Source organism: Streptomyces sp. NPDC006458, assembly GCF_040612135.1.
Lineage (GTDB): Bacteria > Actinomycetota > Actinomycetes > Streptomycetales > Streptomycetaceae > Streptomyces.
Window position 1 is genome coordinate 1 of sequence record NZ_JBEXPR010000040.1, and the last position, 57,671, is coordinate 57,671.

A 57,671-nucleotide genomic window follows, 5' to 3' on the forward strand; every position below is an offset into this window, starting at 1 on the left:
CTGCGCTCCTACGACCAGGTCATCAAGCTCGAACAGGAACGCCTCGTCTACCAGACCCGGCTGCGCTCCCGCTACGGCCGCGCCTGGCGCCGCAAAGCCCCCGTCGAATCCCTGATGCCCCTGCGCCTGGCCCGCTACGGCGTCCCCCTCGCCGAGACCGCCCCCGCAGGCCTCGCCGCCGCCGGCCTCGACGACCGCACCGTCCAGCACACGGCCGAGCAGATACTGCCGCCCGGCCGCCACGAAGCCCTCCCCGAGGGTGCCACGCCACGGCTCGCACCCACGACGGCCGGCCCCGCGCCCGTGACGGCCGGCCCGGAGCCACAACTCGCGGTCGCCGCGGCCCCGGACGCCTCGCGTCCGCGTACCGCCCTCGCGACGACGGACGACAGCATCGAGCGCTTCGCCGACGCGTACACCGCCTTCCTGGACCAGTTCAAGATCGAACCCACCGCCGCACAGTGGGCGTTCTGGCTCCGCGACACCTACGGCATCTCCACCGCGGCCGGCGCGCCGCTCGCCGACGAGCAGGTGCAGCCGCTGCTCAGGGCCCTCAAGGAACGCTACGCGCCCGCCGACGAGACGCCGCTCGCGACCGCCGAACCCGAGCCCACCGACGAGTGGTTCGACTACTTCCAGGAAGCGTGGCGCGCCTACGCCCGGGAGACGGGAATGTCCCCCGACCCGTACGAGCTCGCCGCGTACGTGTACCGCCGCGACGGCATCACGGGCGTCGGCGGCCACCCCATCACCGGCGACGACATCGCCGACTACTTCGCCGACATCGTGCAACGCGAGCAGGCCGACGGCGCCCGTGCCGACGAAGCCGAGGCGCGCGAGCCCGCCGGCCCGACCGAATCCGCGGCCACCGCCGGAGCCCCCGCCGCCGGGGACGGACCGGACGCCGCGACCCCGGCGGCCGGCGGAGTGGAACTGACCGCCTCCGACCGCTACTACCTGGCCTGGGCCGAGTACCGGGACGAGACCGGAGCCGAGCCCAGCGGCGAGGAACTCTCCGCGCTGCTCGCCACCAAGGGCCTTCTGGGACGGGGCGGCAGGCCCATCGGCACGTCCAACCTGCGCCGCCACTACCTGCGTTGGCGGGTCTACGGCGTATGGGCCGCCGAGCGCACGCGCACCGCCGAGCCCTCGCCCCAGAGCGTGGCCCGGTCCTGCGCGCTGCTCGGCATCACGGCCCAGTACAACCGGCCCGTCACGGACGAGTACATCGCCGAGGAGACCCCCGACTTCGAACGGCGCTGGCAGGCCCTCGCCCAACGCGGCGCGCAGGCACAGTAGTTCGTGGTGCGGGAACTGCCACGACGGCCGGGGTGACCACGCTTGGCGCGGCCGACCCGCCTCGGGCAGGCGAAGGTGCGTCACGTCCCACTCGCGCAGCCGCCGGCGGATGTGGTCGCACACATTCGTCTCGGAGGGATTCCCTTCGCCGGGCGGACCGGTCCGTCCCGGCCGGCCCGTGGCAGCCCACGTCCAGGGCCTGGGCGTCGATACCCGCCCGGACCGTCAGCCCCTGACCCGCGTCGGAGACAGGACGGGCCCGACCGTGCCTCCAGCCCCGCCGCCTCGGTGTCGGGAAACGGTCCACCGGCGCGCGGGACGCCGCCTCACCCCTCACCCGGCGCCGCCGGCGGTCGGCCTCGTCCGTGCTCGCCCGGCGAGTACCCATACGGCGCGCTGCACGCGTGCCGTTCCGCGCCCGGTCCGCGATCCGGCCGTTGGGAAGCCGGGCTTCGGGGGTACCCGGCCCCACGCGGGTGCGGTGAGAGTGCCGTGCCGACGCGCGGAGACCCGCTGCGCCCGCCGCGTGGCTGCGATCACTGTCGGCCGACGGGCGCCGACACCCCCGGGGGCGAGATCGCCCGGTCCCCGCGGAGCCAGGAAGGATCCGGTCCCTGCGGAGCCAAGGAAGACCTGGTCCCCGCGGAGCCAGGAAGGACCTGGTCCCCGCGGAACCAGGGAAGACCTGGTCCCCGCGGAGCCAGGAAAGAGAGGAGAGCCGACCGATCATGCGTATCGCCTTTCTGATGGCGCCCGAGGGCGTCGAACAGATGGAACTGACCGAGCCCTGGCAAGCGGCCGTGGACGCCGGGCACGAACCGGTACTGGTGTCGACCAGGTCGGGCGAGGTCCAGGCCTTCCACCACCTCGACAGGGCGGACACCTTCCCGGTCGACGAGGTCGTCGGCCAGACCTCCGCCGACTCCTTCGGCGGACTGGTGCTGCCGGGCGGCGTCGCCAACCCGGACTTCCTGCGGATGGACGACAAGGCCGTCGCGTTCGTCAGCTCCTTCTTCGAGCAGGGCCGTCCGGTCGCCGCGATCTGCCACGCACCGTGGACGCTGGTCGAGGCCGATGTGGTGCGGGGCCGGGTGCTGACCTCGTGGCCCAGCCTGCGGACCGACGTGCGCAACGCGGGCGGCACCTGGGTCGACGAACAGGTGAAGATCTGTGACCACGGCCCGAACAAGCTCGTCACCAGCCGCAAGCCGGACGACCTGAAGGCATTCTGCGCGGCCTACCTGGACGTGTTCACCGAGGAGGAGGCGCGTCGATGAGCAACATCAGCGCCGAGCGGCCGAACGAGTGAGTGGCGGAACACCGCCCTGTGATCCGGTCGCGCGGATGCCTGCCGGGGACGATGCCTCGTGTGCGCTTGGGCCGATCGGCTCAGGCGCGGCGCGCCTCGGCCGGGTGGGGGGCGGCCCGTGGAGGATCGGTGGGGCGGCGGCCGGGAAATGGGCCGCCCGGCATCACTCCACCGCGTGAAGAGGTCCGGTCATGAAACCGTTCGACGCCCCGCCCTGCCCGGACTTCGGGTCCGGTGAAACCCTCGACGCCACGTCGGCGGCGTCATGACGACCGCACCGCACGGGGACGCGCCGGACGGCGGCCGCTACGGCGAGGCCGTCTTCCGTCCCGAACAGGCGGGCGAGGACGAGCGCGTCGACTTCGGAGCCCTCGCCTACGACGACATCACCATGGCGCGGCTGCGGGAGCTCGGGGTCGGCCCGGGATGGCGCTGCCTCGATGTGGGAGCGGGCACGGGCACGGTCTCCCGGCGGCTGCTGGAGGAGGCCGGGGTGGAGAGCGTGCTCGCCGTGGACCGCGACGTACGATTCCTCACCGAGCGGCCCACACCCGGGCTCGATGTGCTGGAGGGGGACATCACCGCCCCCGGCCTCGTCGTCTCCGGGCACTTCCGGCTCGTCCACGCCCGTTTCGTACTGATGCACCTGCCCGAGCGCGAACGCCTCATCAGCGCGCTGGCGGACCTGGTCGAGCCCGGCGGTGTGCTGGTGCTCAGCGACGCGGTCGACCTGACGAGCGACCGTACGCCGACCACGCCGTACACCGAGGTGATGCGGGCGATGTGGCGGGGCCTGGCGGACTCCATCGGCACCGACGTCTCCTGGGTGCCCGCCTACCCGGACCTGCTGCGCGAGGCCGGGCTGCGGCCCGTCGCCGCGGAGATCCATGTGCCGCCGCTGGTGCCGGGCAGTCCCATCAGCCGCTTCTGGGCGGACACCTGGGAGCGCGGCAGGGGGGCGATGCTCGCCACCGGCCTGGTCGACGACGCGGCGATCGACGCGGGGATCCTCTACCTGGGCTCCGTGGAATGCGCCGCGCTGTCGGCCGGGATGCTCACGGTCTGGGGCCGGAAACCGGCGGGGGACCAGGGCTGAGCCCCACGGCGGACGGGTAGGTGGCCGGCCCCTTCGGAACCGGATCCGTGCGTCAGACCTCCCACGCGTCCGGGCCGCCGCCGCGCCATTCGATGAGCTCGGACCGTACGACGTCCATCTCGTCCCAGTCCTGCAGCCCGGCCTCCTGGAGAAAGGCGGCGACGTCCAGGACGCCGTATGCGATGCCGACGAATCGACCGCCTATTCGGACGCGTCGGCCCCCGTCCGCGGAGGGCGGGTACACGGTGACGGGATGTTCGGTAGCCATGGGGCCAGCCTGCGACGGGGGCCGGTGGGGCGCACGGTGTGGGCGCCAGGTCCCGGGGGCCGGGAGCGCGTGGCCGGACGGCCGCCCCGCCTGTCCGGCCCTCACCGACCGGTCCTCACCCGCGCGGGCCTGACGGGTGATGTTTCGCGCGGGTCGGCCGTCCGCGGGCCGCCGGGCAGCCGCGCCCGGCCAATACTCCGGCCATGAGACCAGCCCGTTCCACGTCACGGCCGCGCCTCGCCGCGGTCACCGCACTCACCGCGTTCATCGCCGTCGGCACCCCGGCCGCGGCCGTCGGCACCCCGGCCGCGGCCGTCGGCACCCCGGCCGCGGCCGTCGGCAGCACGGCGGGCCCGGGCGGCGCCCACCACCGGCCCTGCGTCAGCTCCCGGTACGTACCCGAGGGCGGCCCGGCCGCCGACATCCTGCGTCTCGCCGAGCAGGCCAAGGCGGAGATGGACCTCAAGTCCGTGATCCTGAGGGTCACCGTCGACGGCCGTGACGTCCTCACCACCGCGCTCGGCGAGTCGATGACGGGAGTGCCGGCCGATCCCGCGATGCACTTCCGGAACGGCAACATCGCGATCAGCTACCTGGGCACGGCACTCCTGCGACTGGTCGACCAGGGCAAGGCCGGCCTCGACGACCCCGTCTCGAGCTGGCTGCCCGACCTCCCGGACGCGGAACGCATCACCCTGCGCATGCTGGCCTCCTCCACCACCGGCCTGCACGACTACGTCAAATCGCCCGGCTTCCAGCGGGCCGTCGTCGAGAACCCGTTCCGGCAGTGGACGCCCCAGGAGCTCGTCGCCATCTCGACCAGCCGGCAGCCGTGGTACGACCCCGGCACCAACTGGAACTACTCGCACGCCAACTTCGTCCTCCTCGGCGCCGCCCTGGAGAAGATCACCGGCACCCGCCTGGACATCCTGCTCAGGCGCCAGATCATGGGCCCGCTCGGCCTGCGGGAGACCCGCAACAGCTTCACCCCCGACATTCCGACGCCCGTCCTGCACGCTTTCACCGCCGACCGCGGGACGTACGAGGAGTCCACCTTCTGGAACCCCTCGTGGACCACCGCGCCCGGTGCCGTGCAGACCACCGACATCTGCGACCTGGCCCGCTCGGCCTCGGCCATCGGCTCGGGCGAACTCCTCTCCCGGTCCTCCTACCGTGAGCTGCTGAACCCGGGCACGGTGGGCCTCGGCCACCCCACCGACAAGTGCCCGGCGACGGCCTGCGTCGCGCAGACCGAAGCCACCCACTACGGCATGGGCGTGGTCGTCCTGGACGACTGGATCGCCCAGCACCCGCTCTTCTTCGGCTACTCCGCCTCGATGGACTACCTCCCGTCCGAGCGCCTCGCCATCGCGGTCTCGACGACGCAGGGCCCGAACGCCGCGGACGGCCATTCCGCGCACACCATCGCCCAGCGCATCGCCGCGGCCCTCGCCCCGGACCACCCGATCCCCGACTTCGGCTGACACCAGGACACCAGGGCATCACCGCCGGCCAGGTCCCCGCGCCCCTGGGGCGGCACCCCCGCCGCTTCTCGGGGGCGCGGGAAACCGCGCGACCAGCTCCCGCCGGCCCGCAGCCGGGAACATCACCCCTGCAGCCCCTACGACACCGGCTGCTCCGCCTCCCCGAAGCGCGCCAGCGCCAACGCCCCAGTCAGGGACAGGGCGAAACCGGCCACCGCGACGGGCGCGAGGCCATGGCGGGTGGTGTCGCCCAGCCAGATGACACCGAAGATCGCGGGACCGACGGTCTCACCGATGACCATCGCCGCGGTGGCGGCGGTCACCGCGCCCACCTGGAGCGCTTCGATCAGCAGCAGATAGCCGGTGATGCCGGAGCAGACCACGGCGTACGCGGCCGGATCGGTGAAGACGCCCGGCACGGCCATGCCCGGCAGCAGCCGCGCGGCGATGGCGACCAGTCCGAAACTGAGTCCCGCCAAACCGCCCAGTACGGCGGCACGATGGCGTTCGCCGCCGAAGCGGGCGCTGATCAGCCGGCCCAGGACCGCCAGCGCGACCGAGCCCGCCAGCACGGCGAGGCGCAGGGTGCCGTCGCCGTCCCCGCCCCTCTCCCGGCCTGCCGCCACCGCCATCAGCGCGAGCCCGCAGCACACCGCGGCCACCGCCACCCACTCCGCCCGCCGCAGCCTCACGTGCAGCATGGCGGCCGCGACCACCGCCGTCACGGCCAGGGACCCGGCGACCGCCGCCTCGACCAGAAAGAGCGGAACCGAGTGCAGCGAGAGCAACTCGGCCGCGAAGCCCAGGGTGTCGAGAACGATCCCGACGAGGAACGGCCACTGCCATGTGGCCCGCACCGCCGCTCCCGGGCCGCGGGCGGCCACGGCTCGGGCGCCGAGGGCCTGGAAGACGGTCGCCGTTCCCATCAGGACGCAGGCGCAGAGTGCGAGGAGCAGGCCGAGTGCCATGACCGCACGCTAAACCGCCCGAGGGCCGGACGGCGGGAAGGCGGACCTCGCCGCGCCTTCCCGCCCAGGTCCCGTCCGACCCGTTCCCGCCCGCCCCGGGCGGCGACGGGCAGGGCCGGACAGGGGCCCTACCCCTCCCACGGCCAGCCCGCGTCCCGCCCCCGCGACAGCAGGTCGACCAGGGTGAACAACTGGTCGGAGAAGCCTCCGACCTCGTAGCGGTTCGGCTTGCCCGTGTCGATCGAGGCCGGGCCGTAGCCGGTCGTGTCGAGGCCGAACAGCGGGACGCCGGCGGGGACCGCCTCCGACACCGACAGACCCCGCACCCCGTAGCCCGGGTAGGCGAAGGCCTGCATGTCGGAGACGATCACCACGCGGTCGTGTCGGTCGTACGTACCCTTCAGCGCGGCCACCGTCTCCGTGCCGTGGCCGACCTCGCCGATCCGCGCGCAGAACTCGTCCGTCTGCCGCAGGACCGAGCCGCCGCGGGCGAGCGCGTGGCGGAAGGTGCCGTCCGCGAAGCCCACCAGGTCGACCTCGCAGCCACGCGCGGCCAGGGCCACCGCGAACAGGGCCCCGACATCGACGTGCCGGATCTGGCTGCGTGCCGACACCGGGCCGCGCATGGACGCCGAGGTGTCGACCAGGACGAGGGTGCGGCCGGGCAGCGCCGGGATGTTCGCCGTGGACGCGGCCAGCGCCCGCTCCAGGGCGTGGCCCCAGCGCAGCGACGGCGCCGCCCGGTAGGCGGACAGCAACCGGTACGGGAACTGCCGCGACCGGCGTACCTCCACCGGGTCGGCCAGCCGCGCAGCGACCTGGGCGGCCACGGCGTCCGAGACACCCGCCTCGTCGAAGTTCCGCAGGTTCCGGGTGAGGGCCATCAGGCCCATCGACGGGATGACGGCCTCCCACGAGGCGGCGTCCATCGGGCCCTGGAGCCATCCGGCCAGCGCCTCCCACGTCATACCGGCCGCCTTCAGCCGCTCCGCGCCGTCGGGCCCGGTGACGACCGCGCGCCGCTCGGCGGCGGGCAGCGCCATCAGCTCCCGATGCGCGGTCAGCGTCCGGTCGGAGGCGGGCGCGACCGCGGTGTCGGGGTGGTGGCGGCGGTCGAGGGCGTACCGGAACAGCTCGCCCTGCCACGGCTTCTCGGGGTCGGGCGCGGCGTGCACGAGGTTGAGGACATCGCCGAAGCGGTATCCCTTGGAGGCGGTGTCGTACTTCAGCAGCGCCTTGCCGTTGTACATGCGCCGCACGGCGTCGGCGAGGCCGCGCTTGACCGGCTTGGGCAGTCGGCGCCCGTACGACTGCGCCCAGTACCCGAGCAACTCGCCCGGCTCGTCGGGCCGCTGGAGCACCGAGGCCACGACCTGGCGCGAGTGACCGTCAAGTCCCGCGTCGATACGGGCCTTCACGAACTCGGCCGCACCGGCCACCGCCGCACTGCGCATGTTGGCCGAGCCGCGCAGCCAGCCCAGCAGACCCGCCGTCCACTCCGGGTCCTCCACGGCAAGCTGCCGTACGAGCTGACGGAAACGGTCGTCCCGGGCGCCTGCCTTCTCGTAGAAGGTGTCCTGGCCGACCATGTTGACGACGGCGAGCAGGAAAAGGTCGCTCCGCGCGTCGCGCGCGAAGGCGGCCCCGCCCTCGTAGGTGGCGGTGCGCTCGCCGGTAGTGGTGACCGGACCCTGGGCGGCCGGGCGGGACGCGCGGCGGTTGAAACGGGACATGAAAAGGAAGACCCCCCACAAAGGAGGGAGACGACGACGCGAGGGCGCCCGAGTTCCGAACGGCGGCGGTCACACAAGTGTCCTGGGCCGCTGGACGACACCATCACCAGGATGGCGGCGGGATTCGAACCCGCGTCACTCTCTTGGCAGGAGAAGTATCCGCTGCCTGCGCACCGGGCGCCCCGGCGTCGTGCCTCCCGAGATCAGAATGGGCAGCGGTGTGCTTTCGAAGAGGAAGTAGCCGCGGCCCGCGCACCGGGAGGTGCTGTGAAGTTGTGAGCTCAGAGATCAAATCGGCGACGGCACACAGCGCTCTGCCAACTGAGCTACACCGGCCGAAACCGGTGGCAGGACTCGAACCTGCGACCACTCGATCCGAATTCGAAGTACCCGTTGCCTGCGCACCTGAGCTGTTTCAAACCGTAGGACACAAGCGGGCGGACGCCCCACTGAATTAATGCCGTCACCGCGCTCGGTCGGGCCGATACCTCCGGTCGCGTGCGGAATTGGCGATCTGAACCTCAGGCCGGGCAGCCGTTGTCCGCCACGACGTAGTAGCCGGGCGCGGTCTGCTTCAGGGTGTGCGTGGTGAACGTGTTCCACAGTCCCATCGCCTGGCCGGAGCCCTGGGCGTAGGTGTAGCCGCCGCTCTGGTAGGCCCGTCCGGCGACCGTGTGGTCGTAGGCAACACCGGCCTCGCCTTCCACCGGGACGGCGAGGCTGCCGGGCGACGCCATCGCGGAATGGAACGACCGTCTCACCCAGCTCACCCGCGCCGCCCGCGTCACGGTCGCCCGGCGCTACCACCGCCCGCCGTCGCGCACTCTGGTGACGGGCATGTCCAACGGCGGATACCTGGTGCGCTGGCAGTTGGAGAACCACCCCGAGCTCTACGACGGGGGAGTCGACTGGGAGGGCACCCTCTGGCGCGCCGACGGGCCCACCCTCCTGAACTTCCTGCCTCCCGCACTGCGCGCCTACCCCAGCTACGCCGCCGGCGGCGAGGACGCCGGCCAGGCGCGGGACGCCCTGCACGCCGCGGGCTTCCCGGCCGGGTCGGAGTTCCTGTGGCCGTTCCACCACAAGGTCTACTGGGACCTGACCCAGCGCATCTACCGTGAGGAGATCGACCCCGGCTTTGACGGGACGACCGAGGCGGGCACCCCGTACTGCACGAGCGGGACCCCGGCCTGTGACGCCGACTACGACTACGCGGCCCGTCCTGCCGAGGTCCGGCAGGCCGTCCGGAAGATCGCCCTGACCGGACGGATCGGCAAGCCGCTGATCACCGTGCACGGCACCCTGGACGTCCTGCTCCCGATCAGCCAGGACTCCGACGTCTACGCCCGTATGGTGCGCGAGTCGGGCCGCGGTCCGCTGCACCGCTACTACCGGATCGAGGGCGGCACTCACACGGACGCCCTGGTCGACATGTTCCCGGACCGGCTCCGCCCCCTCACACCGTGCCACCGTACGGCGTTCACCGCACTGGAGGACTGGCTCACCGAGGGCCGTCGGCCGCCCAAGTCCGCGACGATCGACCTGCCCGCGGGAGCGGACGCGGCGGCGCTGCGGACGACCCACGCTACAACTCCCGCTCGCAATCCACTTCTTGACGAAGAGTCAAGCAGGCCCGCGCCCGCCCGCCCGCGCCCGCCCGTGAGCGGCGGGCGCGGGGGGGCGTGAGATCGCCTCACGATCTCTCCGATCGTTCGGTATCAAAACCGTCGCTTTGTGCCACGGTCCTCCGGCTCTTTGGCCACAATGTGCCCATGGAGGGGGACTTGGACATTCGGATCGGCTTCGACGGCGACAGCGACGGCGACGACGACTCGGCGCTCGCGGCCCTGTACCGCTGGCTCGCCCGTGACGACGACCTGACGGGCGAGGTGGAGATCTCCCTCGTCGCCGCGGACACGGAACCCGAGTGGCAGGGAAGCGTGTTCGAGGTCGTCAACGCCGTAGTCACCAACGCGCTGTCCCTGACGAGTCTGATCGTGGCGATCAGGAACAGCCCGCCCGCCCGGCGGGCGGAGGACGAAGGCGGCACGCTGAGGATCGAGGCGCGCGGAGTGGTGGTGACCGTCCCGCCCGGCTCGGAACTCTCCGCCGAGGAGATCGTCGCACTCCTGCGCGGCGGCGACGGCACGGCGGGACAGCCGGAAGAGCCGTGACCGACGAAGGACCGCTCCTGTCGGACCCCGGCCGCTCCAGAGTGCTCCTCGTGGGCACCTCCCGGCACACCACATCGCTCGGCAACCTGCCCGCGGTCGAGAAACAACCTGGAGGGACTGAAGAAGGCGTTCACCCACGGTCCGTGGCGACTGCCGCAGGCACACTGCACCGTCCTGCTCAACCCGCCCAGCGACGATGTCGTCCTCGACGAGCTGAAGCGCGCGGCCACGGCCCCGGACACGGTCGTCTTCTACTACGCCGGGCACGGCCTGATCGACGGCAAGGCGGACGACCAACTGCTCCTCGCCCTGCCGAGGTCGGCCAAGAAGGACCCGGATCCGCACCACTGCCTTCCGTACGCGTCGGTGAAACGCACCCTGACGGGCGTGAAGGCCCGACGCAAGGTGGTGATCCTCGACTGCTGCTTCGCCGGGCGCGCGGAAGGGCTGGGCGGCTCCGAGTCGTTGGGCGGTCTGGCCGCCTTCGCAGGCAGCTATGTGCTCGGTGCGGCGGGCCCGACCACCATGGCGCTCGCCCCCCGAGGGCACACGTACACCGGCTTCACCGGCCTTCTGCTGAGACTGCACGAGAGCGGCATCTCCGGCGAGGGCCCCGTGCTCAGCATGAACACGGTCTTCGAGTGGCTGGCGGCCGAGACCGAGGGAACGCCGCTGCCGTCGCCCTGGCAGTCGAACAACAAGCTGGGCGGGAGGATCTCGTTCGTCGTCAACCGGGCGCACGGCCTTGCCGACGCACTCCCGTCCTCCCTCGTGGCCCCCAAGCCGCCGCTCAGCCCCACCAGGCGGCGCCTGCTGGTCGGCACGGGTCTGGTCGCGGCGGGCAGCACCGCAGGGTTCCTGCTGAAGGGCCTGGGCGTACCGGGAGGCGGCGGCTCCGCCGACCCGGAGCCGGGCGACAGACGATGGCGCCGCCCTTCTCGGCGGCCGCCGTTCCGGCCATGGGGGACGGGGTCGTCTTCGTCGCCCTCCAGGACGGACGGGTCCTGGGGCTGCGCCCCGACGACGGTTCGGTGCGGTGGACGACGGATCTGCGCGGCAGCCTCACCCGGGCAACTGTCGTGAAAGGACACGCGCTTGTCTCCCTGAGCCGTGGCCAGGACGAGGGTGTGCTCGTCGCCGTCGACGGCCGTGGAGTCACCCGCTGGACGCTGGAGACGAACGGCTGGCCCTGGTTCCAGACGGCGGGTCCCCACGACATGATCTACGCCGTGACGAGCAGCGGCTGGCTCTACCGGACCGAACTCGCCACCGGGCGGCGGAACTTCGCCCAGAAGATCGCCGGCCTGCTGCACGAGGTCGTCGCGGCGAACAACCTGCTCTACCTCTCCACCCAGCAGGACGGCCTGATCGCCCTGGACCCCGCCAAGGGGACACCGCAGTGGACCCACCGGACCAAGGGCTTCGTCTCCGGTGCCGCCGCCGACTCCGACCAGGTGTACTTCACCGTCGGACACGGCACCGACGAGTCCTCGTACGGCGGTCAGCTCGTCGCCCTCACGGCGTGGACGGGCGAGAAACGCTGGACCGTCACCTTCGACAGCCTGGTGCAGGTCGGGCCGACCCTGGCCGGGGGACAACTGCTCGTCACGGACAACCGGGGCACCCTGCACGCGTTCGGCGCGGCCGACGGCGAGCGGATCTGGCAGCAGGACGTGTCCGCGGACGTCTCCAGCCGGGTCGCGCACGACGGGGAGACCGTGTACGCGGGCACCAGCCGCGGCGTCACCGCCCTGAACCTGCGCACCGGCGACATCGCCTGGTCGGAGCAGGTGCTCGTCACCCCGCCGTCCAGCAGCTACGGCAGCACTCAGCCGGTCATCGACTCCGACACGGTCTACCTCGCCTACGGGGACCGTACGGTCGACAGCACGGACTGCGTGTTGTTCGCGTTCAGCCGGTGACGGGGCTCGCGGGGGAGGCGAGGACACCGGGGCCGGGATGTCGGTGCCGGCTTCCGGCCACCGCGCCTGCCCCGCTGACGTCGGAGCCGCTCAGTTCTCCAGGAGCCGCCGGGCGTGCTCGGCCTCCTCGTCCCGGACGAGGCCCGGCCGCGCGCCGCGGAACTCCCAGCGCGTGGTCACACCGTCCGGGCCGTCGAGGCGGGCCCGGGACAGCGCCTCCTCGATCCGGCGGCGGACCTCGGCCTCGGCCGCGGGGTCGGCGGCGAAGAGTATCCGTAGCCGGACCTCGTCGCCGTCGCGCTCCGCGGTGGTGTGATGGGGCGCGAGGGGGCACGGCGGCTCGTGCTCCCAGTGCCCGCACAGGGCGACGGTGACAGCGGCTCCCGGGGCGCGTACATCATCGTCCTCCGCCATGAGGACGACCGCGTCGTGGACGAATGCCTGGCGCACCCGGTCAGTATCTCCCGAGCCGGCGACCCCACCACCAGTCCGGTGCCCAGGACCGCGATTTCACCTCCTGATCGTCGCCGCCGGGTGCGGCCGGCGCCTCCAGGAGCAGCACCTCCATGAAGACCCGGGCGCCGCCGTCGCGCCGGTTCGGCACGACGGAGACGTTGCCGACGACGACCTCCCCGGACGCCTCCAGGGCGCGCTGCACGGCGTCGGCGGTGCGCTTCGCCTTGCCCGGTGCTTTGCCTGAGCCTTGCATGACAAAGTGGACAGTGCTTTGTTGCAGGTCCGGGGCTTAAGCCTTGTATTTTCATTCGGATCACTCCACGGGCATGCGATAGGTTGCCCGCCATGACTGATCTTGGACCCGTCGCTTGGCCACCTGCCTCGATCAGGACCGAGAGGCTCGTGATCCGTGAGCCAGAGGTATGCGACCGTGCGGCGTTCATCGAACTGCTGGCGTCACCAGAGGTGCACACCTACCTAGGCGGGCCTCGCCCGCGTGACGAGCTTGAGCGCGAGATGCCCGAGGTGCCCGAGCGGTGGCCCGGGAGTTTCGTCGTTGATCTCGATGGGGCGATGATCGGCCAGATCCTGCTCAGGAGAGCACCGAAGCATGGTCGCCCGGCTGCTGCAGGGAAGGTCGATCTCGGCTACCTGTTCCTGCAGCGAGCGTGGGGATTCGGGTACGCCGCCGAGGCCTGCGCGGCGGCACTCGACTGGTTCGACGGCGTCCTTCCCGGCGAGCCGGTCGTGCTCCACACCCAGACCGCCAACGTCGCTTCGATGCGCCTCGCGGCAAAGCTGGGGTTCACCGAGGTAGAGCGGTTCCATGCCTGGGACGCCGAGCAGTGGCTCGGCCTGCGGTCCCCGGTCACGCCGTCCGGTTGAGCTGACGAGCGTGCTCGTCCAGGCGGAAATTGAATGAATGTGAGCTGGTGAAGGAACCAGAGCAAGAACGGCGAACGTCTCCTCAAACGATCAAGCTTGAGGAGACTGCGCAGTGCGGATCTACATCAGTGTGGACATGGAAGGCATCACCGGGCTGGTAGATGCCGACGATGTCCAGCCTGGCGGCCGGGACTATGAGCGTGGACGGCTGATGATGGCGGAGGACGCCAACGCTGCGATCCGCGGTGCTCTCGCAGCCGGTGCCACCGGCATCACCGTCAACGACGCGCACGGCCCGATGCGCAACCTCCTACCCGAGTCGCTGCATCCAGCGGCGCGCCTCATTCGCGGCAAGCCCAAGCAGATGGGCATGCTCGAAGGACTCGCTCCCAAGTACGACGCTGCGGTCTTCGTCGGCTACCACTCACGGGCCGGTGCGCTCGGCGTGCTGAGCCACAGCTTCATGGGGCACGAGATCGAAGACATGTGGCTGGACGGCCGGCCTGTGGGTGAGATCGGTCTGGCCCATGCCACCGCGGCTGCCATCGGTGTGCCGGTGACGGTCCTCACCGGTGACGACTGCGCCTGCGCGGAGATGACGGAATGGGACGCCTCGGTGACGACCGTGGCCGTGAAGTATGCGCGGGACCGGTTCACGGCAGATCTACGCCCGGCGGAAGAAGCACGTGCGGCCATCGAAAAGGCGGTCGCCGAGAGTCTCTCCGTACCGCCGAAGGCTCCAGCCGTCGCGGCGGCCCAGGCCACCCTCACGGTCCGGTGGCAGTCGGCTTCGGTGGCCTCGACGCTCCTGGGAATTCCAGGCGTCACCTCGGCAGACAGTCGGACCGTTCAGGCGCAGGGCACTCTGCCCAGCCTCTACCGACTGTTCGGCGTGTGGATGCGAGTGGCTGCGTCCCTGACCAACCAGCCCCCTTATTGCTGACCGCCGCGAGGCGACGGCTGGCCGGAGATCCGGCCTGCGCCCTACGGTGGCTGCATGGCCAGCAACGGGATGCCCCGGCTGCGACTGTTCACCGTCACGGACGGCGACAGGGGGCCGCGGTTGTGCCGGGGGTGCGGTGGTCCGCTGATGCCGTCGGCGATGCCGGCGGCGGTGTTCTGTTCTTCGGTGTGCCGGTCGCGGCACTGGCGGCGGATGCGGCGGGCAAAGGCGAGGACCGAGGCGGTGGCGGCGGGCTGGACATCCAGGTGCCCGGAGTGCGGGGCGTCCTGGACCGTTGGCGTCGAACGTGCCTCCTCGGCAACGTACTGTTCTCCCGCCTGTCGCAAACGGGCCTGGCATAGACGGTGCACGCTGCAGAGCAGGACGTGAGACCGCGCCAGGCCGGGGCCACAGGTCGGCTTCTCGCGCCGGGAGCCGCGCGCCCTTCCTGATGGCTGGAGGTCGTCAGATGGTGCGAAGTGATGGGCTTTGAGGGCGAGTTGGCGGCATGGACTGGTGTCGCGCCCGAGCCCGTGGGGGGTGGTGTCCGGATGCCCGAGATGATCGGCAGCGTGAGCCGGGATCGCTACGACGAACTGGTCAAGCTGGGGCGCGACTGGGTGGCCACGATGAGCAGTGCCCAGTGGCGTCTCGGGGATGCAGCCATGGAGATCGAGCCGATGCGACCGCACGGGGACGCCAACCCCGCCGGGAGGGACGACCTGTTCACCGTCAGCGAGGCGCTACGCATGTTCGCCGAGGACGTCGGACTGGCCTATATGACGGTCCGCAGCTACCGGTGGGTGTCCTCACGCTGGCCGACGGAACGCCGGCGGGGCGGACGTCTCCCACACCATCCACAAGATCCTCGCCAGCATCCCGGACGAATCAGAGCGGTTCGAGGCGGTCGACAACCCCCCGCCCCACCCGCGTGGCGGTCCGCCCCGCTGGACGCACGACAGCGCGAAACGGGTGGTGGGCTGGAAGGTCGACACCCCTGAGAGCGTCCAGGAGAAGGTCGAGGCGCTCCATGATCTGGCCACCGACGACGCGGTCGCCGCGGTGGTGACCACCGACTTCCTGCGCCGTCCCGCGATCGCCTCGAAGGCAATGGCTGATGACACTGCTCGGCACGCCGTCAACGAAGCACAGTTCGACCGGTTCCGCCAGCAGGCCCAGTTCGCGCACCAGGAAGCCGCCCCGCAGTTGCGGCGTATGGAACACAGCGCGCAGTTCATGGACCTGGTCGCGGCCTGCGCGCAGTTCGTGGCCACGGCCGGCAGGATCGTGCCGAACTTGAAAGGCGAGCAGTACGACGATGCCGAACGCGACACGATCGACCGGGGTCTGGCGAGGGTGCGGGCCGCGGCCGACTGGATCGCAAAAGCCGTCACCCGCGGCGAGGTCGACCTGGACGAGCAGCTCACCAGGCTGCTGAAGGGCTCGGGTAAGTAGGGGATGGGGCGGGGCGTCCCCGCTCACGTCCACGCCGAAGCGATCCTGAGTGCCCTGCTCGAGGCCCGCCCGGCCAGCCTGACCATCGTCCAGCTGACGGCCGCTACCGAACGAACCCGCGCCCAGGTCCGCGCGAGCTCCTGCTGCGTCTTGAGCCGCTTGGCGAGCGCGCGCAGCTTGCCGAGGTTCACACCGTGGTCGTCGCCGTGTCGCTCGTTCACCGCGCGAGCCTTCGGATCCTCCAGCCCGGCCAGCTCGGCCATCACCTCGGCCAACGTCGGTACGGCCACCTCTGCCTCCTGTCCTTCACACGCGGGTGCAGGCTAACCGGGACCGTCGGGGAAGCCGGGGAGCCGGGTCGAGCGCATCAGCGGACTTCCTCGCCGGGCGCGGTGATGCGGTGACCCGGGCGCGGTGATGCGGTGACCCGGGGGGCGATGATGCGGTGACCCGGGGGGCGATGATGCGGTGACCCGAGTGTGCTGGTGCGGTGAGGGGAGCCGGGCGCGACCTCACGCCCTGCCGTCGGTCGTCGGCCCGGGTCGCCGAGCAGTGTGTGACCGGCGCCACATCGAGGGCTGTCACGGATCGGCACCGTGCTTTGTCCCATGGGTGACCTCGCATCCACGCCGCCCTCTGGAGCCCACGATGAACGCCCCCGCACACCACGAGATCGTCGTCCTCGGCGCCGGCTACACCGGCCTGATGGCCACCGCCCGGCTGGCCCACCGCACCCGCAGGCAGAAGGTGCGGATCACGCTGGTCAACCCGTCGGAGCGGTTCACCGAACGGCTGCGCATACACCAGATCGCCGCAGGCCGGAAGCTGGCCGATCACCGGATTCCCGAGGTTCTCGCCGGTACCGGCGTGGAGTTCCGCCGCGCGGCGGCCGCGTCGATCGACCCCGAGGACCGGCGGGTGACGCTGGACGACGGCGCGGTGCTGCACTACGACACGCTGGTCTACGCACTCGGCAGCACCACCGAAGCGACCCGCGTGCCGGGCGTCGCCGAGCACGCCTGGACGCTGGACGACCCACGGGCCGCGCACCGTTTCGCGCGGCGTCTGACCGAGTCGGCCGCCGCCGGAGGCGCGGTCACCGTGGCCGGCGGCGGGCTCACCGGCATCGAGGCGGCCACCGAGATCGCCGAGAGCCACCCGGGGGTGACGGTCACCTTGATCAGTTCCTCCGAACCCGGCGCCATGATGGGGGCGCGGGCCAGGGCGCACTTGACGCGTGCGCTGGACCGGCTCGGCGTCGTCCGCAAGGCGGGCGTGCGGGTGACGAAGGTGCTGCCCGACGCCGTCCGGCTCAGCAGCGGTGAACACATGCGGTCCGACCTCACCCTGTGGACCGCCGGGGTGCGCGTGTCCCCGCTGGCCGCCGAGTCCGGCATCGCCACCGACACACACGGACTGATCGTCACCGACCCGACGCTGCGCTCGGTCTCCCACCCGGAGATCTACGCGATCGGCGACGCGGCCGCGGTGCGGCAGGCTTGGGGCCGGATCCACGGCACCTGTCAGAGCGGCCTGCCCACCGCCGCCTACGCCGCGGACGCCATCACCCGCCGACTGCTCGGCAGGACGGTGAAGCCGTTCCGGTTCGGCTACTTCCACCAGCCGGTCAGCCTCGGCCGCAAGGACGCGGTCATCCAGTTCACCCACGCCGACGACACCCCGAAGCGCTGGTACCTGAAGGGGCGCGCGGCGGTCATGTACAAGGAGAGCGTGAGCGGCAGCCCGGTGCCGTTCATGAAGCTGAGCCGCAGGATGAACGTGGTGGTGACGCTGTCGAAGGGCGGCCGGGCCACGCGCACCACCGGCTGAGCCCCCGGGGACCCCACACGCCCCTTGCCTCGCCCGCCCGCCCCTGAGAACGATCTGGATCATGGACAACGAACCCCGCGCGAACGAGAGCGCCCCGCGGCCGGGCGACCGTGACACCGCCCGGCCGACCGCCCCCGCGGCCGACCCCTTCATCGAACACCGCCGCCTGCTGTTCGGCACCGCCTACCAGATGCTGGGCACCGTCACCGACGCCGAGGACGTGCTGCAGGACGCCTGGCTGAAGTGGCACGCCGTCGACCGGGACACCGTCCGGCACCCCCGGTCCTACCTGGTACGCACTGTCACCAACCTGTCGCTGAACCGGCTCACCTCCGCCCGGGCGACCCGCGAGACCTACGTCGGCCCCTGGCTCCCCGAACCCCTGCTCACCGCCCCCAACGCCGCCCAGGAGGCCGAGATGGCCGACACCGTCTCGACCGCCATGCTGGTCGTGCTGGAGACCCTGAGCCCGGCCGAACGCGCGGTCTTCGTCCTGCGCGAGGTGTTCGGCTACGCGTACGCCGAGATCGCCGGCTTCATCGACCGCCCCGAGGCGACGGTACGTCAGATCGCGCACCGCGCCCGTAACCACGTCCAGTCCCGCCGCCCCCACGGCGACACCGACGCGGCCGTACGCGAGCGGGTCACGGAGAAGTTCCTCGCCGCGGCGGACGGCGGAGACCTCAACGCCCTGATGGAACTCCTGGCCCCCGACGTCACGTTGTGGAACGACGGCGGCGGCAAGGTCACCGCCGCCCGCCGCCCCCTGCACGGCCCCGACCACGTGGCGCGCTGGCTGCTCGGCGCGATGGCCAAGCCCAGCTCCGCCGGGGCCCGGACGACACCGGCGGCACTCAACGGCGAACTCGGCCTGTTGGTCGCCCTCGGCGGCATCCCGATCGGCGCCCTGACCTACGACATCGTCGACGGCCGTGTGCGGCACATCCGCTTCCAGGTCAACCCGGACAAACTCACGGGCCTGCGGCACGCCGCCGGAGGGGAGACCGAGTGACGGAGTCCGGCCGCCCCCGGGCTCAGTGGGTCCCGTCGCGTCCCTCCACGCGCCGCGGAATGTCAGCCGAGCGCGGCACAGGTTCGGCCCGCGCGCCGACCGGAATCCGCCTTCCCCGCGGCCGGGTCCGTGAGGGATCATGCGGCGATGCGCCCGGACGACTGCCACCTGACCGAAGACCTCGACGACTTCCTCGCCGGAGCCGGAGCCTTCCTGCGCTCACGCCCCGCCCTGCACACCACGCAGCTGACGACGACCGAGAAGATGCGCACGGAGGGGACGCGGGCGTACGGTCCCGGACCCGTCCTGTTCGGCCGGCTGGAGCGGGCGGGAGAGGTCAACGCCGCCTTCTACCGCCTCCCGGGCCGCGGACTGAGCGTCACCGCGCTCACGCCCGAGCAGGCGGACACCCTCGCCGCCCGTCTGCTGGCTCTCGGGCACACCGTTCCCTACGTCAGCGCGGACCACGACACCGCCGTCGCCTTCGCCGAGGCCTGGCAGCGGCACACCGGCGTGACGACCAGCCTCCGCGTCCGGCTGTGTCTGCACCGCCTCGGCACGCTCACCCCGCAGGAGCCGTTCCCCGAGGGACAGGGCCGACGCCTGGGCGATCAGGACCACGAACACCTCATGCGCTGGTGCCGCGAGTTCGCATCGGACGTCGGAGAGACCGTCACCATCGACGCCGATTCCTGGTCCGGCACCCGCTTCGCCGAGAAGCGCTACACCTTCTGGGAGACCCCCGACGGAACACCCGTCTCCATGGCGGGCGTGAACCCGATGGTCGGCGGCCAGATCCGGGTGGACCCCGTCTACACCCCGGCCCACCTGCGCGGTCGCGGCTACGCCGGTGCCGTGACGGTGGAGGTGAGCCGCGCCGCACTGGCCGCGGGCGCCACGGACGTCGTCCTGTTCACCAACGCGGCCAACCCCACCAGCAACGCCCTCTACCGACGCCTCGGCTACGTCCCGATCGCCTACTTCGCGGTGTACGACTTCGCGTAGGCGGCAGGTTCACGAATACGGGCCGTCGTGCTGTGCGACGGCGCTGTCGCGCAGCAGCGCGTCACCCCGAGCAAGCCCCTGCGCATCGACGTCGACGGGAACCCGGGAGCCACCGGCATGGTCGCCTGGCGGATCGACAGGATCTGAGGCGACTCCCTTGCCCTGCACAGCAGTTGGCTCTGGGATTGCCCCGCACAGGAGTTGGCTCTGGGAGTCGGTGCCGGTCAGGCCCCTCGGTCGCGGCGCGGACCGGCACCCGTGCCCGGGTCGTCAGTGACCGTGGCCCTGGCCGCCCTCGCTCTGGCCGCCGGCGGCGGAGGAACCCTTGGCGACGATCGTCCATGGGCGCATCAGGTCGTCGTCCTCGTGTTCGAGGATGTGGCAGTGGTGGACGTACTCCGCCGGGAGTTCGGCGGCGCTTCCCGGGATCGACGCGATCTCTTCCGTCGGCGGGGTGAACTCTCCGATGGCGATTCTGGTCACCGTCTCCGGATAGGACCTGAACGTGTCCTTGAGGGAGTGCGCCTCGTCCGGGTCCGGCGGAATCGGGGGACCGGTGAGGTAGTTCTCCAGCACCGGGTAGTCCTCCGCCCTGCGGCCGCCGTCGATCCACTTCTCGTAGTCCGTCTGGTAGCCGGCCGCGTCCATCGGCTGCCTGTTCAGCACCTGGAAGTTGACGAGGTGGACATGCATCGGATGGGCGTCGTGGTTGGGGTTGACGTACTCCCAGATCTCGGTCGAGCCCTCTTCGACGAAGTCCTGGGACGGCTCCATGAAGGGCACCGCGTTGAGCGTCATGGTGCTGAAGAGCTGGTGCTGGTACAGGACCCATTGCCGCCGGCGGGTGTTCGGGGTCACCTCGACGGGCGGGACCGCCGACAGGTTCAGCTTCGTGGGCGGCGTCGTCCTGTCCGGGCCTCCGGACAGCCGTTTGGTGACCTGGAACTCCATGACCTCCGAGATCTCCGGTCCGCCGCCGCCGGGGAAGTGGACCGGCGCGTTGTAGTTCGTGAGCTGGATCTTCGTGCCCATGGGCATCTGGCTGAAGTCGACGATCAGGTCGTACCGTTCGGCGGGCCCGATCAGGAAGTTCAGCATCGGCAGCGGAGCGCGGAAGCCGCCGTCCGTGCCGATCAGATGGAACGGCAGCTGAGGCTGGAGCAGTACGTCCCTGGGAACGTCGAACCTCAGCCGGAAGAAGCGCTCGTTGGACGCGTTGAGAACGCGCAGCCGGTAACGCCGCGGCTCGACCGCCAGGAAGGGGTACGCCTTCCCGTTGACGACCGGGGTGTCCTCGCCCTCCTGAAGGGTCATGGTGTAGGCGAGCGAGCCGTCCGGGTGGAAGGTCCGGTCCTGGAGGATGAGGGGGACCTCGTACTCGCCGCTCGGGAGCCCGAGTTGACGGTCGGCGGGGTCGCGGACGAGGTACAGACCGGCGAGGCCCGCGTAGACGTTGACGCTGGTCATTCCCATGCCGTGGTCGTGGTACCAGAGCATGCTCGACTGTTCGTGGTTGGTGTAGGCACAGATCGCCTCGTTGGGCGCGACCCGGTCCGGGTCCAGCGTGGTGTACGCCTCCGCGTGGATGCCGTCCGGACTGAAGGAGTGCAGCGGCATGCCGTCGGACTGCGGTGCGGTGAAACCACCGTGCTGGTGCACGACGTTCCACACGTTCACGTCCGGGGGAAAGGGCGGATGACTCTCGTACGGAGGCGGAGCGATCGGAGTGAGCTGCGGGTCCCCGTCGCGAATGGCGTCGATGACGAACTGGAACATGTGTCTGGTCGGCAGTTCGTTGCGGTACTTGACGACCGCCGGGTAGTCCTTGGTCGCGCTGATGGTAGGCCGCGCCGCGCGGTCGGCGCGGATCCCGGTGGAGGAACCACGCCGTGCCCGCGACCACGGTCCCGCAGACCGTGTCAACGACCGGCCCTGGCAGGCTGTGCAGCCAAGGGCGGACGGTCCTTCGGACTGCACCTCAACTCGTCCACGAGGGGGCGGCGGAGCTGGAGCGGTACTTCCGTGAGCGCGGATGAGACGTGGTGGCCGGGGAGTTGGACGAGACGTCCCGGGGCCGGTAATGAGCGGAACGCCGATCGCATCCCGCCCGTGAGTGTGTACGCCCTGGACGGCACTGCCGCCCAGGGCCGGCCGATCAGTACGTGAGCGCGTCCTCGGCGGTGCCGAAGAAGGTGGTGACCTCGGGGTCGTTGACGGTGACGGGGCCGTTGCCGATCGGTACCGTCGTGGGGCTCTCGGAGGCCGTGAGGGCGATCTCCACCTTGTCGGCGCTCTTGCCGCCCGCGGTGTCGGCGTGCGAGAACAGGATTCCGGCGTAGGCGCTCTCCCCGGTCTTGAGGATCCAGTCCTTGCCGTCGGGACCCATGTGCCCGGCGGCGCCGTCGAGCGTCGGGATGGTGAGCACCAGTTCGTTGGCCGGCAGCAGACAGGGGTCGCTGCCCTTGTTGGTCGCGGTGAGCAGGGCGTGGTTGACGGGCTTGGAGGCGACGGTGACGACGTAGGCCAGGTCGGTCGTCTCACACATGCCCACGCCGCCGTCCTGGTCGTCGTCGGATCCGGGCTCCGACGGCGAGGCGGTGCCGCCACCGCCGCCGGACGAGCTCCCGCCGGTCGTGTCACCGCCTTCCGTGCCACCGTCACCCGGGTCGGCCGTCGAGGGCGTCGCTGAGCCCGTGTCTCCCGCGGCGGGCGTGCTCGCCGACGCGCTGGGAGCGGCCGAGCCCTCCTCGGTGTCGCCGTCGCACGCGGTCAGCGCCACGAGGCCGAGCGAGACAGCGGCGAATACGGCGCTGGTACGGCGTGCACGAGTTGCGTATGCCATGAGGAGCCCCCCGGGAATCGGAATGTCCCGGTGATCGTGCCCCATGTGAGCGGCGATTTCATCCGCTCACACCCAGTGGGAGCCGTCTGCGCACAAGCTTGTGACACTGTGACGGGCTGTGGCCCGGGGGCACGCGCTTGCTGTGCCCTCGGGCCGCCCGTCCCGGTCACCCGTCCGTGCCCGCCCGCGCCGGTCTGAGGCTCGTCAGTCGGCCTGCTGCGCGGCCTGTTCGTCCTGCGTGGCCTGCTCGGCCGACACGGCTGCGTCGGCCGTGTCGGAGGCGGTGTAGTAGACGGACGAGCCCTGCTTGCTGCGCTGAGCCTGGTTCCTGGCCACGAGCCCTTCGAGCGTGGAGCGCACGACCGTGGTCTTGATGCTGCGCTCGGGCTGCGACTGCTCCAGCGCGGCGGTGACCTCGGCGGCGGAGCGCGGCTCGCTCTGCGCGGTCAGGTGGTCGCGGACAAGGTCGACGAGCTTGGGAGCGGCCGACGGTGTGTCCGACGTCGGTGCGGCGCTCTTGGTGGTGGTGCTCGCCTTGGTGTTCGGGGCCGCCTTGGTCTTCGGGGTCGTGTTCGAAGCCGTCCGCTTGCGCGGGGTGGCCGGTGCCTGCTTCTTCTTCCGCTCGGTCACGGCCGGAGCGGACGCGGCCCCGCCGCGGGGCGTGGGCACCTTCGCGTTGGGTTCGGGCGACGCCGGTGTGACCTTCTGCCGGTCGTCGGTCAGGACCGTCTGGAGGTTCACCAGAATGGCGTGCGCGCTGCGCAGAGCTGCCAACTGCGTCTGGAGAGCGTCGATCTCACCGCTCAGTCGCTCCTGCTCCTTGACGTTGCGCTCAAGGTCGCCGGCCACCTGAGCGCCGTACTGAGAGGCCACATCAGTGGTTCCAAGTAGCGATTCGGACATGCTGTTCCCGCCCTTCCTGGGCGCCACGGCCAGCGGTCGGTGAGCCCGAGACATATGCGATGTCTAACGCCATCGCTCTTCTTCCTGGTGCTGTATGAGCTGTACTAGTTACTACCGCACAGTCATGTGTCAGCGATAGTACGGATGACGACGCGGTCGTGCTCAGAGTCCTGGCCGATATCCCCCGTGGGTGTGGTCGACCGTCCTCGCAGGCCATGGCCGAGTGTGCCCCCGAGCGGGCGACTACGCTACGGGACACCAGTCGAATTGTTCCGAACACCAAGTGCGGCACGGTGACCCGTACCGCCGACCCCTGGAGTGCGACATGTCGGACCGGACCGCGAAAGCCGTGCTGGCGGGCGGCTGTTTCTGGGGAATGCAGGACCTCGTCCGCAGGCAGCCGGGCGTGGTCGCCACACGAGTCGGCTACACCGGGGGTGACACCCCGCACGCCACCTACCGCGACCACGGTGACCACGCCGAAGCCATCGAGGTGCTCTACGACCCCGCGGCGACCACCTACCGCGACGTGCTGGAGTTCTTCTTCCAGATCCACGACCCCACCACCAGGGACCGGCAGGGCAACGACATCGGCCGCAGCTACCGTTCCGCGATCTACTACGCCGACGACGAGCAGCGACGTGAGGCGCTCGACACCATCGGCGATGTCGAGGCCAGCGGACTGTGGCCCGGAAAGGTGGTCACCGAGGTGGAGCCGCTGGGTGACTTCTGGCAGGCGGAGCCGGAGCACCAGGACTACCTGGAGCGCTACCCCGACGGCTACACCTGCCACTTCCCGCGCCCCGGCTGGAAGCTGCCCCGGCGCGCTTCATGAGTTCTCGGCCGCCTCCTGGGCCGCCATGACCTCGTCGCCGTGCTCGAAGGCCCATGCGCCGACGGCGTCGATGGGTGCCAGCAGGGTGCGGCCCAGGGGAGTGAGCCGGTACTCGACGCGGGTCGGTGTGCCGGGGGGTGTGTGCCGTTCGACGAGTCCGTTGAACCGCAGCCGCCGCAATGTCTCGGTGAGGACCTTGGAACTGATGCCACCGATCCGTTCCCGCAGTTCTACCGGGCGTCTCGGGCCGTCGCGCAGTGCCCAGAGCACCACGGCGTTCCAGGTGTTGGAGAGCAGGTCGAAGGCGAGGCGGGCGCGGCAGTCCGCGAGAAATGAGTCGGTGGTCACGTACCGAATGGTGCCTGAGCGGCTGTCTAGCGTCGTTGCGAACAGTCGAAGCAGGCACGGAGGAACGTGATGAGGATCGGCGTACTGGGAACCGGCAGCATGGCCGACGCGCTCGGCACCCACTGGGCGCGGGCCGGGCACGAGGTGACCATCGGTGGACGGGATCCGCTCAAGGCGGAGCGGCTCGCGGCTCGTATCGGCGACGGCGCGCGAGCCGGCGGCCTGCGCTCGGCCGCCGAGTCCGGCCAAGTGGTGCTGGCCGCACTGCCGTTCGGCGCGGGAGCGGACGTCGTACGACAACTTCGGGCGGTCCTCGACGGCAAGGTGCTGCTCGACTGCTCCAACCCGGTCGGGCCCGGCTTCCGGCTGCTGACGGAAGGCGGGCCCTCGGCCGCACAGCAACTGGCCGTGGCGGCGCCGGGAGTTCGGGTGGTCAAGGCGTTCAACCTCTGCCACGAGGACGTCTGGCGCATGCGGCCTCCCGTCTTCGACGGACGCCCCCTGGCCGTGCCGGTCTGCGGGGACGACGCGTCGGCGCTCGCGCGGGTACGGGAGCTGGTGCGGGACACCGGCTGTGAACCCGTGGCCGGCGGGGGACTCCACCAGGCGGGTCTGCTGGAGGCGACCGCCGCGCTGTTCATCTCGCTCTGGGTCGGCGAGGGCGCGGACGCGCAGGCGATCGCCCCGCCGCTGGCCTACGCGGCCGGACCGGGCCACCGCGGAACGGAAGGCGGCGCGCAGCGGTCTCGGTGAGGCGCGGGCGCGGGTCGGAGGTCTCCCGCGCAGGGGGTGCGTGCCGTCCGCCGGGCGCGGTTCGGACCTTGGGCCGAGCTGACGTGCGTGCAGTCCGCTGGGCGCGGTTCGGACCTTGGGCGGAGCTGATGTGCGTGCAGTCCGCTGGGCGCGGTTCGGACCTTGGGCGGAGCTGATGTGCGTGCCGTCCGCGGGACACCGTTCAGACCTTGGGCCGAGCTGATGTGCGTGCCGTCCGCAGGACGCCGTTCAGACCTTGCGCCAAGCGGCCTGGCCGAAGGAGAACACACCGAACAGCACCAGGCCGGCCGCCACCGCGACCAGCAGCCAGGGTCCGGCCGGGGTGTGCGCGAACGAGCGGATCGCGTCGTCCATCCCCTTCGCCTCGGCCGGATCGAACGTGACGGCGGCCTTCGCGCCGAAGAATCCGACAGCGCAGAGGACGAGCCCGCGGCTGACACCACCGGCGATGCCCGTCACGTCCATGAGGCGCTGCCGCCGTTTCGACAAGCGGGCCCAGGTCAGATGCTCGCGGTACTTGCGCAGCGCGGCACGGCCCCCGATCCACACCCCCGCCCCGATGACACCGGCGGCCAACGCCCCGGTCCACCACGGCCCGCCCGGAAGGCCCAGGAGCCGGCTGGTGATGTCCTGGCTCTGCCGGTCGGTCGAGCCCGCACCGCTGCCCCGGTCGCCCGCCGCGAAGGACAGTACGAGAAAGGACGTGATGCCGTAGAAGGCGAACCGGGCGGCTGCCATGAGGCGCTTGGCCTTGCGGTCGCCCTTCGGCCCGGCTGCACCGAACAGGGCCTCCGACAGCCGCCACAGGGCCATCCCGGCCAGACCCGCGCCGAGAGCCCACAAGAGGACGGCTCCGAGGGGCGCCGAGGCGACCTCCGCCAGCGCCCCGCCCCGGTCGGCCTGCTCGCGTGCGCCCGTCAGGCCGATGCGTACCGCGAGCACCCCGATGAGCAGGTAGAGGGCGCCGCGTCCCACGAAGCCGGCGCGGGCTGCCGCGCGCACGGCGTCTCCTCGGGCCGCGCGTCTCGCCGCAGCGGTCGGCGTACCGGCCACGGTCATGTGCGTCACTCCTCTCGCATCGGCGACTCGGCACCCCGGCGCCTGAGCGTCTCGACGCCTCGACGCCTCGACGCCTCGATCTCTCGACACCTTGATGTCCCGGATCGACTTCGCAGGTCGACGCCTCGTGTCGCGACGTCGCACGTCGACCCCTCGGATCGACAACAGAGCGGATGCCCCGAGTTCGGCGACCGAATCAGATCGCCGCGGTCGCGGTGGGCGCACGGCCAGGGTGAGTGAGTCGCGGCGGAAGGCCCCTTCGAGTACACCCGGCCCGCACGGGACGACTCCGCTGCTGGAGCAGGCGACCAACTCGGTGTCCACGTGGATCGTCTGGACCGCGGCGGCGGGTGCGCTGATCCGGTCCCGGACGCTCGCTGTCCGGTGCGGGCCGCTGACGATGCTGCTCACCTGCGCCGGCTACTACCTGACCTCCGCGCTCGGCGACACCTTCGGCTCCGGGGGCCTCGGCACCGCCGTCGTGTGGGCGGCGGCGGGGCCGGCCGGAGGGCCGTTGCTGGGCTGGGCCGGGTGGACGGTGCGGCGCGGGCGCGGCGATGTGCGGGCCGTGGCGGGAGCGGTCGTCTCCGAACCTGTTCGGGCTCAAGCAGGAGTACGGCGCCTACGTGGGTGGCGTCGGTCTGTTCTGGGTCATCGGGGGCTGACCGGCGAGGCGGTCCCGGCCATCGGGGGGCGTACCGTCGCGGTCCCGCCCCCTCGACCGGAGTGCGACGGCCCGCGCGGACCACGGACAGAGCCGGACCTCAAGGGACCGAAGACCCTTGAAGTCCGGCTCTGGGCAGTCAGGGTGGGGGCCGCCCGGGACCAGCAGGAGTCGGGCGGCCCCCGGCCGGGGGCGGCTCAGGCCGGGGTGACCGGGCCCTCGCCGGCGCCGGTGGTCCGGATCGCGTGGGTGATCTCCTCGAAGTCGGTGACCGACAGCTTCAGCGTCGAGGCGGCGATCGTGCCGTCCACCTGCTCCGGGGTGCGGGCACCGACGATGGCGCCGTTGATGCCGGGCCAGGCCAGCGCCCAGGCGACGGCGACGGCGCCGGGGGAGACGCCGTGCCGCTCGGCCACCGGGACGAGGGCGTTCGCGAGAGCGAGGTTGGCGTCCAGCCCGGTGGTGAAGTCCGGGTGGCTCTTGCGCCAGTCGTCGTCCGGCAGGGCGGCCGCGCGCTCCTTGGTGAACGCCCCGGTCAGCAGGCCCGACTGCATGGGCGAGTACACGATGACGCCGGTGCCCGCCGCCTCCGCCTGCGCGATGAGGTCGGCGGCCCCACGGCTGATCGCCGAGAAGGGCGGCTGGACGACGTCCACGTGGGCGACGCGCTCGGCGGCGGCGACCTGCTCGGCCGAGTGGTTGGACAGGCCGATGGCGCGGACCTTGCCCTCGGTCTTGAGGTCGGCCATGACCTGCCAGTACTCCTCCAGCGGCGTACCGCCGGCGACCTGGCTCTGCGGGTCGTTGTAGTCGAGGGCCTCGCCGCCGGTGTCGGGCCAGTGCACCTGGTACAGGTCGATGCTCTCGACGTTCAGGCGGCGCAGGGAGCCCTCGACCTCGCGGCGGACGCTGGCGGGGCTCATGGAGTTGCGCGGGGCCGCGGACGGGTCGTTCTCGTCCCAGACCAGGCCGCACTTGGTGAACACGTAGGGGCGGTCGGCCTCGGGGAAGGCGGCGACGGCCTTGGCGATGACCTCCTCGGAGTGGCCCAGACCGTAGACGGCGGCGGTGTCGATCCAGTTGACGCCGGCCTCGATCGCGTGGCGGATGGCGGCGATCGAGGCGTCGTCGTCCTGGGACCCCCAGGCGTAATACCAGCCCCCACCACCGATGGCCCAGGCCCCGAAGCCGGTGCGGCTGATGGTCATCGCGCTCGTGCCGAGCTGCTTGGCAGGCAGTGTCATGGAACTTGCAACCCTCTACTCGGGGATGATGATTCGGTACCTACTCTATATAAGAGATCTTATGTTTGCAACCGTGTCGCTTTCCGGTCACGGCGTGGCGTGTTTCGATGCGGGGTGCGGAGATCCCGTTTGACGATGACCATAAGGCATCTTATAGTCGCTCGATATCTGATTGTCTGGGGTTCGCTGCGGGGGCATGAACGATGGACATTGCTGGTCAGGGACTGCGTGACGTTCCGTCACATGCGGTGGCGGTCATCGGGATGGGCTGCCGGTTTCCGGAGGCGAACGGGCCGGGCGCGTTCTGGCGTCTGCTGCGCGGTGGCGGTGACGCGATCACCGGCCGGCGGGCCGGCCGGGGTCCGGAGCGTGGCGGATTCCTCGATCGGGTGGACGCGTTCGATCCCGACTTCTTCGGCATCTCGCAGCGTGAAGCCGTGGCCATGGACCCGCAGCAGCGGCTTGCCCTGGAACTGGCCTGGGAGGCCCTGGAGAACGCCCGGACACTGCCGGGCGGCCTCGCCGACAGCCGGACGGGCGTGTTCCTCGGGGTGATCGCCGACGACTACGCGACGCTGCTGCGCGGCCTGGGCCCCGACGCGGTGACCGGGCACACGCTGACGGGGTCGCAGCGGGGTGTCGTCGCCAACCGGATCTCCTACGCGCTGGGCCTGAACGGGCCGAGCCTGGTGGTGGACACCGGGCAGTCGTCGTCGCTGACCGCTGTGCACCTGGCCTGCGCGAGCCTGCGGGCCGGTGAGTCGGAACTGGCTCTGGCCGGCGGGGTGAACCTGATCCTCGCCCCGGAGAGCACCCTCGCCCTGGAACGGGCCGGGGCGCTGTCACCGGACGGGCGCTGCTACACCTTCGACGCCCGCGCGAACGGCTACGTCCGCGGCGAGGGCGGCGGAGTCGTCGTCCTCAAGCTCCTGGAAGCCGCGGTCCGGGACGGCGACCGCGTGCACGCCGTGATCCGCGGCAGCGCCCTGAACAACGACGGTGCGACCGAGACGCTCCCGACGCCGGGCCGCGCCGCGCAGGAGCGGGTGCTCCGCGCCGCCTGTGCCGACGCGGGCGTCGAGCCGGGCGAGGTCGGCTACGTCGAACTGCACGGGTCGGGCACGCGGGTCGGCGACCCGATCGAGGCCGCCGCGCTCGGTGCGACGCTGGGCTCGGGCCGCACGAAGGACGCCCCGCTGCTGGTCGGTTCGGTGAAGACGAACATCGGTCACCTGGAGGGCGCGGCCGGTATCGCCGGGTTCATCAAGGCCGTCCTGTGCGTCGGCGAAGGCGAACTCGTCCCCAGCCTGAACCACTCCGAGCCCGGTGAGCGCATCCCCCTCGACGAGCTGCGTCTGCGGGTGAACACCGAGACCCGGCCCTGGCCGTCGTCGCGGCGGCCCCTGTTCGCGGGAGTCAGCTCCTTCGGTATCGGCGGCACCAACTGCCATGTGATTCTCTCCAGTTGGCCGGAGACAGAGCCCGCGGCCGGTGTTGAGGGCGAGCCCGCGGCCGGTGTTGAGGGCGATGCCGGGGCGCTGCCCTGGGTCCTGTCCGGGCGGGACGAACCCGCCCTGCGTGAGCAGGCCGAACGGCTGCGCGTTCACCTGCGTGAGAGCCCGGAAGGCGGCGTGGCCTCGGTGGGCCGGTCGCTGGCCGTCACTCGCACCACCTTCGAACACCGCGCCGTGGTCGTCGCCGACGACCGGGACGGCTTCCTCGCCGGGCTGGCGGCCGCGTCCGCCGGCCGGCCCTCCGCGGCCGTGGTGGAGGGCCGCCACGAGGGGCCGCCGGTCCGGCCCGTCTTCGTCTTCCCCGGTCAGGGTTCGCAATGGGCGGGCATGGCGGCGGAGCTGATCGGGACCTCCCCGGTCTTCGCCGACCGGATCGGAGCCTGCGCGGACGCTCTCCGCCCGTACGTGGACTGGTCGTTGACCGATGTCCTGCGCGAAGTCCCCGGTGCCCCGGCGCTGGAGAGCGACGAGGTGATCCAGCCCGCGCTGTGGGCGGTGATGGTGTCGCTGGCCGCGCTGTGGCGCTCGGCCGGGGTGGAGCCCGCCGCCGTGGTGGCCCATTCGCAGGGCGAGATCGCCGCCGCGACCGCCGTGGGCGCCCTGTCGCTCGGGGACGGCGCGCGGATCGTGGCGCTGCGCAGCCGGATGCTGCACCGGATCGCGGGCCGTGGCGGGATGCTGTCGGTGGAACTCCCGTCCGAGCAGGTGGGACGGGACCTCGCGGCGGTCGCGCCTTCGCTGTCCGTCGCCGCGGTCAACGGCCCCGCGCACACCGTCGTCGCGGGCCCGGCCGCCGCGCTCGACGCGCTGACCGCCCACTACGGGCAGGAGGTGCGGACCCGGCGGGTCGCGGTCGACTACGCCTCGCACAGCGCGGACGTCGAGGAACTGCGGGAGGAACTGCTCACCGCCCTCGCCGGGATCACCCCGCGCTCCACGGACGTGCCCTTCCACTCGACCGTCACCGGCACACCCCTCGACACCGCCGAGCTGGACCCCGGGTACTGGTTCCGCAACCTGCGCGAGCCGGTGCGGTTCGGTCCGGCCGTCGAGCAGCTGCTGAACACCGGCCACTCGACGTTCCTGGAGGTCAGCCCGCATCCGGTGCTGGCGATGGGCATCCGGCAGTCGATCGACACGCACGGCGGGGACGGCGCCGTGCTGAGCACGCTGCGGCGCGGCCGCGGGGACCGTCACCGCTTCCTCACGGCGGCGGCCGATGCCTTCGTGCACGGCGTCGCGGTCGACTGGGCCGCGCTGCTGCCCGCTTCGGCGCCGCTGACCGACCTGCCGACCTATCCGTTCCAGCGCCGGTCCTGCTGGCCGGCCGGAATGCCTGGGACACCCGGGAGCGGCGGGGAGACGCCCGACGCGATCGCCCCGGCGGCAAGGATCCCGGCCGTGGCCACGGCATGGGGCCCGGACGCGGCCCCGGCCCCGGCCACGGACGTGTCCCCGGTCACGGCCCCGGTCACGGACGCGGCCCCGGTCACGGACGCGGCCCCGGCCGCGGGTGCGGCCTCGGCGCCGACCGGAGCCCCCGCGTCGCTGGAGCTCGTCCGGAGCCTCACGGCGGTCGTCCTCGGCGCCGGGTCGGCCGACGACGTCCGGCCCCGCCGGACGTTCCGCGAGATGGGCCTCGACTCGGCCATGACACTCGAACTGCGCGACCGGCTGTCGACCGCGACGGGGCTCGACCTGGAGAGCACACTGCTGTACGACCGTCCGAGCCCGGCCGCCCTGGCCGTGGCGCTCGACGAGCTGAAGGCGGCCACGCCCGGCGGCGGTTCTCCGAAGGCATCGCCCGACGGCTCCCCGGCGCCCGTGCTCGCGCGGGCCGAGGCCGAAGAGGACGACCCCGTGGTCATCGTCGGCATGGCCTGCCGGTACCCGGGCGGAGTGCGCTCCCCCGACGACCTGTGGCACCTCGTCGCCACCGGAACCGACGCCATCGGCGACTTCCCCGACGACCGCGGCTGGGACCTCGCGGCGCTCCACCACCCGGATCCGGAACGGATCGGGACCTCCTACGTCCGCCAGGGCGGCTTCGTGCGGGACGCGACGGACTTCGACGCGGAGTTCTTCGGGATCAGCCCGCGCGAAGCCCTCGCCATGGACCCGCAGCAACGCCTCCTGCTGGAAGTCGCCTGGGAGGCGCTGGAACGCGCCGGGATCGATCCCACCACGCTTCAGGGCAGCCGGACGGGCGTGTTCGCCGGCGCGATGCACTCCGGCTACGGACCGAGCATGGAAACGGCCGGGCACGGAGTCGCCGGACACCTGCTGACCGGCACCAGCGCGAGCGTGATCTCCGGGCGGATCGCCTACGTCCTCGGCCTGAACGGCCCCGCGCTGACCGTCGACACCGCCTGCTCGGCGTCGTTGGTCGCGCTGCACCAGGCGGTGCGGGCGGTGCGGAGCGGGGAATGCTCGCTCGCCCTGGCCGGCGGAGTCACGGTCATGGCGACCCCCGGCATGTTCGTGGAGCTCTCCCGGCAGCGGGTGCTGGCCGCCGACGGCCGCTGCAAGGCCTTCTCCGCCCGGGCGGACGGCACCGGGTGGGGCGAGGGCGCGGGCATGCTCGTGGTCGAACGGCTCTCGCGGGCCCGCCACCACGGCCACCCCGTACTGGCGGTCGTCGCGGGCAGCGCCATCAACTCCGACGGCGCCTCCAACGGGCTCTCCGCGCCGAGCGGTCTCGCCCAGCGGCGCGTCATCGCGGACGCCCTCGCCGATGCCGGGCTCACACCGCGTCAGGTCGACGCCGTCGAGGCGCACGGTACCGGCACCGCCCTCGGCGACCCGATCGAGGCCAACGCCCTGCTCGCCGCCTACGGGCACGACCGGGACCGGCCGTTGTGGCTGGGGTCCCTCAAGTCCAACATCGGACACGCGCAGGCCGCGGCCGGTGTCGGCGGCGTCATCAAGATGGTCCAGGCCATCCGCGACGCGACGCTGCCCGCCACCCTGCACGTCGACGAACCGTCCCCGCACGTGGACTGGGCGGCCGGGTCGGTGACCCTGCTCGACCGGGCCCGCCCCTGGCCGGACACCGGCGAGCCCCGGCGCTGCGGCGTCTCCTCGTTCGGGATCAGCGGCACCAACGCGCATGTGATCCTGACGCAGCCGCCCGCCGAGACCGCACCCGCCGAGGAGCCGGTACGTCCGCCCGTGGTGCCGGTCGTCCTGTCGGCCCGGACCGCCGACGCGCTGCGCGAGTGGGCCAGGTCGCTGACCGCCGGGCCGCTCGACCCGATCGACGCGGCACCGGCCCTGGCCGCCAGGGCCTCCCTCGGTGAACGTGCCGTGGTGATCGCCACGGACCGGCGCGACACCGACCGGGCCCTGGACGCCCTGGCCGGCGCCGAGACCCCCACCGGTGGTGTCACCGACCCGGCCGGCGATGTCCCCGGCCTCGTCACCGGCCGCGCGGGCGAACCCGGCCGGACCGTCCTGGTCTTCCCCGGACAGGGCGGCCAGTGGCAGGGCATGGCAGCGGCCCTCGCCGCCGAGAGCCCCGTCTTCGCCGCCCGCCTGGCCGAGTGCGAGCGGGCCCTCGCGCCGTACATCGACTGGTCGTTCGCCGACGTCCTGGACGGCGCGCCCGGCCTGCTCGACCGGATCGACGTCGTACAGCCCGCGCTGTGGGCCGTGATGGTGTCGCTGGCCGAGCTGTGGCGGTCGGCCGGGGTCGTCCCGGACGCCGTGGTCGGCCACTCCCAGGGCGAGATCGCCGCCGCCGTCGTGGCCGGGGCGCTCTCCCTCGACGACGGCGCCCGCGCCATCGCGCTGCGCAGCAGCGTGGCCATCGATCTGATGGGCAAGGGGACGATGGCCGTGATCCCGCTGCCCGCGGAGCGGGTACGGGACCGGCTCGGCACGCCGGGCAGCACCGCGACCGACGGCTCACCGGGCAGCGCCGCGACCGACGGCTCACCGGGCAGCGCCGCTTCCGACGGCAGGCTCAGCATCGCCGCGATCAACGGACCGGCCACCACCGCCGTGGCAGGAGACATTAACGCGATCACCGAACTGGTCGACACCTACCGGGCCGAGGGCGTCAACGCCCGCGCCATCCCGGCGGCATTCGCCTCGCACTGCCCGGCGGTCGAACCGATCCGCGAGAGGATCCTGGCCGAGCTGGCGCCCCTGGAACCGCGCACCGGCGAGATCGCGCTGATGTCCTCGGTCACCGCCGACTGGCAGGAAGGCGCCGAGCTGGACGCGTCGTACTGGTTCCGGAACCTGCGCCACACCGTGCGCTTCCAGGAGGCGGTCGAAGCGCTCATCGCGTCCGGCCACACCACGTTCGTCGAGGTCGGCCCGCACCCGGTGCTGGTCGGCAGCATCGGGCAGATCCTGGAGAAGGCCGGTGCCGACGGGATCGTGACCGGTTCGCTGCGCCGCGAGGACGGCGGCCTGCGCCGGTTCCTCACCTCGGCCGCCGAGGCCTACGTCCGGGGGCTGCCCGTCGCGTGGGAACGGCTCACGGGAACAGCCGCCGGCCACGTCGACCTGCCCGCCTACCCGTTCCGACGCCGTCGCTACTGGCTCACCGGCACCGCCGGACCGTCCGGCACGGCCGACCTCGGCCAGGCCCCGGCCGGCCATCCCCTGCTCGCCGCGGCCGTCGAACTCGGCGACGGCGAGACGGTGTTCACCGGGCGGCTGTCGACCCGCGCCCATCCCTGGCTCGCCGACCACGCCCTCTCGGGGACGATCGTCGTACCGGGCACCGCCTTCCTGGAACTGGCCCTGCACGCGGGCGCGCGGGCCGGGACGCCACGGATCGAGGAACTGACGGTCTCCACGCTCCTGGAACTCGCGGAGGACGGCGCCGTCGACCTGCGCGTCCGGGTCTCGGGCGAGGACGCCGACGGGCTGCGGACCTGCCGGATATCGGGCCGGGCGACCGGCGGGGAGTGGACCGAGCACGCCATCGGCACGCTCGGCCCCGACACGTCACCCGCCACACTCCCGGCCCTCACCGAGTGGCCCCCCGCCGACGCGACGCCCGTACCGCTGACCCGCGTGTACGACGACCTCGCCCTGCACGGGTACGAGTACGGGCCGGTGTTCCAGGGGCTGCGGGCCGCCTGGCGGCGCGACGGCGAGCGGTTCGCCGAGGCCGTGCTGCCCGAGCCGGAGGCCGTGGGCGCCGGGGCCCACCACCTGCACCCCGCCCTGCTCGACGCGTCGTTGCACAGCCTGATCGCCGAAGCCCTGGGCCGGGAGGGACAGCGCACGCAGCCGTTGCGCTGGCGTGGAGTGACCCTGCTCGGCGGGGGTGGCCGCGCGTCGCTGCGGATGCACGCGACGGCCGCCGGGGACGAGGGCCTGTCCCTGACCCTGCTCGATGCCTCGGGAGACCCGGCGGGGCTGGTCGAGTCGGTGGAACTGCGCCCGGTCTCGGCGGGCGACCCGGCCGATCCCGCCACCGTGGCGCGCGGCTCCCTGTTCGCGCTGGGCTGGGCGGCGCGGCCCGAGCCCACGGCCGGCTCGCCGACCGGACACGTGCCGGTTGCCTGGGACGCCTTCCACCTGGAGAAGGCGGCGGCCGAGGCACCCGGGCACGCCGTCGTGGCCTGCCTCGCCGGTGAGGACGGTGAGGACGGTGAGGACGGTGAGCACGGTACGGACGCGGCGACGGCGGCCAGGCACGCGGTCCGCCGCACACGGGAACTGCTCGGCCGCTGGCTCGCCGAGGAGCGGCTCGCCGGGGCCCGTCTGGTGCTGGTCACGCGAGGGGCCGTCGCCGTCCGGCCCGGTGAGACCGTCCGGGATCTCGCGCAGGCGGCGGTCTGGGGCCTGGTGCGGACGGCCCAGGTCGAGCATCCGGGCCGGTTCGTCCTGGTGGACCTCGATCCCGGCGTCCTTGAGGTTCCGGGCGCGGCGCTGACGCCGGACGAGCATCAGGTGGCGGTCCGCGACGGTGCGGTCCTGGTGCCCCGGCTGGTGCCCGCGGCGGGTGAACCCGCGCTCCGGCTTCCCGAAGACGCACCCGCCTGGCGGCTGGAGATCCCCGAACGCGGCACCCTCACCTCGCTGGAACTACGGCCCTGCCCCGAGGCCGCCGCCGAACCCGGCCCCGGCCAGGTCCGGATCGCGGTCCGCGCCGCCGGGCTCAACTTCCACGACGTCCTGGGCGCGCTCGACATGCACCCCGGCGACCCCGGCCCGCTCGGCCTGGAGGGTGCGGGCGTGGTCACCGCGACCGGCCCCGGTGTCACCGCCCCGGCCGTCGGAGACCGCGTGATGGGCCTCTTCCCCGCCGCGTTCGGCACGGTGGCGCACGCCGACCACCGCACGCTCGTCGAAATCCCCGAGGGTTGGTCGTTCACCCGGGCCGCCGCCGTGCCGGTCGCCCATATGACCGCCCTGCACGCGCTGATCGAGCTGGCCGGGGTGAGCGCGGGCGACCCCGTCCTGATCCATGCCGGGGCGGGCGGCGTGGGGATGGCCGCCGTCCAGCTGGCCCGGCACCTTGGCGCGGAGGTCTACGCGACCGCCGGCCCCGCCAAGTGGCCCGCCCTGCGCGCCCTCGGCATCGACGACGACCACCTCGCCTCGTCCCGCGAGCCCGGGTTCGGCGAACGCTTCGGCGCGAACGGCCGGCGCATGGCGCTCGTCCTGAACTCGCTGACCGGTGAGCTCGTCGACGAGTCGCTCCGGCTGCTGCGCCCCGGCGGGCTGCTGGTCGAACTGGGCCGGACCGACCCGCGCGACCCCGCCGAGGTGGCCGCCGCGCATCCCGGCGTCCGCTACCAGGCGTTCAACCTCCTGCAGTTGCCGCCCGAGCACCTCACCCGCCTGCTGAACCGAGCGGTGGAGCTGTTCGCCGAGGGGGCGTTCACCTGGCCCGCCGTCACCGACATGGACGTACGACGCGCACCGGAAGCCTTCGGGCTGCTGCGCCGGGGCGCCCACGTCGGCAAGGTCGTCCTCACCCTCCCGCCGACCTTCGACACCGACGGAACCATCCTGATCACCGGCGGGACCGGCGCCATCGGCCGGGCCGTCGCCCGGCACCTGGTCACCGAACACGGCGCACGACGGCTGCTGTTGGCCGCACGCCGCGGCGCCGAAGCGCCAGGAGCGGCCGAGCTGAAGGCGGAACTGACCGCACTGGACGCGGAGGTGAGGTTCGCGGCCGTGGACGTCGCCGACCGGGACGCCGTCGCCGCGATGATCGAGGCCGTCCCCGGCCGGTATCCGCTGACCGCCGTGATCCACACCGCGGGCGTGGTGGACGACGCGCCGATCACCTCGCTCACCCCCGAACAGATCGACCGGGTGATGCGCGTCAAGGCCGACGGTGCCTGGCATCTGCACGAGCTGACCGCGGGCCTGCCGCTGACCGCGTTCATCCTGGTCTCGTCCGTCATGGGCACGCTCGGCGGCGCCGGGCAGGGCGGCTACACCGCCGCCAACGCGTTCCTCGACGCGCTCGCCCGGCACCGCCGCACCCAGGGCCTGCCCGCCCTCGCGCTGGACTGGGGGCTGTGGGACGACCCGGACGGCATGATGGGCGCCCTCACCGAAGCCGACCGCGCCCGCTTCACCCGGACCGGCCTCGTGGAGATGGCTCCCGAACTCGGCCTGGCCCTGCTGGAGGCGGCACTGCCGTCTCCGCACGCCGTCCTCGCCCCCGCCCGCTTCGACCGCGAGATCCTGCGCGACCTCGGTGCCGACCTCTCTCCGGTCCTGCGCGAGGTCGCGGCGGCCGGTGGAGCGGGGCGTCCCGGGACCGTCCCCGACCACCGGCGGCACCGCCCGCTGCGCGACGAGCTGACCGGCCTGACCGCCGACGAACGCACCGCGATCCTGGGCGACCTGGTCCGGACCCACATGGCCGCCGTCCTGGGCTCCCGTCCCGAGGCGATCGAGGACGACAGGCCGTTCGGCGACCTCGGGTTCGACTCGCTCACCTCGGTCGAGTTCCGCAACCGCCTCAACACGGCGACCGGCCTCAAGCTCCCCCTCACCCTGCTGTTCGAGGCGCCGACGCTGCCCGAACTCGTCGCCGTCCTGGACACCGAACTCGTACCGCCGGACGAGGCCCCGACCGCCCCGGCGTCCCCGGAGGACACCTCCCCGGACATCGAGGCGGACGTGACGGCGCTCGTCGAAGCCGCGACCGCCGAGGAACTGCTCGACTTCATCGACCGCGAGCTCTCCGGCCCCTGACCCCGCCACGGAGGACCGATCCGTCATGGCATCAGCATCAGACGAGAAGCTGCTCGGCTACCTCAAGCGCCTCACGCTCGACCTGCACCGCACACGCGAGCGCCTGCGCGAACTGGAGGAGGGTGACCGGGAGCCGATCGCGATCGTCGGCATGGCGTGCCGGTACCCGGGCGGGGTCGACTCGCCCGCCGCCCTGTGGCGGCTGCTCGCCGCGGGCGGGGAGACCGTCGGCGCTTTCCCCCGCGACCGGGGGTGGGAGCGGGGCCTGTACGACGCCGACAACGGCGGCGGCAGGAGCCTGACCGGCTCAGGCGGCTTCCTCTACGACGCCGCGGACTTCGACCCCGCCTTCTTCGGCATCAGCCCGCGCGAGGCGCTCGCCATGGACCCGCAGCAACGACTGCTGCTGGAGACCTCCTGGCGGGCCTTCGAGGACGCCGGCATCGATCCCGACTCGGCACGCGACACCGAGACCGGCGTGTTCATCGGACTGTCCTGCCACGACTACGGGCTGGGGCGCGGTGAGGTGCCCGAGGAGGCCGAGGGCTTCCTGACCACCGGGTCGGCCAACAGCGTCGCGTCCGGCCGGATCTCCTACGCCCTCGGCCTGCGCGGCCCCGCGCTCACCGTCGAGACGGCCTGCTCGTCCTCGCTGGTCGCGCTGCACCTGGCCGTGCAGTCGCTGCGCCGCGGCGAGTGCGCGACGGCGCTGGCCGGCGGCGCGACGATCATGTCCACTCCGCAGCTGTTCACCGAGTTCACGCGCATGCAGGGCCTGTCGCCGGACGGCCGATGTCGCCCGTTCTCCGCCGCCGCCGCAGGCACCGGTCTCTCCGAGGGCGTGGGCGTACTGCTGCTGGAACGGCTCTCGGACGCACAACGGCTCGGTCACCCCGTGCTGGCCGTCGTCCGCGGCAGCGCGATGAACCAGGACGGCGCCAGCAACGGCTTCACCGCACCCAGCGGCTCAGCCCAACAGCGCGTCATCCGGCAGGCGTTGAAGGACGCGCGGCTGTCGCCCGGTGACATCCAGGTGGTCGAGGCGAGCAGCACGGGCACCCCGCTCGGTGACCCGATCGAGGCGCGCGCTCTGCTCGCCGCCTACGGACACGACCGCGACCGGCCGCTGCGGCTCGGCTCGTTGAAGCCCAACATCGGACACTCCCAGGCGGCGGCGGGCGTCGCCGGCGTCATCAAGACGGTGCTGTCGCTGCGGCACGGCAGGCTCCCCGCGACCCTGCACGTGGGCCGGCCCACCCCGCACGTGGACTGGTCGGCCGGCGCGGTCGAGCTCGTCGCCGAGGAGACCGCCTGGCCCGAGACGTCGGGGCCGAGACGTGCCGCGGTGTCCGCGCAGGGCATCAGCGGCACCAACGCACATGTGATCATCGAGGAGGCTCCCGTCGTCCTCGAAGAGGCGTCGCCGGGGAAGGAGGTTCGGCCCGCGGGGCAGGACGGACCACGCCTGCTGACCCTGTCGGCCAGGACTCCGGACGCCCTCGCTCGACTCGCTTCTCTCTACGTCGACCTGCTCGGCGGCGGCGGTGCCGATGGTGCCGAGGGCGTGGACGGCGGGGACGGGGCCGAGAATCTGGGCGGCGCCGACGGCCCGGACGACGACCCGCTCGCGTCGATCTGCCGGACCACGAGCCTCGGGCGGGCGCACTTCGCGCACCGGCTCACGGCCGTCGCGTCCTCGCGCGCCGAGCTGCGTGACCTTCTCGCCCGGACGCGCACCGGCGAGGAGCCGCTGCCGTCCGGGGTCCGCGTCGGCGCACGGGCCCCGCGGAGCAGCCGGGGCCCGGTGTTCCTCTTCACCGGCCACCCGGATCCGACCGGCGGTGCGGACTCGCCGTACTCCGACGCGATCGCCGAACTGGCAGCCGCCGAACCGGACTTCAGCCACGCCTTGGACCGGTGCGCCGAGGCGTCCGGCGGCCGGCCCGTGCCGTCCGCGTTCGCCGTCGCGTACGCGCTCGCCGAGCTGTGGCGGTCGTGGGGAGTCGAACCCGTCACCGTCCTCGGTCACGGCATCGGTGAGCTGGTCGCCGCGTGCGTGACGGGCGAGACAGGCCTGGAGGACGCACTTAGGGAGGCGGCCCGGACCGGGTGGGACACCACCGCTCCGGAACGGTTCACCGACGAACTCGCCGCGTTGCTCCGCGACGGACACCGGACCTTCGTGGAGATCGGGCCCGCCTCACCGCTCCTCGACCAGGCCCGGACGACCGAGCACACCGCGTTCCTGCCGTCGCTGCGCGCGGGAGAGGACCCCCGGCGCACCCTCCTGGACAGCCTCGGCGCGCTCTACACCCGGGGCGCCCGGATCGACTGGACGCGCGTGCACGGCGAGCCCGCCGGGCCACCCGCGTCGCTGCCCGGATACCCGTTCCAGCGCGAGCGCTACTGGCTCTGGACGGGTGACCCCCGCCCGGCAGAGGCCACGGTCGCGCACGAGGGCGGTCCGTTGGTCGCGCAGGTACGGCTCGTCGGCGCCGACGGCACACCCGTGGCGCTCGCCGACGGCGTACGCCTGGAGGCGGTGCCCGGTACGGCCGAGCCCTCCGTACGCGAAACGGAACGCCCGGACGCGCCCGGAACGCGGGGGTCCGAGCCGCACGACTCCGCCCCCGGGACCGAAGACCCCGCCGAGGTGGTGGCCGCCGTCGTCGGACAGGCCCGCGGCGCGGCCGTCACCGGCGACGACAGGCAACTGCCGCTGCGCAGCCTGGGCGTCGACTCGCTGATCGCGATGGACATCCGGCAGACGCTCGCCCGTCGGCTCGGCGTCGAACTTCCGCTGCGCGACCTGCTGGACGGCCGGAGCGTCGACGAGATCACGCGGACCGTCCGGGCGACCCGGCGCGGCGGCGACGCCGGCCGCACCGCGCAGCCCGAGGCGACCCTGGTCGCCGACCCGGCGGCCCGCCACGAGCCGTTCCCGCTCACCGACCTCCAGCAGGCCTACCTGATCGGCCGGACCGACGCCTTCGAACTCGGCAACGTCCCCACCTCCTTCCTCGTGGAGATCGACCTGGAGGAGACCGACCTCGACCGGCTCAACGCCTCCTTGCGGCAACTCATCGACCGGCACGACATGCTCCGCGCGGTGATGACCGGGGACGGGCGGCAGCGGGTGCTCGCCGAGGTCCCCGACTACCGGATCGCCACCGTCGACCTGCGGACCCGCGACGCCGCCGAACGGGCCCGCCGCCTCGCGGAGATCCACGAGGAGATGCGGCACCAGGTCCTGGACACCGAGGTCTGGCCGCTGTTCGACGTCCGGGCGACGCTGCTCGACGCGCGCACGACCCGGCTGCACCTGAACTTCGACGCGCTGATCGTCGACGGCCGCAGCTCCGGGCTGCTGTTCCGGGAATGGGCGCAGGCCTACCGGTCCGGGACGCCCGCCGCACCCGCCCCGGCCGTCACCTACCGCGACTATGTGCTCGCCCTCGCCGGGACCGACGCGACACAGCGCGAGAGGTCGCTCGCCTACTGGCGGGAGCGCGTCCACACCCTGCCGCCCGCGCCCGGTCTGCCGCTGCGGCCGGGACCCGCGCCGCGGCGGCCGGAGTTCCGCCACCGCACGGCCCGGGTCGAGCCGGAGGCGTGGCAGCGCTTCAAGGACCACGCAGCCACGGCGGGCATCTCGCCCTCGGCCGCCCTGTGCACCGCGTACGCCCAGGTGCTGGGCGCCTGGAGCGCCTCGCCGCGCTTCACGCTCAACCTGCTGGCGTTCAACCGGCGGCCCCTGCACGACGACGTCGCGAGGGTGGTCGGAAACCTCAGCACGACCACTCTGCTCGAAGTCGACACCGCGCCCGCCGAGGACTTCGCCTCGGGTGCGAGGCGGTTGCAGGACCAGTTGCTGACCGACCTCGAACACGGGCACGTCAGCGGCGTCGAGGTGCTGCGCGAGCTCAACCGCACCCGGGGCGGGACCGGCCTGGCGGGCATGCCCGTGGTCTTCACCAGCACGATCGGCTTCTCGGGGCAGGGCGACGGCGAGCGGGGCGCGCTCACGGCACTGACCACGCTCGGCACCTCCGGCCGGCTCGCCTCCAGCTCGGTGCGCACCCCGCAGGTGTGGCTCGACCACCAGGCGCTGGAGGAGGCCGGGGAACTGGTCCTCAACTGGGACGTGGTGGAGGAGATGTTCCCCGACGGGGTCGTCGACGGGATGTGGGACGCCTATCTGGACCTGGTACGGGACCTGTGTGGTGAGGAAGCGTGGCGCCGCCCGCCGACCGTGCTCGCGCCGGTGGCCGACCTGGAGACCCGTAAGGCGGTCAACGCCACGGACGCCCCGGTCCCCGCCGAGCTGCTGCACGACGCGTTCCTGCGGCAGGCGAAGGCCCGGCCGGACGCGCCGGCCGTCATCACCGCCGCCCGGACCCTCGGCTACGGCGAGGTGGACCGCCGCTCCGACCGGATCGCCCGATGGCTGATCGACCGCGGCGCGGGCCCCGGCGTCCTGGTCGGCGTGGTGATGGACAAGAGCTGGGAGCAGGTCGTCGCGGTGCTGGGCGTCCTCAAGTCCGGGGCCGCCTACGTACCGGTCGACGCCGCCGTGCCCGCGCGCCGACTCCGGATGATCATGGAGAGCGCGGGGATCGGGCTGGTGCTGACCCGGTCGGCGGTCGCGGACGGGCTCGACCTGCCCGAGGGCACCCGCGCGCTGCACGTCGACACCGAGCCCGAGGACTCCGGCGCGAGCGGCCCGCTGCCGCCCTCCCCGGCCCGGCCCGACGATCTCGCCTACGTCATCTTCACCTCGGGTTCCACCGGAGTGCCGAAGGGCGTGACGATCGAGCACGCCGGCGCGGTCAACACGATCCAGGACATCAACGACCGGTACGACGTGACCACACGCGACCGCGTACTGGCCCTGTCCGCGCTCCACTTCGACCTCTCGGTCTACGACGTGTTCGGCCTCCTCGCGGCAGGCGGGGCCGTGGTCCTGCCCGACGCGTCGGCACAGCGCGAACCGGCCGCCTGGCTGGACCTGGTGAACCGGCACCGCGTGACGATCTGGAACAGTGTCCCCGCGTTGATGGACATGTTCGTCGAACACGTCCGGGCCCTCGACGGCCCGCTGCCGCTGCGCGTGGTGATGATGAGCGGCGACTGGATCCCCGTGACCCTGCCCGGAGCCATCGCCTCGGTCCTGCCTGACGCGGAGATCTGGAGCCTGGGCGGCGCGACCGAGGCGTCCATCTGGTCGATCCTGCACCCGATCACCCACGTGGACCCGGACTGGACGAGCATCCCGTATGGCAGGCCGATGCGGAACCAGCGTGTCCATGTGCTGGACCAGGCCCTGCGGCCCCGCCCGGCCTGGGTCCCCGGCGACCTCTACATCGCCGGTACGGGCCTGGCCCGCGGCTACCTCGGCGACGAGGCGAAGACGCGCGCCTCGTTCCTGCGCCACCCGGTGACGGGGGAACGGCTCTACCGGACCGGTGACCTCGGGCGTCACCTGCCGGACGGCGACATCGAGTTCCTGGGCCGGGCGGACTCCCAGGTGAAGATCCAGGGGCACCGGATCGAGCTGGGCGAGGTCGAGGCGGCCCTGCTGCGCAGGCCGGACGTCCGCGCGGCGGCCGCGGTGGCCGAGGGCGAGCGGGGCGGCCCCCGACGCCTCGTCGGGTACGCCGTGTCGGACACTCCGGAGGACGAGCTGCGCGAGGCGCTCGGCCGGGAACTGCCCGGCTATATGGTGCCCGCCCGCATCGTGCTCCTGGACGAGCTGCCGCTGACCGCCAACGGCAAGGTGGATCGCGGCCGCCTGCCGTCGCCGGGCGAGACGGCCTCGCGCCCCGGCGCGGCCGTCGCCCCGCGCGACGCGACCGAACGGCTCCTCGCCGAGATCTGGGCCGAGTTCTTCGGACCCGCTGCCGCACCCGCCGACGGACCTGCCGAGGGACCCGCTGCCGCACCCGCTGACGGACCTGCCGACGGACCCGCCGAACGACCTGTCGACATCACCGCGGACTTCTTCGACCTGGGCGGCGACTCGATGCTCGCCGTGCGGATGATGGCCCGGATCAGGCAGCGCACCGGCAGGTCGCTGCCGGTGGCCACACTGCTCGCCCGGCCGACCGTCGCCTCGCTCGCCGAGGTGCTGCGCGAGCGGCCCGGCGACGAGAGCCGGCCGGCCCTCGTCACCCTCCGGGACGCCGGAACCCGGCCGCCGCTGGTCCTCGTCCACCCCGTCGGCGGCGATGTGCTCTGCTACGCCGGGCTCGCCGCCCTCCTCGACGACGACCAGCCGCTGCACGCCCTGCAGTACCCCGACCTCGACCCCGCGCCGCGAACCGTGGCCGACCTGGCCGCGCACTACACCGACGCGATCACCGAACGGTTCCCGCACGGCCCGTACCGGCTCGGCGGCTGGTCCATGGGCGGCGTCATCGCCCTGGAGACCGCCCGCCTGCTCACCGAGCGGGGCGCCACGGTCGAGCTCGTCGCGGCCATCGACCTGCTCGAACCGCCCGGCCGTGCCGAACCCGCCTCCGACGCGGCGCTGTTGGCCCGCTTCGCCCGCGACCTGGCCGGGCTGGCGGGACACGAGTGGAACCCCGACGCGGCCGAGTTCGAGCCCACGGGCGAGCGGTCCCCGACGGACGTACTCCTGACACGGGCCCGGCATGCGGCCGTACTGCCGGACGAGATAGACGAACCCACCCTGGAACGGCTCACGGGCCGGTTCCTGCGCCTCAGCCGCGCACTGGCCGACCACGAACCCACCGCGTACCGGGGCAGGGTCCGGCTCCTGCGGGCCATGGACGGAGCCACCGTCCCGACCACCCGGCGGTGGCTGGACCTCCTCGGCGACGAGGCCGAGAGCGTCGATGTGCCCGGCGACCACTACAGCGTCATGCGCGCCCCGAACCTCCAGACGCTGGCGGACGAGCTGGGCAAGGACCTGAACGACCTGTGACCCGAACGAGCGAGAACGCGGTGAACCCGCCGTACCGGGCGATTCCGCCGCTCCACCTGAACCAGCCCGACCGGGAGGACCGGATGACCGCCATGGAAGTGCCGACCCGGGCCGGGACCGGCCTCACCGCCGTCACCGTCATGGACCGCGTACGGGCGTACGCCTCGGACCTCCCGGCGCGCGCGCCCGACATCGAGCGACTGGGCCGGCTTCCCGCCGACGTACTCGACGGCCTGAAGGCCACCGGGCTGCTGCGCGCCGCCCTGCCCCCGCCGCTGGGCGGCGTCGAGATGACGGTGCCGCAGGTCACGCGGGCGGTGGACCTGCTGGCCGAGGGGGACGCCTCGGTCGCCTGGTGCGCGGCCGTCGCGCTGAACTCCTCGCTGGCGGTGGTCTCGCTGCCCGGGGAAATGTTCACCGGGCTGTTCCCGGACCCGGACCTGATCACGGCGACCGTGCTGCCGCCGGCCGGCCGGGCGGTCCGGAGGGACGGCGGCTACCTCCTGTCCGGCCGCTGGACCTACGGCAGCGGGATCACCCACGCCGACCGGGTGATGGCCGGGTTCCAGACCCCGCAAGGCGCCCCGAGGATCGCCGTCTTCGACGCCGCGCACGTGCGGGTGCTCGACACCTGGAACACCACCGGGCTGCGTGGCACCGGCTCCCACGACTTCGAGGTCGCCGACCTGTTCGTCCCGGAACGGCACACGTTCGCACTCGTGCCGCCCGGCTCCCGGCAGGAGCCGCTCCACCTGCGCGCCGACAATCTCGGACTCAAGATGGCCGGCGTGCCGCTCGGCATCGGCAGGTCCGCCCTGAAGGCCGCCACGGAGATCCTCACCGCCAGGCGGTCCGCGCTGCCCCGGACGGGCGTCCCTGCCGACCTCGCGCACGCCGAGTCACTGATCGGCGCGGCGGACGCCTATGTGTACTCCACACTGGACAAGGCCTGGGCCGCACAGGCGGCGGGGCGGGCACCCGAACGCGGCACGGCCGCACTGGCCCGCCAGTTCGCACACCGGGCCTGCCGGGAGGCCGTCCAACTCCTGTACGACGTCGTGGGATCGGCCGCCGTCTACACCGAACGCACCCCGCTCGACCGGTGTCTGCGCGACGTCATCACCGCGGGCCGCCATGTCGCGTCCGCGGAGAAGATCCTGGACGGCGTGGGCGACCTGCGACTCGGCGGCGACCCGGCCTCACCCCACCTGTGATCCGGCGCTCCCGAGACGGAGGCGCGGAACCGTTGATCGACGAACTGCTCCCCGACTCGGTGGTGGCGGTGGAGACCTACGGCGATGACGAGGCCTCGCTGTACCCCGAGGAACAGGCGGTCGTGGCCAGGGCGGTGGACAAGCGCCGCCGCGAGTTCGCCGCGGTGCGCGCCTGTGCTCGTCGCGCCATGGAGAAGCTCGGTGTGCCACCGGCCCCCGTACTGCCCGGCGAGCGCGGTGCTCCCCAATGGCCACGGGGCCTGATCGGCAGCATGACCCACTGCCACGGCTACCGGGCCGCCGCCCTGGCCCGCGCCGCCGACCTCGCCTCCCTCGGTATCGACGCCGAACCCCACGCGCCCCTCCCGCTCGGCACCCTCCCCTGTGTCGCCCTCCCCGCCGAACGCGAACGCCTGACGCCACTGGCCGCCCACCGGCCCGAGGTTCACTGGGACCGACTCCTGTACAGCGCCAAGGAGTCCGTCTACAAGGCATGGTTCCCGCTGACCGGCAGGTGGCTGGACTTCGACGAGGCCGACATCGAGATCTCCGCAGGGCCCGGAACGGCGTGGCACGGCGCCTTTCACGCCGAACTCCTCGTTCCCGGACCGGTCCTGGGCGGTCGCCGCGTCAGGTGCTTCGAGGGACGCTGGACGGTCGGCCGGGGTCTGATCGGCACGGCGGTGACGATTCCGCACGCCTGAGCCCCACCCGACGCAGTGAGGGAACCGGGCAGGACGGGCCGAGCCGGACGGCGACCCGCCGGCCCCCGGCCGATTCAAAGCCCCGGGCGCGTGAACGTCACATGCACGACCCCGCCGGGCGACGACGCGGCCTCGACCTCGTAGTCCTTCTCCAGATCCTGCAGTCCGTCCCACAGCCGTACGCCCCGGCCGAGCAGGATCGGCACCACCGCGACATGCATGTGGTCGACGAGCCCGGCGGCGAGGAAGTCGCGGAGCAGGGAGGGTCCGCCGCCGATGCGGACGTCCTGGCCGTTAGCTGCCTCGCGGGCCGTTTCCAGGGCCTGGGCGGGTGAGACGTCGAGGAAGTGGAAGGTCGTGCCGCCCTCCATCTGGATGGACGGCCGAGGGTGGTGGGTGAGGATGAACGTCGGTGTGTGGAAAGGCGGGTTGGGCCCCCACCACCCCTTCCAGTCCGGGTTCTCGTGCCATCCGGGGTAGCCGAACTTCCCGGCGCCCATGATCTCGGCGCCGATCCCGGGGGTGAACTGCCGTACGAAGGCGTCGTCGAGGCCGCCGCTCCCACCGGAACCGCCGGCCGTCTCGTGCCACCAGCGGGTGGCGAACATCCACTCGTGCAGTCGTTCGCCGGCGTGGCCGAACGGTGCGTCCTGGCTGGGACCCTCACCGGTGCCGAAGCCGTCGAGCGAGACGGAGAAGTTGTGGACGCGGGCGAGTGACATGGCTGACGGCTCCTTGCCTGCTGCTCGGAACGCTCATGAAACCATGACTAAAGGGTACAGGAGGGCATATATGTGCAGGTCGGGGCTGGGATGAGGTGCGTGATCGTCTCCCGGTCCTCAGCCGAGCTGCTCGGCCAGGCCGACGATGATGCCCTCCGGTCCGCGCACGTAGCAGAGCCGGTAGACGTTCTCGTACCGCGCCAACTCGCCGACGAGTTCGGCGCCGTGCGTGCGCAGGCGGGCCACGGTGTCCTCGATGTCGTCGACGGCGAACATGATGCGACGGATGCCGAGCGTGTTCGCGGGTGCGTCCTTCGGCCCGGCGCTGACCGCCTTCGGGGTGTGGAACCTCGCGAGCTCGACGCGGCCGTGGCCGTCCGGCGTCCGCAGCATCGCCACGTCCTGCCGGACGCCGTCGAGCCCGATGACCTGCTCCACCCAACGTCCCTCGACCGGTGACGTGCCTTCCAGCTCCATGCCGAGTTCGACGAAGAACGCGACGACGGCGTCGAGGTCGTCGACGACGATGAGGACGTTGTCCAGCCGCTGGATCGCCATGCCGGGCCTCCTTGCTCCGGGACGGCCACGGTGGCCGTGTCCACCCCTGGGACGGAGCGGCGCCGCCGTTCTCGACATCGCCGGTCACATCCCCCTCCGGAAATCCTCGCGCGACGGCGCCCGCCACGCGCCCGGAGTGGCCGAAGCCCGAGTGCGGCGGCGCCGGTGGTTGCCGCGTCAACCGTTGACGCGGCAACGGTCTTCCGTCGGCGCGCGCACCCCGGGCGAGGTCACGCGTCCTGTTGCGGCTTGCGGAACGCGGTCGCAGCATGGAAGTGAGACGCGCGTTCCCACGGCACAACTCACGCCGTGAACCTCACACTTCTCCGGATTTCCTGCCCCCCGATCCTCTCCGGACATCCCGTGATCGACCATGACGGTGCGCTCTCTGTTCTGGCCACGTGAAGCCGCCCAGGACGTCCACCTCGTCCCGGGCGTCGTAGGGCCACGGCTGGACCACCTGCTCCATATCGAGGACACGTTGGGGAACCGGCGGGCCGACAACCCGCAGGCCGGCGTGACCGTCTCGTTCAGGGAGAACTTCGTCGCGGGTGCGGCGGGGACCGCCGGTGTCACCGTCAACGGCACCACCGGTGAGGTGACCGTGACGGCGCCGCTGTCGGCCTCGCCGCGGCTGCTCGACTTTCTCGTGGTGGCCACGGTGAGAGAGGGCGCGTCGACGTTCACCACGCACAAGCGGTTCCACATCCACAGCTCCATCACCCGGATGTGGCTCACGCCCGACACGCTCACCGTGCATCAGGGAGTCCGCAGAAACCGGTTCACGCTGCTCGCGGAGTTCGCCGACGGCCTCTTCGGCGATCTGACGGCGTGGTGCCCGGAGACGTCACCGTCGGGCGCGGACCGCACCTTCGTGCGGCTGTCCGGCTCCGTGTCGCCCGCGATCGTCTGGACCACCAGCGCGGCGGCCACGACCGGTGTCGCCTCGGCCACGGGGCTGCTGACCGGCGCGGCCAACACCGGCAACGCCACGATCACCGCGACGCTCCCGGCGCCGTTCTCGATCAGCGCGCCCGGCACGGCCAAGGCCACCGGCCCCTGGAACACCCCCGTCACCCTCACCCTGATCGACGGCCCCGGCTTCGGCGCCCTGGCCGACTCGGTCAACGTCCTGATCCTGCCCGACGGCTTCACCGCCGCCGACCGGGCGGGCTTCGAGAAGCTCGCCCGGGGCATCGTGACCCGGCTGCGCAAGCGGCGCCGCACCCGCCCGTACGACCTGCTGAAGGACAAGTTCAACTACTGCATGGCATGGGTCGAATCAGCCCAGGCCGGAATCAACGCCCGTGAGGTGACGCGGCGTTCGAATGCGTCCGGCACCCGGGCCGAGGCACGCGAGACCGACACGGCCGTGCCGGCGGGCGGTGCGGCGGCGGCCGTGCACATCGCCGCTCCCTCCACGCCGGCCACCAATGATCTGTTCCTGCTGAACGAACCCGACTCGGCGTTCGCGTACAGCCTGGGCGAACGGCCCGCGGCGGAGCGGTTCTCCGAGATGAGGGTGGCCGTTCCCCATCCGTCACGCTTCGACGAGCAGGATTTCGACGACTTCCTCGGTGCCCTGCGCGACCCGGCGGGAACGACTGTCGGCGGCAACTGGGTCCGCGGCGGCAAGGACGAGGACCGCATCCTGATGCTGGTGCACACCCGGCGCAACGGCGGCGGCAACAGGCACCGTTCGCCCTCGGGCCGGACCATCGGCATGACGACCGACGACGAGGACCACCACCGGATCGAGGACGCCACCGGCGGCCTCGGCAAGAACCTCCTCCCGGACACGATCCCCACGGTCCATCTGGACGCCTGGACCACCGCGGCCCACGAACTCGGCCACTCCATGGCCCTCCAGGACGAGTACGGCGGTGGCGGCGCCCTGCCCGCGACACGGGTGGCCAGTCTCGCCTCCGTCCCGAACGTACAGCCCCGCAGCACCCTGCTGACCGGCGGCAACCTCGACGCCGACAAGGTGAAATGGCGCTGGCCGCGGCTGCGCAGGGCGGGTGTGCTCGACGCGCAGCCGGCGGACCTGGGCGGTTCGGTCTACCGGGTCATGCTGGAGGCCGGCCACGCCAACCAGTTCGTGGTCGGAGATGTCGTGCGTTTCCGGCGACGGCCGCTGGTGAGCGCCCCGGCGCCCAGCGACCGGTTCATCGTCACCTCCGTCGCCGATCCCGAGATGGAGCTGGAAGCGCTGACGGCGGCCGTCTTCACGGTCGCGGACTTCCCCGCCGGTTCCCTGCTGATCTGCCCCGTGCGCGCACCCGACCCGGACCCGGCCACCCGGGTGTTCGGCGACGACCTCGAACTGCTGCACACCACGGTCCGAGCCCGCATCAACGCCACCCGCAACCCGCTCAACGCGGCCGACGGCGCCCCCGCCAACCAGCCGTGCACCGGCGCCGGACTGCCCACACCGACCCCGGCGACCAACTTCGCCGCGGGCACCGTCCCCTCCCCGCCGCGCTTCTCCTCCTGGATCGTCGGGCTGTACGAGAACGGCGTCATCTTCGACTGCGACGTGTACCGGCCGACCGGCATCTGCATCATGCGCAGGCAGCAGTTCGGCCCGCCCGGCGCACCCGACCAGGCCTACCAGTTCTGTCCCGTCTGCCGCTACGCCATGGTCGACCTCCTCGACCCCACCCAGCACGGCCGGATCGACATCGACTACGGACCCAGGTATCCGACATGAGCGACGACGACCGGTCCACCCTGCACGCGGTGGCGCGACATCTGACGGCGGCCGTCGAGCCGCTCGACAGGGCTTTCCGCGACGCCGAGTCCTTCCGGCGGCTCATGTGGCAGCTGGGCTGGGACGTACAGGGGCTGCCGCCCAGCTACCCGGCCGTGGCCGACGCCGCCGTACAGGCCGCCGCGGCGGCCGGGGCGCTCGCCGACGACGCCGGACCCGACGAGATCGTCGCGGTGATCGAGGCGGTCGGGGACGTCTATCTCGCGATGGACGGGCTCGGCGACGTACCGCCCGGGGTCGATCCGGCGGCGATGGGCGAACTGGCCCGCAACCTCTTCGAGTTCCTGCTGGCGGAGTATCTGCTGGCCGAGGTGCCGCGGTTGTTCTCGGTCCTCGAACTCCTGGGTGTGGTGCGCTTCGAGGCCGTGGAGCCCGCGGGCGCCCGGCCGGGGTTCGTCCGGACGCGTTTCGAGTGGGAGCGGCTGCCCGAGGTGCTCGCCGATCCGGTGGACGTCCCCGCCCGGGTACTGGGCTGGGGCACCGCGGATTTCGAGTTCCGCAAGGCGGCCGAGCTGCTGGGCGAGCTGACGCTCGCGCTGGGCCTGTCGTCCTCGGTCGGCCCGGTGTCGTCGGCCTACGCGCAGGCCGTCCAGGACCTGGCGACCGGGCCCCCGGCGCGCCCGCTGCGGCACGGGCTGACGATGCCGTTCTTCGACGTACCGGTGGCCGGATCGTACGACGATGTGGGGCTGGCGGTCACCGAGTTGCCGGCCGAGGGCGCTGCCCTGCCGGGGATGGTGATCGGGCCGATGGTGCCGGACGGCATCGACCAGGACATCGATCTCGGCGGCCGCTGGACGTTCCGGCTGAGGGCGGGCACGGATCTCGCCGAGCAACTGGGTGTGGTGCTGCGGCCCGGCGAGACCTCGGTCCGCTATCCGTTCGCGCCGGGTCACGCCCTCCCGTCGGCGGGTCTGGGCTTCTCGCTCCTCTTCGCCCCCGACACCCCGGCGGTGCTCTTCGGCGAACCGGGCGGCAACCGGCTGGAGTTGGCCGGCGGGACCGTGTCCGTCGCGGTCGATGTGCGGGGCGGCGAGGTCGAGGTCGTGCTCGGCGCGGAGGCGCGCGGGGCGGCGCTGGTGCTGTCGGCCGGTTCGCTGGACGCCTTCCTCGGCTCGGTACTGGGCGGCGGGGACTCCCGGGTGGAACTGCCGCTGGGCCTCTTGTGGTCGACCCGTACGGGTCTGGACTTCCAGGCCGGCGCGGGGTTCGAGGTGACGCTGTATCCGCACGCCGGACCGGGCGTGCTGCGCTTCGACCGGGTGGACCTCGCCGTGCGCGGGGAGGCCGGCGCGGGGGTGACCCCGGCGGTGGACCTCCGTGCGTCGGCGGCCCTCTCCGGTGCGCTGGGTCCGGTCGCGTACACCGCCGACCGGCTCGGCGTGCACCTGCCGGTCCGCTTCGAGCCGGGCAACGCGGGCCCGTTCGACGTCGGCTTCGAGGTGCTGGCGCCGTCCGGCCTCGGTCTGGTGATCGACGCGGGCGGAGTGGTGACGGGCGGCGGCTTCATCGGGATCGACCCGGAGTCCGGCCGCTACACCGGCATCCTCGAACTGGAGATCCTGGACATCGGCGTCACCGCCGTCGGCATCCTCGACACCAAGGACGCCCAGGGCGCCGACCTGCCCGCGCCGGGCTTCTCCCTGCTGATCGCGATCTCGGCCGAGTTCCCGCCGATCCAGCTCGGCTACGGGTTCACCCTCAACGGGGTCGGCGGGCTCGCGGCGGTCAACCGCCGTCTGGACACGGACGCGTTCCTGTCCGGGGTGCGCACCGGTGCCGTCGACGCGGTCCTGTTCCCGCAGGACCCCGTGGCGAACGCGCACACACTGGTCTCCAACCTCACGACGATCTTCCCCGTCGCACCGGGCCGCTCCGTGTTCGGGCCGATGGCCATCCTCGGCTGGGGCACCCCGACACTGGTCCGCGCCGAGCTCGGAGTGCTGCTCGACGTGCCGGACCCGGTCATCTTCGCGCTCGTCGGGCAGGCCTCCGTGGCCCTTCCCGAGGACTTCCCGGTCGTCTCGCTCCAGATCGACGTCGTCGCCGTACTGGACACCGCCAAGCGGCTGCTGGCCGTGGACGCCTCGCTGCACGACTCGTACGTGGCGGCCTTCCCGCTCTCCGGTGACATGGCGCTGCGGCTCTCCTGGGCCGATCCCCCGAATCTCGCACTGGCGGTCGGCGGGATGAACCCGCAGGTCACCCCGCCGCCCGGATTCCCCGACCTGCGCCGGGTCACCATCGCGCTCGGCACCGGCGACAACCCACGGGTCAGCCTGGAGGCCTACCTCGCGTTCACGTCCAACTCGCGGCAGTTCGGCGCCCGCGCCGAGCTCTACGCGGAGGCCGGCGGGTTCGCCGTCAAGGGCTGGCTGGGCTTCGACGCGCTGCTGGTGGTCGCCCCGCTGTCGTTCCGTGTCGACTTCGACGCCGGGATGGGCCTGTTCCACGGCTCGGACCGGATCGCGGGCATCTCCGTCGAAGGACACCTGACCGGTCCGGCGCCCTTCCACGCCTGGGGCAAAGGCTGTCTGTCGCTGCTGTTCTTCGACATCTGCGTGCCCTTCGACGCCGAGTTCGGCGAGCGGCGCGAGAACCTGCTGCCGCCGAGCGACCCGTGGCCCCTGCTCGAAGCCGCGATCAGCAGGGCCGACAACTGGTCACCCGGTCTGGCCCCCGACCTCGCCGCGGCCGTCGCCCTGCGGCCCCCGCCGGACGCCTCCGGCACCCCGCTGCTGCACCCGATGGGCTCGGCGACCCTGCGCCAGACGGTCCTGCCCCTCAACCGGCCGCTGGAGCGCTTCGGGCAGTACGAGATCCAGGGCCCCGACCGCTTCGACCTGCGCGACGTCTCCGTCGGGGACTCCCTCACCACGGACTTCGACGTGGTCCGCGAGTACTTCCCGCCCGGCGACTTCGAGGACCTGTCGGAGACGGAACAGCTCTCACGGCCCTCGTTCGAGGAGATGGACGCCGGGGTCGGCGTCGGCGGGGACTTCGTCGACGGGCCGCTCGCGGCGCTGAAGTCGGCACGGCTGGAGTACGAGACCCGGATCATCGACGCGCCCTGGCAGGACCGGCCCGCTCCCCGCGCGCCGCTGGAGCGGGAGTTCCAGCTCGTCACCGTGGCGCGGGGCAGCCGTGCGGTGTCGGCCTGGGAGAACACCGGCAGCGGCAGGTTCACCGCCGCCGTCCCCGCCGACCGGGGCGTCGTCCTCGCCGCGGAGACGTACGGCGTCGCCTCGCTCGACACGCTCGCCGCGCGCGACGATCTCGGAACCGGCCTCACCAAGGGAGCGGCGTACGGGGCGCGGAAGCGGGCGGGTGACCGGACCGGCCTGCAGGTGGTGCCCGCGCACGAACTGGCGGGTGTGCCATGACCACCCCGGCCTCGTACGCCTTCCTGCCATGGCTGCGCCGCGGGCTGGCACGGGAGATCGACCGGCCCGACGGCACGACGACGGGAGCGGCGCGGGCCGCCGTCCCGATCACGCTGGGGATCGACGCGGCGGGCGAACGGCGCCCGGTGACCACCCCGTTCGAGCTGTACGGCCCCGGCGAGGTCGCCGCCCTCGATCCGCGGGTGGTGATCCGCACCGTACCCGGGCCCGACGAGAACGACGCCGAGCCGAGCTGCTTCCCCGCGGTCGAGTTCGCGCAGCCCGACTTCCCCTGGCGGTTCACCCCGGCCCGCGCCGAGGACACGCGCGGGCGGCTGCGGCCCTGGATCGTCCTGGCGGTGCTGCCCGAGCACGCCGTCGTGGAGGAGAGCACCGCCCTGGGCGACGGAACCCTCGCCGCGATCACCGTGGACAGCGGCGGGAGCCTGCCCCTGCTGACGCAGAGCTGGGCGTGGGCGCACGTACAGCTCGACGGGTTCGACGCGGCGGCGGAGACATTGGACGAGGTCGTGCGCCACCAGCCCCGACGGGTCCGGTCCCGGCTGGTCGCCGCACGCCGACTGGCGCCGCGCACCCGCTACCGGGCGTTCCTGGTCCCCGCGTTCGAGCGGGGCAGACTGGCGGGGCTGCGCGCGTCACTGGACGACACGGTCGACGCACTCACGCCCGCCTGGCAGCCCGGCGCCGTGCGCGTGCGCCTGCCCGTGTACTACGCGTGGAGCTTCCAGACCGGTGAGGCCGGGGACTTCGAGACGCTCGCGCGCCGGCTGCGGGCACGTCCGGTGGACGACCGCACCGGCCTGCGGGACATGTTCGTCGGAGCACCGGACCCGGCGCTGCCGCCCGCGGCCGGCGCGCCGCTCGCGATGGAGGGCGCGCTGATCGCCCCGGACGCGGTGAGCGGCCCGTGGAGCGCGCAGGAACGCGGCCCCTTCGTGACGGCGCTCGCCGCCCTCCTCAACCGGCCCGCCGACCTGCTTCAGACCCCCGGCGGCCCGCTGACGGTCGCTCCTCCGCTGTGGGTGCGCTGGCAGGCCGCCGCCGGCCGGCTGCTCACACAGAGCGGCGCACCGCCGCGCTGGTTCCACGAGCTGAACGCCGACCCGAGGCTGCGTGCGGCGGCCGGGCTCGGCGCCGACGTCGTACGCGCCCACGACCAGCAGCTGATGGCAGAGGCCTGGAACCAGGTCGAGGGCATCCTCGCCGCCAACGCCGAACTGCGCCGGGCGCAGGCCTCGCGTGCCGCGTCCGAGCGGCTGCTGGAACGGCATCTGCTGCCGCTGCCCGCGGTGGACTTCCTGACCGTGACAGCGCCGCTCCACGCGCGGTTCACATCCCCCGGCGCGCCGGCGATCACCATCCACGAGCGGCTGCGGCGCAGCCCGGTACCGGACGCCGCGCTCGACGGCGGCCTGCGGCGGGCGCTGCGCCCGGCCGGACCGGTGGGCCGCAGGGCCGCCCGGCTGCGGGTGGACGGCACGGCGCCGCTGCTCGCCCGGCTCAACACGGCACAGGTGCGGGCCCGGCCGCCCGTGGCGACTCCGGCCGTGCTGGTGACCCGCGCCCGGGTGATCGAGGCCCTGGCCCGCGAGGGCGCCCTGCCGCACGCCGTACGCCCGGTCGCGGCGGGGGTCGCGGTCGCGCTGGGCACGGCCGCCGCCGCCCGCACCTCGCGACGCCCGGCCGGGCGCGTCGCTGCACTGGCGGCCGGATCGGCGGCGCTCGCGCGAGCGAGCAGGGCACGACGGGCCGCCCTGGACCGACGGCATCTGCTGGAGGCGGACGCCGGGCCCGAGGACGTCCGGGCCGTGCGACCGGCCCGTGACTTCGTGCCCGCGATCAGCGCACCCGGCCGGTGGGACACGGGCCCGGTGCCGGTGGACGTACCACCCGCGCAGGCGCTGGCCGCCGCCGCGCGCTTCCAGGACGCGTACGCCGACCTGCTGGGCGACCTCAACGCCCCTCCCGCGCCCGGGCCACGGCTGACGGTCGCGAACCTCGACGGGCTGGCCGAGTCACTGGCCGACCGGGTGCGGCCGGACCTCACCGTCGCCGAGGGCCTGCGCCACCGGCTGACCGTCGCACCCTGGGTGCGCTGGGAGTTCGGGGACCCGCTGGAGCCCGTGATGGCCGCGCCGTCGATCGAGACACCGATGTACGAGCCGCTGCGGGACCTGGGCCAGGAGTGGCTGCTGCCCGGCGTGGGCCGCATTCCGCCCGACACGGCGACACTGCTGAAGACCAACCAGCGCTTCATCGAGGCGTACATGGCCGGGCTGAGCCACGAAATGGCCCGCGAACTGCTCTACCACGAGTTTCCCACCGACCAACGCGGCACGTACTTCCGCCAGTTCTGGGACGTGCGCGGGACCGTCGGCCCCGGCGGCGGAGCGGCGGACCCGGCGACACTGCGCGACATCGACGAGATCCACCGCTGGGGGCCCGCCACCGCCCTCGGCGCGCACACCGGACGCAGCCCCGCCCCGCGCGAGGGCCATGTGGTGCTGCTCGTCAAGGGCGAGATCCTGCGCCGCTTCCCGAACACCCTGGTCTACGCGGTGCGTACGGTCCTCGACCAGGGACAGCGGGCACTGGGCGACCAACGCAGGTTCCCGGTGTTCGAGGGGCGGCTCGACCCGGACATCTCCTTCTACGGATTCGATCTGCTGCCGCAGGACGTCCGAGGCGACGACAACCCGCAGAACGACCAGGGCTGGTACTTCATGCTCCAGGAGCAGCCCACCGAGCCGGTGTTCGGTCTCGACCCGGACGACGGGCACTACGCGGCACCGCCCACCACCTGGAACGACCTCAACTGGGCGCAGCTCGTGGCGGACCCGGCGGCGCTGGCCACCCTCGGTCACATCGACCTGGACGCGGAGCTGCCCGACACCACCCAGGTGGCCCCGGCGCCGGGAGAGCCGCCGCTCGCCTGGCACGCCGAGCACGGCCGCGGCGCCACCGGCGCCAACGGCTCCGATCTGGCCTATGTGACGCTGCAACGGCCGTTCCGGGTCGCCATCCACGGCTCGGACCTGCTCCCGGAGGAGAACACCCCATGAGCGACAGGGCGGAGCGGCTGCGCGCGGCCCGGGCGGCGGCACAGGACGAGCGGGGCAGAGCGGCCGGGCGGCTCGCCGC

The 57,671-nt window shown here is 72.6% G+C and carries 35 protein-coding genes, 1 tRNA gene and 6 pseudogenes (1 of these 42 running past the window's edge); 25 read left to right on the plus strand and 17 right to left on the minus strand.

Annotated elements, in window-relative coordinates; translation table 11 throughout:
• The 3 genes and pseudogenes from ABZZ79_RS35485 to ABZZ79_RS35495 all read left to right on the plus strand — a co-directional run.
• Positions 1-1,299, plus strand: a pseudogene (locus tag ABZZ79_RS35485) (hypothetical protein); the annotation flags it as partial.
• Between the two features lie 728 nt (positions 1,300-2,027).
• The gene (locus ABZZ79_RS35490; RefSeq protein WP_356696052.1) at positions 2,028-2,576 is read left to right on the plus strand and encodes a type 1 glutamine amidotransferase domain-containing protein; all 549 of its coding nucleotides are present in this window, start codon (positions 2,028-2,030) and stop codon (positions 2,574-2,576) included.
• Positions 2,577-2,873: 297 nt separating this feature from the next.
• The gene (locus ABZZ79_RS35495) at positions 2,874-3,704 is read left to right on the plus strand and encodes a class I SAM-dependent methyltransferase (RefSeq protein ID WP_356696054.1); all 831 of its coding nucleotides are present in this window, start codon (positions 2,874-2,876) and stop codon (positions 3,702-3,704) included.
• 52 nt (positions 3,705-3,756) lie between these two features.
• Here the strand turns inward: ABZZ79_RS35495 and ABZZ79_RS35500 are convergent, their stop codons facing one another.
• Complete coding sequence (locus tag ABZZ79_RS35500) at positions 3,757-3,972, minus strand: hypothetical protein (protein WP_356696056.1); 216 nt, start codon at positions 3,970-3,972, stop codon at positions 3,757-3,759.
• A 203-nt stretch (positions 3,973-4,175) separates the two neighbouring features.
• Between ABZZ79_RS35500 and ABZZ79_RS35505 the strand changes: the two genes are divergently transcribed.
• Entirely contained in the window at positions 4,176-5,456 is a 1,281-nt protein-coding gene (locus ABZZ79_RS35505; protein ID WP_356696058.1) for a serine hydrolase domain-containing protein, read from the plus strand.
• A gap of 137 nt (positions 5,457-5,593) precedes the next feature.
• Here ABZZ79_RS35505 and ABZZ79_RS35510 read toward each other — a convergent pair whose 3' ends face one another.
• From ABZZ79_RS35510 to ABZZ79_RS35525, 4 genes and pseudogenes are all read right to left on the minus strand, one after another.
• The gene (locus tag ABZZ79_RS35510) at positions 5,594-6,424 is read right to left on the minus strand and encodes a hypothetical protein (RefSeq protein WP_356696060.1); all 831 of its coding nucleotides are present in this window, start codon (positions 6,422-6,424) and stop codon (positions 5,594-5,596) included.
• A gap of 128 nt (positions 6,425-6,552) precedes the next feature.
• On the minus strand, positions 6,553-8,157 hold the full coding sequence (locus tag ABZZ79_RS35515) for a TROVE domain-containing protein (RefSeq protein WP_356696062.1): 1,605 nt from the start codon (positions 8,155-8,157) through the stop codon (positions 6,553-6,555).
• Between the two features lie 346 nt (positions 8,158-8,503).
• Positions 8,504-8,569, minus strand: a tRNA-Arg gene (locus tag ABZZ79_RS35520).
• A gap of 109 nt (positions 8,570-8,678) precedes the next feature.
• Positions 8,679-8,825 (minus strand): annotated as a pseudogene (locus tag ABZZ79_RS35525) (esterase); the annotation flags it as partial.
• A 15-nt stretch (positions 8,826-8,840) separates the two neighbouring features.
• Here ABZZ79_RS35525 and ABZZ79_RS35530 point away from each other — a divergent pair.
• The 4 genes and pseudogenes from ABZZ79_RS35530 to ABZZ79_RS35545 form a co-directional block, all read left to right on the plus strand.
• Positions 8,841-9,714 (plus strand): annotated as a pseudogene (locus ABZZ79_RS35530) (3-hydroxybutyrate oligomer hydrolase family protein); the annotation flags it as partial.
• A 215-nt stretch (positions 9,715-9,929) separates the two neighbouring features.
• Positions 9,930-10,331, plus strand: a complete 402-nt coding sequence (locus ABZZ79_RS35535) for a hypothetical protein (RefSeq protein WP_356696064.1) — start codon at positions 9,930-9,932, stop codon at positions 10,329-10,331.
• A 96-nt stretch (positions 10,332-10,427) separates the two neighbouring features.
• Positions 10,428-10,760, plus strand: a pseudogene (locus ABZZ79_RS35540) (caspase family protein); the annotation flags it as partial.
• A gap of 530 nt (positions 10,761-11,290) precedes the next feature.
• Complete coding sequence (locus ABZZ79_RS35545) at positions 11,291-12,253, plus strand: PQQ-binding-like beta-propeller repeat protein (RefSeq protein WP_356696066.1); 963 nt, start codon at positions 11,291-11,293, stop codon at positions 12,251-12,253.
• A gap of 90 nt (positions 12,254-12,343) precedes the next feature.
• Here the strand turns inward: ABZZ79_RS35545 and ABZZ79_RS35550 are convergent, their stop codons facing one another.
• Positions 12,344-12,703: a hypothetical protein gene (locus ABZZ79_RS35550; RefSeq protein WP_356696068.1), complete on the minus strand. Its 360-nt coding sequence runs from the start codon at positions 12,701-12,703 to the stop codon at positions 12,344-12,346.
• A 4-nt stretch (positions 12,704-12,707) separates the two neighbouring features.
• Complete coding sequence (locus ABZZ79_RS35555) at positions 12,708-12,962, minus strand: hypothetical protein (protein WP_356696070.1); 255 nt, start codon at positions 12,960-12,962, stop codon at positions 12,708-12,710.
• Between the two features lie 92 nt (positions 12,963-13,054).
• Between ABZZ79_RS35555 and ABZZ79_RS35560 the strand changes: the two genes are divergently transcribed.
• Both ABZZ79_RS35560 and ABZZ79_RS35565 read left to right on the plus strand, forming a co-directional pair.
• On the plus strand, positions 13,055-13,594 hold the full coding sequence (locus ABZZ79_RS35560; protein WP_356696072.1) for a GNAT family N-acetyltransferase: 540 nt from the start codon (positions 13,055-13,057) through the stop codon (positions 13,592-13,594).
• 112 nt (positions 13,595-13,706) lie between these two features.
• Positions 13,707-14,537, plus strand: a complete 831-nt coding sequence (locus tag ABZZ79_RS35565; RefSeq protein ID WP_356696074.1) for a M55 family metallopeptidase — start codon at positions 13,707-13,709, stop codon at positions 14,535-14,537.
• A 41-nt stretch (positions 14,538-14,578) separates the two neighbouring features.
• On the opposite strand, the gene ABZZ79_RS35570 is transcribed toward ABZZ79_RS35565, so the two are convergent.
• A complete protein-coding gene (locus ABZZ79_RS35570) occupies positions 14,579-14,884 on the minus strand; it encodes a hypothetical protein (protein ID WP_356696076.1) in 306 nt (101 codons plus the stop codon).
• 529 nt (positions 14,885-15,413) lie between these two features.
• Between ABZZ79_RS35570 and ABZZ79_RS35575 the strand changes: the two genes are divergently transcribed.
• Complete coding sequence (locus ABZZ79_RS35575) at positions 15,414-15,992, plus strand: DUF6192 family protein (RefSeq protein ID WP_356696122.1); 579 nt, start codon at positions 15,414-15,416, stop codon at positions 15,990-15,992.
• Positions 15,993-16,120: 128 nt separating this feature from the next.
• Here the strand turns inward: ABZZ79_RS35575 and ABZZ79_RS35580 are convergent.
• Positions 16,121-16,255, minus strand: a pseudogene (locus ABZZ79_RS35580) (DNA alkylation repair protein); the annotation flags it as partial.
• A gap of 385 nt (positions 16,256-16,640) precedes the next feature.
• Here ABZZ79_RS35580 and ABZZ79_RS35585 point away from each other — a divergent pair.
• The 3 genes from ABZZ79_RS35585 to ABZZ79_RS35595 all read left to right on the plus strand — a co-directional run bounded on the left by ABZZ79_RS35585 (position 16,641) and on the right by ABZZ79_RS35595 (position 19,839).
• On the plus strand, positions 16,641-17,822 hold the full coding sequence (locus ABZZ79_RS35585; RefSeq protein WP_356696078.1) for an FAD-dependent oxidoreductase: 1,182 nt from the start codon (positions 16,641-16,643) through the stop codon (positions 17,820-17,822).
• 61 nt (positions 17,823-17,883) lie between these two features.
• Positions 17,884-18,834: an RNA polymerase sigma-70 factor gene (locus ABZZ79_RS35590; RefSeq protein ID WP_356696080.1), complete on the plus strand. Its 951-nt coding sequence runs from the start codon at positions 17,884-17,886 to the stop codon at positions 18,832-18,834.
• A 147-nt stretch (positions 18,835-18,981) separates the two neighbouring features.
• Entirely contained in the window at positions 18,982-19,839 is an 858-nt protein-coding gene (locus ABZZ79_RS35595) for a GNAT family N-acetyltransferase (RefSeq protein ID WP_356696082.1), read from the plus strand.
• A gap of 270 nt (positions 19,840-20,109) precedes the next feature.
• Here ABZZ79_RS35595 and ABZZ79_RS35600 read toward each other — a convergent pair whose 3' ends face one another.
• From ABZZ79_RS35600 to ABZZ79_RS35610, 3 genes are all read right to left on the minus strand, one after another.
• Positions 20,110-21,762, minus strand: coding sequence for a multicopper oxidase domain-containing protein (locus ABZZ79_RS35600; protein ID WP_356696084.1), 1,653 nt, complete (start codon positions 21,760-21,762; stop codon positions 20,110-20,112).
• 232 nt (positions 21,763-21,994) lie between these two features.
• Positions 21,995-22,681, minus strand: a complete 687-nt coding sequence (locus ABZZ79_RS35605) for a DUF4232 domain-containing protein (protein ID WP_356696086.1) — start codon at positions 22,679-22,681, stop codon at positions 21,995-21,997.
• Between the two features lie 204 nt (positions 22,682-22,885).
• Entirely contained in the window at positions 22,886-23,530 is a 645-nt protein-coding gene (locus ABZZ79_RS35610; protein WP_356696088.1) for a hypothetical protein, read from the minus strand.
• 379 nt (positions 23,531-23,909) lie between these two features.
• Between ABZZ79_RS35610 and msrA the strand changes: the two genes are divergently transcribed.
• Positions 23,910-24,419, plus strand: coding sequence for a peptide-methionine (S)-S-oxide reductase MsrA (gene msrA, locus ABZZ79_RS35615; RefSeq protein ID WP_356696090.1), 510 nt, complete (start codon positions 23,910-23,912; stop codon positions 24,417-24,419).
• Here msrA and ABZZ79_RS35620 read toward each other — a convergent pair.
• Positions 24,414-24,767 carry a helix-turn-helix domain-containing protein gene (locus tag ABZZ79_RS35620; RefSeq protein WP_356696092.1) on the minus strand — a complete coding sequence of 118 codons (354 nt, stop codon included), beginning with the start codon at positions 24,765-24,767 and terminating at the stop codon, positions 24,414-24,416. The two genes, msrA and ABZZ79_RS35620, sit on opposite strands and share 6 nt — an antisense overlap.
• Positions 24,768-24,836: 69 nt before the next feature.
• Between ABZZ79_RS35620 and ABZZ79_RS35625 the strand changes: the two genes are divergently transcribed.
• A complete protein-coding gene (locus tag ABZZ79_RS35625) occupies positions 24,837-25,520 on the plus strand; it encodes an NAD(P)-binding domain-containing protein (RefSeq protein WP_356696094.1) in 684 nt (227 codons plus the stop codon).
• A gap of 249 nt (positions 25,521-25,769) precedes the next feature.
• Here the strand turns inward: ABZZ79_RS35625 and ABZZ79_RS35630 are convergent, their stop codons facing one another.
• The gene (locus ABZZ79_RS35630) at positions 25,770-26,600 is read right to left on the minus strand and encodes a DUF1206 domain-containing protein (protein WP_356696096.1); all 831 of its coding nucleotides are present in this window, start codon (positions 26,598-26,600) and stop codon (positions 25,770-25,772) included.
• A gap of 94 nt (positions 26,601-26,694) precedes the next feature.
• Between ABZZ79_RS35630 and ABZZ79_RS35635 the strand changes: the two are divergent.
• Positions 26,695-27,177 (plus strand): annotated as a pseudogene (locus tag ABZZ79_RS35635) (DUF6518 family protein); the annotation flags it as partial.
• 284 nt (positions 27,178-27,461) lie between these two features.
• On the opposite strand, the gene ABZZ79_RS35640 reads toward ABZZ79_RS35635, so the two are convergent.
• A complete protein-coding gene (locus ABZZ79_RS35640) occupies positions 27,462-28,508 on the minus strand; it encodes an aldo/keto reductase (RefSeq protein ID WP_356696098.1) in 1,047 nt (348 codons plus the stop codon).
• A 248-nt stretch (positions 28,509-28,756) separates the two neighbouring features.
• On the opposite strand from ABZZ79_RS35640, the gene ABZZ79_RS35645 reads away from it, so the two are divergent.
• Genes ABZZ79_RS35645 through ABZZ79_RS35660 form a run of 4 tightly spaced genes read left to right on the plus strand, consistent with a single transcriptional unit; the run spans position 28,757 to position 47,073 of the window.
• Positions 28,757-38,209 carry an SDR family NAD(P)-dependent oxidoreductase gene (locus tag ABZZ79_RS35645; RefSeq protein ID WP_356696100.1) on the plus strand — a complete coding sequence of 3,151 codons (9,453 nt, stop codon included), beginning with the start codon at positions 28,757-28,759 and terminating at the stop codon, positions 38,207-38,209.
• 25 nt (positions 38,210-38,234) lie between these two features.
• Positions 38,235-45,155 (plus strand): amino acid adenylation domain-containing protein, encoded by a 6,921-nt coding sequence (locus ABZZ79_RS35650; protein WP_356696102.1) that lies wholly within the window; start codon positions 38,235-38,237, stop codon positions 45,153-45,155.
• Entirely contained in the window at positions 45,152-46,369 is a 1,218-nt protein-coding gene (locus ABZZ79_RS35655; protein WP_356696104.1) for an acyl-CoA dehydrogenase family protein, read from the plus strand. The genes ABZZ79_RS35650 and ABZZ79_RS35655 overlap by 4 nt, the downstream gene beginning before the upstream one ends.
• Positions 46,370-46,401: 32 nt before the next feature.
• Positions 46,402-47,073, plus strand: coding sequence for a 4'-phosphopantetheinyl transferase superfamily protein (locus ABZZ79_RS35660; protein ID WP_356696106.1), 672 nt, complete (start codon positions 46,402-46,404; stop codon positions 47,071-47,073).
• Positions 47,074-47,147: 74 nt separating this feature from the next.
• Here the strand turns inward: ABZZ79_RS35660 and ABZZ79_RS35665 are convergent, their stop codons facing one another.
• Both ABZZ79_RS35665 and ABZZ79_RS35670 read right to left on the minus strand, forming a co-directional pair.
• Positions 47,148-47,795 carry a dihydrofolate reductase family protein gene (locus tag ABZZ79_RS35665; protein ID WP_356696108.1) on the minus strand — a complete coding sequence of 216 codons (648 nt, stop codon included), beginning with the start codon at positions 47,793-47,795 and terminating at the stop codon, positions 47,148-47,150.
• Positions 47,796-47,912: 117 nt separating this feature from the next.
• Complete coding sequence (locus ABZZ79_RS35670) at positions 47,913-48,353, minus strand: VOC family protein (RefSeq protein ID WP_356696110.1); 441 nt, start codon at positions 48,351-48,353, stop codon at positions 47,913-47,915.
• Positions 48,354-48,726: 373 nt separating this feature from the next.
• Between ABZZ79_RS35670 and ABZZ79_RS35675 the strand changes: the two genes are divergently transcribed.
• The 4 genes in view from ABZZ79_RS35675 to ABZZ79_RS35690 are tightly spaced (each overlapping or abutting the next) and all read left to right on the plus strand, a layout consistent with a single transcriptional unit that may run on beyond the window.
• Complete coding sequence (locus tag ABZZ79_RS35675; RefSeq protein WP_356696112.1) at positions 48,727-51,066, plus strand: hypothetical protein; 2,340 nt, start codon at positions 48,727-48,729, stop codon at positions 51,064-51,066.
• On the plus strand, positions 51,063-54,509 hold the full coding sequence (locus ABZZ79_RS35680) for a DUF6603 domain-containing protein (protein ID WP_356696114.1): 3,447 nt from the start codon (positions 51,063-51,065) through the stop codon (positions 54,507-54,509). The genes ABZZ79_RS35675 and ABZZ79_RS35680 overlap by 4 nt, the downstream gene beginning before the upstream one ends.
• On the plus strand, positions 54,506-57,592 hold the full coding sequence (locus ABZZ79_RS35685; RefSeq protein ID WP_356696116.1) for a hypothetical protein: 3,087 nt from the start codon (positions 54,506-54,508) through the stop codon (positions 57,590-57,592). The genes ABZZ79_RS35680 and ABZZ79_RS35685 overlap by 4 nt, the downstream gene beginning before the upstream one ends.
• A protein-coding gene (locus ABZZ79_RS35690; protein WP_356696118.1) for a hypothetical protein crosses the window boundary here: on the plus strand, positions 57,589-57,671 show its beginning. 4,480 nt of this gene lie beyond the right edge of the window; only the first 83 of its 4,563 coding nucleotides appear in the window; its start codon is at positions 57,589-57,591; the stop codon falls past the right edge of the window. The genes ABZZ79_RS35685 and ABZZ79_RS35690 overlap by 4 nt, the downstream gene beginning before the upstream one ends.

Coding starts and splice junctions, on each gene's coding strand:
- ABZZ79_RS35490 (WP_356696052.1), top strand. CDS start 2,028: ATGCGTATCGCCTTTCTGATGGCGCCCGAGGGCGTCGAACAGATGGAA.
- ABZZ79_RS35495 (WP_356696054.1), top strand. CDS start 2,874: ATGACGACCGCACCGCACGGGGACGCGCCGGACGGCGGCCGCTACGGC.
- ABZZ79_RS35500 (WP_356696056.1), bottom strand. CDS start 3,972: ATGGCTACCGAACATCCCGTCACCGTGTACCCGCCCTCCGCGGACGGG.
- ABZZ79_RS35505 (WP_356696058.1), top strand. CDS start 4,176: ATGAGACCAGCCCGTTCCACGTCACGGCCGCGCCTCGCCGCGGTCACC.
- ABZZ79_RS35510 (WP_356696060.1), bottom strand. CDS start 6,424: ATGGCACTCGGCCTGCTCCTCGCACTCTGCGCCTGCGTCCTGATGGGA.
- ABZZ79_RS35515 (WP_356696062.1), bottom strand. CDS start 8,157: ATGTCCCGTTTCAACCGCCGCGCGTCCCGCCCGGCCGCCCAGGGTCCG.
- ABZZ79_RS35535 (WP_356696064.1), top strand. CDS start 9,930: ATGGAGGGGGACTTGGACATTCGGATCGGCTTCGACGGCGACAGCGAC.
- ABZZ79_RS35545 (WP_356696066.1), top strand. CDS start 11,291: ATGGGGGACGGGGTCGTCTTCGTCGCCCTCCAGGACGGACGGGTCCTG.
- ABZZ79_RS35555 (WP_356696070.1), bottom strand. CDS start 12,962: ATGCAAGGCTCAGGCAAAGCACCGGGCAAGGCGAAGCGCACCGCCGAC.
- ABZZ79_RS35560 (WP_356696072.1), top strand. CDS start 13,055: ATGACTGATCTTGGACCCGTCGCTTGGCCACCTGCCTCGATCAGGACC.
- ABZZ79_RS35585 (WP_356696078.1), top strand. CDS start 16,641: ATGAACGCCCCCGCACACCACGAGATCGTCGTCCTCGGCGCCGGCTAC.
- ABZZ79_RS35590 (WP_356696080.1), top strand. CDS start 17,884: ATGGACAACGAACCCCGCGCGAACGAGAGCGCCCCGCGGCCGGGCGAC.
- ABZZ79_RS35595 (WP_356696082.1), top strand. CDS start 18,982: ATGCGCCCGGACGACTGCCACCTGACCGAAGACCTCGACGACTTCCTC.
- ABZZ79_RS35605 (WP_356696086.1), bottom strand. CDS start 22,681: ATGGCATACGCAACTCGTGCACGCCGTACCAGCGCCGTATTCGCCGCT.
- msrA (WP_356696090.1), top strand. CDS start 23,910: ATGTCGGACCGGACCGCGAAAGCCGTGCTGGCGGGCGGCTGTTTCTGG.
- ABZZ79_RS35625 (WP_356696094.1), top strand. CDS start 24,837: ATGAGGATCGGCGTACTGGGAACCGGCAGCATGGCCGACGCGCTCGGC.
- ABZZ79_RS35630 (WP_356696096.1), bottom strand. CDS start 26,600: ATGACCGTGGCCGGTACGCCGACCGCTGCGGCGAGACGCGCGGCCCGA.
- ABZZ79_RS35640 (WP_356696098.1), bottom strand. CDS start 28,508: ATGACACTGCCTGCCAAGCAGCTCGGCACGAGCGCGATGACCATCAGC.
- ABZZ79_RS35650 (WP_356696102.1), top strand. CDS start 38,235: ATGGCATCAGCATCAGACGAGAAGCTGCTCGGCTACCTCAAGCGCCTC.
- ABZZ79_RS35665 (WP_356696108.1), bottom strand. CDS start 47,795: ATGTCACTCGCCCGCGTCCACAACTTCTCCGTCTCGCTCGACGGCTTC.
- ABZZ79_RS35670 (WP_356696110.1), bottom strand. CDS start 48,353: ATGGCGATCCAGCGGCTGGACAACGTCCTCATCGTCGTCGACGACCTC.
- ABZZ79_RS35675 (WP_356696112.1), top strand. CDS start 48,727: ATGACGGTGCGCTCTCTGTTCTGGCCACGTGAAGCCGCCCAGGACGTC.
- ABZZ79_RS35680 (WP_356696114.1), top strand. CDS start 51,063: ATGAGCGACGACGACCGGTCCACCCTGCACGCGGTGGCGCGACATCTG.
- ABZZ79_RS35685 (WP_356696116.1), top strand. CDS start 54,506: ATGACCACCCCGGCCTCGTACGCCTTCCTGCCATGGCTGCGCCGCGGG.